Consider the following 56,331-nt stretch of genomic DNA (forward strand, 5'->3'; position numbering starts at 1 on the left):
TCCGGCCCGGCGACGCGGATCATCGCGCCGTCGCTCGCCTTGGCGGCGACCAGCGCCTCGCCGGCGCGGCGGAGCAGGCGCGCGGCATCGTCGCCGGGGCCGCTCGCCGCCATGCCCCAGCGGCTGCCGAGCACCGCCTGACGCGCGCCGACCAGCAGCGGCTGCGCGAGCGCCGCGTCGAGCGCGGCGGCGAGCGTGGCGAGCATCGCGGGCGATGCGGCGGAGGCGACGATCATGTCGCCGCCAGCGGGTGCGGCGACGAAGCCCGCCGGCCCGAGCAGCGCGAGCGTGATCGCCTCGACCCGCGCGCGCGCCGCGGCGATCAGCGCATCGCCGACCGCGCGGCCGCGCGCCGCGTTGAGGATGTCGAGCCGCGACAGCGCGATCATCAGCACGCCGACCGGCGTGCCCGCGGCGAGGCGGCTGCCGATCCATGCGTCGGCATCGCCCGCCTCGACGCTGATGCCGATGCCGCGGCCACGGCGCTCGCCGGGCTCGCGCGGCGGCGTGCGCGCGGCGAAGCGGATCGCCTGGTGGAGTTCGGCGGGATCGCCGCGATCGATCAGGAAGTGGGTGGCGCCGGCGTCGTGCAGCTCGTCGAGCGCGTCGCCGTCGTCGATCACCGCGAGCAACGCGCCGCCGGTCGCCCCGGCGAGGCCGCCGAGCGCACGGACGCCGGCGAGGCCGCCGGCGGGATCGCCGCGGCCGTCGACCAGCAGCAGCGCAGGCCGGCTCGCCAGTGCGCGCGCCGCGACCCCCTCGCCGCCGTCGTCGGCGACGATGCGCCAGCCGGGCAGATCGCCGACAGCGGCGTCGCCCGCGATGCGGGCTGCGCCCGAAACGATGAACAGCGTCGCCCGCTCGGCCTCGATACCCATTGCCCCCTGCCTAAGCCCCTGACCGCAAAGCGGCAATGGCGGCTGAGTCGATCCGTCGAAAGGGAACGGACTTGTCGCTGGACGGTTGACCGCTTAGCTCCATCCTATGACCAGCGTTCTCCCCCAATCCGCCGCGGCGCTGGTCGATCCCCAGGGTCGCACCATCCGCTATCTGCGCATCTCGGTCACCGACCGGTGCGACCTGCGCTGCCGCTATTGCATGGCCGAGCAGATGACCTTCCTGCCGCGTGCCAAGTTGCTGAGCCTCGACGAGATCGCGATCATCGCCGAACGCTTCATCGCGCGCGGCGTGACCAAGATCCGCCTGTCGGGCGGCGAGCCGCTGGTCCGCCGCGACGTCGGCGATCTGGTGCGGCGGCTCGGCCGGCACGTGGGTGCCGACGGCGGGCTCGACGAACTGACGATGACCACCAATGCGACGCGGCTCGACCAATATGCGCAGGAGATGGTCGATGCCGGCATCCGGCGGATCAACGTCAGCCTCGACAGCCTCGATGCCGAGCGCTTCCGCTACATCACCCGGCACGGCGATCTCGACCAGGTGCTGCGCGGCATCGCCGCGGCCAAGGCGGTCGGGCTGGCGGTCAAGATCAACATGGTCGCGCTCGCCGGGCTCAACGAGGACGAGATTCCCGCGATGCTGCGCTGGTGCGTCGCCGAGGGTCACGATCTGTCGCTGATCGAGACGATGCCGCTGGGCGCGATCGACGAGGACCGTACCGACCGCTTCGTACCGCTGACCCGCGTGCTCGCCGACCTGCAGACGCGGTTCGCGCTGCACCGCGACGCGCATCGCACCGGCGGCCCGGCGCGGTATTGGCGGGTCGAGGGGACGGCGACGAAGCTCGGGCTGATCTCGCCGCTCACCGCGAATTTCTGCGACGGCTGCAACCGCGTGCGGCTGACCACCGAGGGCAAGCTGTATCTGTGCCTCGGCCATGACGATCAGGTCGACCTCAAGGCGGCGCTGCGCGACGGCGGGATCGACGGGCTCGACGCGGCGATCGACCTCGGCCTCACCCGCAAGCCGGCGCGGCACGATTTCCGCATCGGCCGCGACGCCGCCCCCGCCGTCTCGCGCCACATGAGCGTCACCGGCGGATGAGCTACGAGCGGCGGGCGCTGGTCGCCTCCCCGACGGCACCCGCACAGGCCGCGGCGGCGGAGCTTGCCGACGCGCTCGACTGGGTCGACCCCGCCGAGGCGGACGTGATCATCGCGCTGGGCGGCGACGGCTTCATGCTGCAGACGCTGCATGGCCTGCTCGACCGGCGCGGCGCGGCGGTGCCGGTGTTCGGGATGAACCTCGGCACGGTCGGCTTCCTGATGAACGAATGGCGCCGCCACGGGATCGGCGAACGGCTCGATCGCGCCAAGTCGTTCAAGGTGACGCCGCTCGCCGCGACGATCACCGGCATCGACGGCCGCATCCATCAGGCGCCGGCGATCAACGAAGTGTCGCTGCTGCGCGAGACGCGGCAGACCGCCAAGCTGGAGGTGACGGTCAACGACCGCATCGTCATGCCCGAACTCGCCTGCGACGGCATCCTCGTCGCGACGCCGGCGGGATCGACCGCCTATAATCTGTCGGCGCAGGGGCCGATCCTGCCGCTGGGTTCGAACATGCTGGCGCTGACCCCGATCAGCCCGTTCCGCCCGCGGCGCTGGCGCGGCGCGATCCTGCCCGACAAGGCGCGGATCACGTTGCGCGTGCTCGATCCCGCCAAGCGCCCGGTCTCGGCGGTCGCCGACCAGCGCGAATTCCGCGACGTCGCCGAGGTGGCGATCTGCATGGACCGCGCGCGCGAGCTGACGCTGCTGTTCGACCCCGAACATGCGCTGGACGACCGCATCACGATGGAGCAGTTCGTCTCCTGACACGAAGCTGTGGAAAAAGGTGACAACGGGGTTGCACTCCGATTTCTGGCGGCTATAGACCCCCTCCACGACGCAACGTTCCCTGATAGCTCAGCGGTAGAGCTCTCGACTGTTAATCGAGCGGCCGTAGGTTCGAATCCTACTCAGGGAGCCATTTTCACCCGGGCGCCGATGCCGCCGGGTCAGCGTTTGCACTCTCTCCCCTTCCCGATGTTGTTCCACCTTCGCCGTTTTGCGGCGGAGTTTCGCGATCCGTTGCCGGCCACGCCAGGCGGAGGCGGCCGCCGGGCGTGCCGGGCGCCGCCTGGCCGCCGCGGGCGACGATACCCTCCGCAATCGCCGTGCGCTGGCGCAACGTGCCGCCGTTCACCGTCAGCGGCTGGCCGCGTCGCGTGGAGACCCAGGCCGCGGCATCCAGCGCGGCATCGTCAATGACGCCGGCATCGATCGTCACGCCGGGCAGCGCGACGTCCGCCGGCGGCACGAGCCTGACCCGCCAGTCGGCGGCGGCGGCAGCGGCGCGGCGCTCCAGATCGCGATAACCCGCGATGCCGAGGCCGGGCAGCGGGGCGGCGGTGGCGCGGATGTCATGGCCGGACGGGTCGAGCGCGACCGCGGTGGCGGGCACGCCGGCGATCAGCGCGACATCGGCGATCGCACGGTCGCGGGCGCGGGTGGCGATGAGCGCGTCGCTTTTGCCGGCGCGGGCGATCTGCGCCGCCTCGACCGCGCCCGTCTCGGGCGAAATCCGTACCTGATCGATATGGACGTCGACCGGGCGTCCCAGCCGCGCGCGCAGATCGGCGGCGAGCTTGCGATCGGCACCGGGCTCGATCCGCGGCGTCAGCATCACGGCGCGGACGCGGACCGGGTCGGCGCCGTGATCGATCTCGACCTGGCTGAGCCGTGCCCCGGGCGGGAAATCCGCATCCAGCGCGTCGCGGACCTGCCGCTGCGCGACCGCCTCGAACGCGATGCGGCGCAGCCCGGCGCCGAGCGGGATCGACAGCACGCCGATCGCCACCGCGAACAACACGAGCTGCCAGCCGGTGTGCCGCGGCGACAGATGGCTGCCGAAACCATAGCAGCGCGCGACCAGCGCCGCGGTCAGCGCGATGGTGATCGCATTGGTGAGGAACAGCAGCAGCGCGCCGGAGAAGACCACCCAGTTCCACGTCGCGATGCCGAAGCCGACGACGACCAGCGGCGGCATCAGCGCGATCGCGATGGCGACGCCCACCACCGTGCCGCCACGGCCGCGGATCAGCGCATAACCGCCCGCGATCGCCGAGAGCAGCGCGACGAGCAGGTCGAACAAAGTCGGCTGCGTCCGGCCGGCGATCTCGCTGGTGATCGTCTGCACCGGCGACAGCCGGATCAGCACCACCGACAGCGTCACCGCAGTCACCGCGCCGAGGACCAGCGCGGTCGCGGCCCGGCGGATGTCGTGGAAATCGAGCGTCGCGATGCCGAAGCCCAGTCCGATGATCGGCATCATCAGCGGCGACAGCAGCATCGCGCCGATCAGCACCGCGACCGACGGCATCAGCAGGCCGAGCAGCGAAATCGCCGCGGAGATGACGATCAGAAAGGCGTAGCGGCCCGACCAGCCGGCCTCCTCCGCGATCTGCCGCAACACGCCGTCGTGATCGACGCCTTCGGTCGCCATGGTGCGCCAGATGCGCGGCAGCGCGACGATATTCTTGGGTTTCCAGTGGATCGATCGGTCTCCGTGGTGGCGGACGGTGCGAGGACCGTCGCGTCTGCACGCGGGATAGCAGGGACGACACCGTGATGCGATGCGATGTGCCGCATCGACGCCGCACGGTCTGTGAGGACCGACCGGCCATCGGTGTTCCGGCGGGGTGGAACAAGAAACAGCCGTTCCCTTCCGTTGGTCCGGACCTCGCTGTGGCATCCTTTGCCTAGCAACTATATTGCGGCGCAGCGTAACTCCTAGTAATTTAAACATTGCACCGGCTCGCCGAACGCGACATCATCCGGCCAGATGAGGAACGACACGTTCCCGCTGGAGAGAGATGCATGATGATCTTCCTGGAAATTGCGATCGGGGCGCTCGGCATCGCGCTATTGGCCACGCCCGTTGTCCTGGCACTGGCCGACCGGCGCAAGCTGACCAGACCGGAATAAACGCCGTCCCGCGGCAGCGGGATCACCAGCGTTAATGCATGCGTCGCGAATTGGGTCTAGGATGGTCGTACCGCACCACCCTGGCACAGGACCTCATCGTGGATTCGCCCTGCCCCGTCACCGCCCAGCTCGTCGCCTCGATCCATCAGCCCTGGCGCGCGCCGGTGCGCGAATGCCTCGACCGTTGGCTGCGGCTCGACTCGGCCGCGCGCGAATCGGCCTATCTGGTGCTCGAAGGTCCCGAGCCGAACCTCCGCCGCACGCTGAACGCCGCGGAGATCGCCAAACTCGCCTGATCCCGCGGCGTCGCCAGCTGACCGCGATTTGCGCCTCGGCAGAACGCAAGCGCGCGCCGAGCGTTGATGCTGCGGGCCGGAATAGGGAGCGAACATGCGGCAAGCCACGACCATCCTGCGCGTCGAGACGCGGCGGCAGGGCCTGCTGGAGGTGACCGGCGACATCGTCCGCTGGGTGGCGGCGCAGGGTGTCGATACCGGCCTGCTCACCGTCTTCTGCCGGCATACCTCGGCGTCGCTGGTGATCCAGGAGAATGCCGCCCCGGCGGTGCGCCGCGACATGGAAGCCTATTTCAACCGCCTCGCGCCCGAGAGCCGCGACTATGAACATGACGACGAAGGGCCGGACGACATGCCCGCGCACCTGCGCACCGCCCTGACCGGCGTGCAACTGTCGATCCCGGTGATCGACGGCGCGCCGGCGCTGGGGACGTGGCAGGGCATCTATCTGTTCGAACACCGCACCAGTCCGCATCGGCGCAGCCTGGCGCTGCACCTGATCGGCGCGTGAACCGCGGCGAAGCGTTGCGGACGGGAGCCAAGTCGTTCATCGCTCGTTCCACTGGGACGGTGTATAGGCGGCACGGTTCGCCGCATCCGCGAGCGAATGGAGTATTGGAGTCATGAGTCATCTGGGCCGCAAGGCCGTGGTCGCGGCGCTCGCCGCCTCCACGCTGATGGTCGCGGGCTGCGCGACCGAGACCACCTATCGCCCCGCCACCGGGCAGGGCTTCAACCGCACCGGCTACAGCGATCGCCGGATCGAACCCGACCGCTATCTCGTCAGCTTCGCCGGCAACAGCGTCACCTCGCGCGACACGGTGGAACGCTATCTGCTGTTCCGCGCCGCGGAGCTGACGCTGCAGAACGGCTATGATTATTTCGTCATGGCCAATCGCGACACCGACCTTCAGTCGCGTACCTACAGCACGCCGGGCGTCGGCGGCGGCTGGGGCTATGGCGGCTTCGGCGGCTATTGGGGTCCGTCGTGGCGCTATTACGGCCGCGGTTTCGGCTGGCGCAGCTGGGACCCGTGGTTCGGCGGCGGCTTCGGCGGCGGCCCGTGGGGCAACGATTTCGATATCCGCACGATCGACCGTTACGAGGCGACCGCAGAGATCGTGATGCGCAAGGGCCCGATCCCGCGCGACAATCTGCGCGCGTTCAACGCCCGCGCGGTGGTGGACAGCATCGGACCGACGGTGGTGCTGCCGAAATAACCTGCGGTTCCCGTAACGGCAAAAGGCCGGATCACCCCGCGGTGATCCGGCCTTTTTCGTGTTGGCGTTGCCGGCAGGCCGCTCGCTCAGCGAAACCCTTGATGTACCCCGGCGAAGGCCGGGGTGACGGAAGAGGCGCCGGGGGCTCAGGCGGTGACGGCGCCGTGGCAATGCTTGTATTTGCGGCCCGAGCCGCACGGGCATGGCGCGTTGCGGTTGACGCGGCCTTCCCAATGTTCCGGATTGTCGCCGAGCATCGCCTCGGCATCCGGCTGGATCATCTGCAGCGGCGGGATCTGCGTGGTGATCCGGCCGAGCGTCCCCGCGTCGATGTCATTCGAATCGTCCTCGCCGGTGAACGGGTCGAAATGCGTCGTGATGAAGTCGGGCAGCTCGGGGAGCTGCGGGGCTTCCTGCATCTGGAATTGTGCATAAGCGATCGTCTTGGTCACGTCCTCGCGGATCGAATCGAGCATGCGCTGGAACAGCGAGAATGCCTCCTGCTTATATTCGTTGATCGGCGTCTTCTGCGCATAGGCGCGCAGGTGGACGACCTGGCGCAGCGCGTCGAGCGTCGCGAGATGCTCCTTCCAGTGATGGTCGAGGTTCTGGAGCAGGATCGACTTCTCGACCTGCGTCCACGTCTCCGGCTCGAGCTCGGCGGCCTTGGCGGCGATCGCCGCGTCGGCGGCCTCGCGGACGCGCTCCTCGACGATCTCGGGATCGATCGCCTCTTCGGCCAGCCAGTCGTCGACCGGCAGGTCGAGGTTGAGGATCTCGGTCAGCCCCGCCTTCATCCCCGCGATATCCCATTGCTCGGGATAAGAGTTGGGCGGGCAGGCGCCGCCGACGATGACGTTGACCGTCTCGGTGCGCATGTCGCTGACGACGTCGCCGACCGCATCGGCGTCCATGATGTCGGCGCGCTGTTCGTAGATGACCTTGCGCTGGTCGTTCATCACGTCGTCATATTCGACGACCTGCTTGCGGATGTCGTAGTTGCGCGCCTCGACCTTCTTCTGCGCGGTCTCGATCGCCTTCGACAGCCACTTGCTGCCGATCGCCTCGCCGTCCTCGATATTGTTGCGCATCATCTTGGCAAACAACGTATCGGGTCCGAAGATGCGGAGCAGATCGTCGTCGAGGCTGAGGTAGAAGCGCGACAGGCCGGGATCGCCCTGGCGGCCCGACCGGCCGCGCAACTGGTTGTCGATGCGGCGGCTCTCGTGCCGCTCGGTGCCGAGCACGAACAGCCCGCCGGCGGCGAGCACCTCCTGCTTCTCGGCCTCGATCTCGGCGCGGATGCGCGTCGCCTCGGCCTCATATTCGGGCGTGCCCTCGACGAGGTCGGGATGCTCGTCGAGCATGCGGAATTCGAGGTTGCCGCCGAGTTTGATGTCGGTGCCGCGGCCCGCCATGTTGGTGGCGATCGTCACCGCCGCCTTGCGGCCGGCCTGCGCGACGATGTGCGCCTCCATCTCGTGGTAGCGCGCGTTGAGTACCTTGTGGTCGACGCCCTCCTGCGTGAGGAATTCGCTGAGCAGCTCGGACTTCTCGATCGACACGGTGCCGACCAGCACCGGCTGTCCCAGCGCGGCGTGCTCGCGGATCTTCTTGGCGATCGCGCGGAACTTGTCGGTGGTGTCCTTGTAGAATTCGTCCTCCTCGTCGACGCGGCGGACGCCGACGTTGGTCGGGATGGTGACGACGTTCATCTTGTAGATGTCGTAGAATTCGGCCGCCTCGGTCGCCGCGGTGCCGGTCATGCCCGACAGCTTGGGGTACATGCGGAAATAATTCTGGAAGGTGATCGACGCCATCGTCTGGTTCTCGGGCTCGATCTGCACGCCCTCCTTGGCCTCGACCGCCTGGTGCAGGCCGTCCGACCAGCGGCGGCCGTCCATCATGCGACCGGTGAATTCGTCGATGATGATGACCTTGCCGTCCTTGACGATATAGTCGGTGTCGGCCTTGAACATCATGTTCGCGCGCAGCGACTGGTTGACGTGGTGGACGACCTGCGTGTTCTCGAAATCGTAGAGGTTGGCGCCTTCCAGCAGGCCCGCCGCCTCGAGCATCCGCTCGATCCGTTCGGTGCCGCTTTCGGTCAGGATGATCGACTTCTGCTTCTCGTCCTTCTCGTAATCGTCGGGGTTGAGCTGCTTCACGATCGCATCGACGCTCATGTACAGCTCCGACTTGTCGTCGGTCGGGCCGGAGATGATCAGCGGCGTGCGCGCCTCGTCGATCAGCACCGAATCGACCTCATCGACGATCGCCATGCCGAAGGCGCGCTGCACCATCGAGCTGCGCTCGTACTTCATGTTGTCGCGCAGGTAATCGAAGCCGAATTCGTTGTTGGTGCCGTAGGTGATGTCGCTGTTGTAGGCGGCGCGGCGCTGTTCGTCGGTGAGGTTGGGGATGATCGTGCCGACGGTCAGGCCGAGGAAGCGATACACCTGCCCCATCCACTCGGCGTCGCGCGCGGCGAGATAGTCGTTGACGGTGATGACGTGGACGCCCTCGCCCGGCAGCGCGTTGAGATAGGTCGCCAGCGTCGCGACGAGCGTCTTGCCCTCGCCGGTGCGCATCTCGGCGATCTCGCCGCGGTGGAGGACGATGCCGCCGATCATCTGCACGTCGAAATGGCGCATGCCGAGCACGCGCATTGCCGCCTCGCGCACCGTCGCGAACGCCTCGGGCAGCAGATCGTCGAGCTTGGCGCCACCCGCGAGCTGCTCGCGGAACTTGGCGGTCTGCGCGGCGAGCTGCTCGTCGGTGAGCGCCTGGAGTGTCGGCTCGAACGCGGCGATCTTCTGGACGATCGGGTTCAGGGATTTGACGTAGCGGTCGTTGGACGAGCCGAAGAGCGATTTAGCGAAGCCGCCGAACATAAGGATGGTTCCTGGATAAGAGCGCGCGGCCCGGGGATGCGGGGCGGCGCAGCGTCGTTGTCACGAAGATATGGGTCGCAGCCCGGGCCGCAACGGGCGCTATTCGCGCCGGCGGCGCGCGTAGAGCGGTTCGGTGGGGGCTACGACCGGAGCGGCGGCGGCGGCGAGGCTCCGGGCCGCGGTCTCGGCCAGCGTCGGCAGCGCCTGCTGCGGCCGACTGGCAATGGAGGTGGGACGCACCTGCGCTTCGACGACCGCCGCCGCGCTCGCGACCGCATGCGCCGCCGCCGGCGTACGCATCGTCGATGCACCGCCGGTGAGGGCGGACAGCAGCGCGGACAGGAGCAGCAGCAAGTTCATCGCGGCATTGCCATAAGCACAAGGTCCGCAGGCGTCCACATGCGAAGCGGCTGTATTACCACAAGCAACGTACCGGGTAGCGACGCATCGTGGTGTCCGCGGTGACCAACGTCGCATCGAGACGCAAGGCATGGGCAATCAGAATGCGGTCCACCGGGTCGCGATGCAGGTCGGGTAGCGTCACCGCCAAACGCCAGATTTCGGCGGGGAGATCGACGGTCTCCAACGCCAGCATCGTCGCGACGGTATTGAAATCGGCCGCCATGGGGAGCCGTCTGCGTTGGTGGAGATCGGCATATTCCCAGGCGGTGACTGCGCTGACAAGTAAGCGTGCGTCGGGCGACAACAGGGCGTCGCGGGCAGATCGGGATAGTCGCTCGTCGGACGTTACCGACCAGACGATGATGTGGGTATCAAGAAGAAGGTGCAATGTAGGAAGACAACCGATGGTCGGCATCGACGCGTTCAGCCTTCAACGCCTTGATATCGATATCAAGGCCCTGCGCTTCCTGTCGAAACATGCCGATGGCACGCCGGCGTTGATTCGATAGCCGTTCGACCTCGCTTTCCGCCATCATTGCAATCGGCACGAGCCGAACCTGCGGATAGCCAGCCTTATCGAGGATGATGTCTTCACCGCGCACGGCTGCGGCTACCAGTTCGGACAGCCGGGTCTCTGCGTCACCGATGTTGACGTGAGTCGCCATGATCGGAAGGTAGGTTGACCAAGAGACATGGTCAAGCAGACCGGCCGTGCGTATCATCCGTCTTTGCCCTGTCTTGGAACGAGCCTATGGCAGCGGCATGTCTTCGTCCATCTCCCCGCTCGCCACCCCCTTCCCCGTTTTGCCCGCGATCGCCGGCGTCGTGCCGCATGTCGCGCGCGCGCAGTACAAGGCGTGGGACCGTTGCGATCTCACCTTCGTCACGCTCGCCGAGGGGACCAATGTCGCCGGCGTCGTGACGCAGAGCAAATGCCCCTCGCCCGAGGTGGAATGGTGCCGCAAGGCGCTGACCCTCGGCACCGCCCGCGCGCTCGTGGTCAACGCCGGCAATTCCAACGCCTTCACCGGGCATCGCGGCCGTGCCGCGGTCGAGGCGATCGCCGCGCGCACCGCGCAGCATCTCGGCTGCCAGCCCTCGGACGTGTTCGTCGCCTCGACCGGAGTGATCGGCGTGCCGCTGCCGATCGACAAGGCGGAGGCGGGGCTCGACGCCGCCTTCGTCGCGACCCCCTGCGACTGGCGCGCGGCGGCGGAGACGATCGGCACCACCGACACCTATCCCAAGGGCGCGACGACCACCGCCGTGGTCGACGGCACCACCGTGACGTTGGTCGGCATCATCAAGGGTTCGGGGATGATCGCGCCGGACATGGCGACGATGCTCGGCTTCGTCTTCACCGACGCGGCGGTGACGCCGGGCTTCCTGCAGGCCGCGCTCAACGCCGCCAACCGCAACACCTTCTCGTGCATCACCGTCGACGGCGACACCTCGACCAGCGACACGGTGCTCGCCTTCGCCACCGGCGTGGCGGGCAATGCGCCGCTCGCCGCCGCCGACAGCGACGGTGCGGACGCCTTCGCCGCGGCGCTCGCCGATCTCTGCGCGCAGCTCGCGCTGCTGGTGGTGCGCGACGGCGAAGGCGCGACCAAGCTGATCGAGATCGCGGTGACCGGCGCGGACAGCGACGCCTCGGCGCACCGGATCGCGATGTCGATCGCCAATTCGCCGCTGGTGAAGACCGCGATCGCCGGCGAGGACGCCAATTGGGGCCGCGTCGTCATGGCGGTCGGCAAGGCCGGAGAACCCGCCGAGCGCGACCGATTGTCGATCCGCTTCGGCGAGACGCAGGTCGCGCGCGAAGGCCTCGCGGTCGAGGGCTATGACGAAGCGCCGGTCGCCGCGCATCTCAAGGGGCAGGAGATCGAGGTCGGCGTCGACCTCGGCCTCGGCGACGGTGCGGCGACGGTTTGGACCTGCGACCTCACCCACGGCTATATCTCGATCAACGCCGATTACAGGAGCTGACATGCACCATCCGCACCACGACGCGGTCGTCACCCTGATGCGCCGGGTGGCGGCGGAGATCGTCCTGCCGCGCTTCCGCAACCTGTCCGCCGACGAGATCGAGGAAAAAGCCGCGGACGACATGGTGACGGTCGCCGACCGCGAGAGCGAGGCGGCGCTGACCACGGGGCTGGCGGCGCTGGATGCGGGCATCCGCGTCGTCGGCGAGGAAGCGGTGGCGGCGGACGCCTCGCTGGTCGACGGCATCGAGCACGGCCGGGTGTGGATCATCGACCCGATCGACGGCACCAACAATTATGCCAGCGGCATCGCCACCTTCGGCATCATGATCGCCTTGGTCGAGGATGGCGAGACGCAGGCGGGGTGGATCCTCGACCCGGTCGCCGACCGGCTATGCCATGCGGTGCGCGGCGGCGGCGCTTATGTCGACGGCGCGCGGGTCCATGCCCGGCCGAGCGGCGGGGAGCGGCCGTCGGCGGTGCTCGCGACCTATTATATGAGCGAGGCGGACATCGCCGCGCTGTACGCCCGCGCCGAACAGGCGTTCACCGTCGCGCCGATGCCGCGTTGCGCGGCGGAGCAATATCCGCGGCTGGTGCTGGGGACGAACGACGTCGCGTTGTTCCAGAAGACGTTGCCCTGGGATCACGCACCGGGTTCGCTGTTCCTGCGCGAGGCGGGCGGCGTCGTGCGCTGGCCGGACGGCAGGGATTATCACGTCGGCGATCAGCGCCGCGGGATGCTCGCCGCGGCATCGCCCGACTTGTGGGAGCAGGCGGCGAAGCTGCTGTTCAGTTGAAAGAGCCCTGCCCTTAGCGGCGATCGGGTCTGGTGCCACCGCACCAAGTTCCGTCATGCCGGACCTGATCCGGCATCCCGCTTCTCCTCCCTGTCTAAGGAGGAGCGGGACCCCGGCTCAAGGCCGGGGTGACGGGGCGGAGGTGGATACCGCTCGGCCGGCAAACAGGCTGACATAAGCCCCACCCCTCCGGCCGAGCGCTCTGATGCTCTTAGGCCAATGCGCCTTCGATCCATGCCTTGATGCGGCCCTTGGGCTCGGCGCCGACCTTGGTCGCGGCCGGGGCGCCGCCCTTGAACAGGATCATCGTCGGGATGCCGCGCACACCGTAGCGGCCGGGGGCATCGGGATTTTCGTCGATGTTGAGCTTGGCGATCGTCACCTGCTGGCCCAGCTCTTCCGACAATTCCTCGAGGCTCGGCCCAATCATCTTGCACGGACCGCACCATTCCGCCCAGAAGTCGACGAGCACGGGACCGTCGGCCTTGAGCACGTCGGTGTCGAAGCTTGCGTCGGTAATCGCCTTGGTAGCCATATCAAATCTCCTTAGCAGCCCATCTAGGATGGCGCGGACTTCGGCTCAACCGTCGGCGCCCTAGCTTTGCTCCCGGACGCGAAAGCGCGGCTTGTGCGCGTCGAGCAACGCGGGGGCGAGTACGAACAGCCGGGGCCCGCTCGTATAGAGCAACGCGGCCTCGATCCGCCGCCCCGGGAAGATGGTGGCGAGCGCGGCGGCATAGGCCGCCATCTGGTCGAGGTGATAGGGCGGGATATCCGCGACATCGTCGGGCACGCGCCGCCCGGTCTTGAAGTCGACGACGCGGATATGGTCCGCCGCGATCAGCAGCCGGTCGACCGTGCCCGAGACGACGAGCCCGTTGGCGAGCGTCGCGGCGATCGGTGCTTCGGTGAGGGCGTCGCCGCCGAACAGGTCGGCGAAGCGCGGGTCGTCCACCACCGCGAGCACGCCCGCGGCGATCTCGGCGCGCATCGCCGGATCGGCGACGCCGCCCGCGGTGGCGAGCCAGCGTTCGGCGCTCGCGGCGCGCGCTTCGGGTGCGACCACGGGCAGGCGCTCGAACAGAGCGTGGAACAGCCGCCCGCGCTCGGCGGCGGCGCGCATTGCGGGACCGGGCGGCGGATCGCTGACCTCGTCGTCGCCGACCGCGGACGGGGCGAGCGGCCGCGACGGGCGGCTCTCGATCGGCGCGGGGCGCTGCGCCCATTCGGGCAGGACGATCGTCTCGACGCGCTCCGCCTTCGCGGCGGGCCGCGCCTTCACCGGCGGCTGCGCGACGCGGCCGGTGAAGACGCGCGGCCCCTCGCCCGCCACGCCCAGCGCATCGAAGGCGCGCGCGGCGGCGGCATACCAGCTCGACACCGGCGGCTCGCCCTTGGCGCGCGGGCCGAGCGCGCCGCCGATCACCAGCCGTTCCTCGGCACGCGTCGCGGCGACGTAGAACAGCCGCCAATGTTCCTCCAGCTCGCGCCGCTCGACCTCGCCGATCGCCACGTCGAGCGGGCCGCCGCGCTCGGCGGAGCGCGGGCGGAAGATCGGGATCGGCTGCGCGCCGGGCTCGGGCGACCAGCGCACCAGCGCGCGCGGCGCGGCGGTGGGATCGACCGTGGCATCGGCGAGGATCACCAAGGGGGCCTGCAAGCCCTTGGCGCCATGCGCGGTCATCACCCGCACCGCATCGAGCGGCGCGGAGGGATCGCGGACGATCTCGACATCGCCGCGATCGAACCAGTCGAGGAAACGCTGCATCGACGGCGTCGAGGTGGTTTCAAAGGCGAGCGCGGCGTTGAGCAATTCCTCGATCGGATCGCGCGCCTCCGCACCGAGCCGGCGCAGCAGCTTGCGCCGCCCGTCGAGCGGGCCGGACAGCAGCTCTTCGAGGAACTGATAGGGCGTGGCGATATCGGCGCGCAGCAGCATCGAGCGCAGCGGCGCCAGCCGTTCCTCCGACTGGGTCAGCGTCAGATGGCGCCACAGGCTGCCGTGATCGCGCGGCGCGGCGTGCATCAATTCGTCCTGCGTCCAGCCGATCAGCGGCGAGACGAGCAGCGACGCCAGCGACAGGTCATCCTCCGGCTGCAACGCGAAGCGCACCGCGGCGAGCAGATCCTGCACCGCGAGCGGCGCGTTGAGCCGCAACCGGTCGACGCCCGCCACCGGCACGCCCTCGGCATAGAGGCGCGCGACGATCAGCGAGGCGAGATCGCCGCGGCGCTTGACGAGGATCATCACGTCCTCGGGGCGCAGCGGCCGGCCCTTGCTCTCCAAGGGCAATTCGTCGCGGATCCAGTCGCGCACCGCTCGCGCGATCCGCACCGCCTGTTCGCGGACGGCGTCGTCGATCCACGCTTCCTCGTCCTCGTCGCTGCCGCCCGCCACCACCGGCGGCCACAGCTCGACGGTGCCGGGGCCGGGGACCTCGCTGGCGTGATCCTCCAGCGCGCCGATCGCGCCGAGGCCGGGCTCGCCCGTCGCGGCGACCGCGGCATCGACGAATTCGAGGATCGGCCGCGTCGAGCGGAACGAATGGGTCAGCGACAATCGCTGGAACGGCAGGCCGCGTTCGGACTCCGGCCAGTCCTTGGTCCCCTCGACCTCGGCGGCGCGGGTGGCGAAATGGCCCTCCGCCCAGCGGAAGTTGATCGGGTCGGTGCCCTGGAAACCGAAGATCGCCTGTTTGAAATCGCCGACGGTGAACAGCGTGCGCGTCGAGGGTGCATGGACGCCGCGACCGACGAAGAACTCGCCCGCCAGCGCGGTGACGATCCGCCACTGGTTGAGGTTGGTATCCTGCGCCTCGTCGATCAGCACATGCTCGGTCGCGGAATCGAGCTTGTAGCGGACCCATTCGCCGATACCGGGCTGTTCGAGCAGACGTACCGTGACGCCGATCAGATCGTCAAAATCGACCGCGCCGTTGCGCCGCTTCGCCGCGGCATAGGCCCGCGCATAATCGCGACCGACGTCGAGCGCATCGGCGAGCAGATCGGCATAGGCCGCGCGCTGGGTGAGCGAGAGCAGGTCGAGGCAATGGTCGCCGAGCGCCGCGGCGAGTTCGGGATAATCGGGTTCGGCATCGACCAGCTTCTTCGACGCCTTGCGCGGCTCGTTCTTGCCGGTGAGCACGACGCCGGCCAGTTCCTGCAAGGTCGCGGCACGTGCCGCGGGCGCGGCGGCGAGCCAGCGGTCGAGCGTCTCGGCATGACCGAGGCCGGTGGCCGCGCCCCATGCCTTGTTCGCCACCGCCAGCCGCTCGACCAGATCGACGTCGATCGCGTCGCAGCCGGAGGCCAGCGCCTCGCCGATATCGCCCTGCGGCAGATCAAGCGCGCGGCGCAGCCACGGCTGGATGCCGCTCGGCAGCGCCTCCAGCGCGATGAGCGAGCGCGCGCAGGCGAGCAGGAAGCTCTCCGCCCCGCCCTCGCCCATGCGCAGCGACAGCGCGCCGATCGTCTCGATCGGGCGGACGCGGCCGTCGCGCTCCGCCTCGACCAGCAATGTCGCCAGCGTCTCGTGCGCCAGCACCGCCTCCTCGCGCGCCTCCAGCGGGCGGAAGCCGGGGGTCAGCCCCGCCTCGACCGGGAAGGCGGCGAGCAGGCTCTGGCAGAAGCCGTGGATCGTCTGGATGCGCAGCCCGCCGCCCGGCGCGTCGAGCACCCCGGCGAACAGCGTCCGCGCGCGCGCCTGCAATTCCGGCGTCGCGCGCTCGCCGAGCGCTTCGAGGTCGGCGGCGAGCTGCGGCCCCGGCATCCGCACCCAGGCGGCGAGCCGGTTGCTGATCCGCTGCGCCATCTCCGCCGCGCCCGCCTTGGTGAAGGTCAGGCACAGGATCGCGGCCGGCTGCGTCCCGCCCAGCAGCAGCCGGAACACGCGCGCGGCGAGCACCTGCGTCTTGCCGGTGCCGGCCGACGCGGACAGCCAGACGTGCGCGTGCGGATCGCTCGCCGCCGCCTGCGCGCCCTTCAGCCGCGGCAAAGTGGCAAGCTCAGTCCCGGCCATACCATTCGTCCCGGCGCATCAGTTGGTCGTATTCGGCATAAGGCGCATATTCCGGCACCAGCTTGGCGGTGAACGGCGCGTTGCCGGTCAGCCAATGGCCCGCCGCCTCGATGAAATTGCTCATCGCGATCGTCGTGAAGTCGGTGGTGACGATCCGGTCGCGCTTGCCCTCGGCATCGACCGGGCTTTCGACATAGCCGAACTGGTCGCGCTTCTTGCCGAGCGACCAATATTCGAAGCCGCCGGCGCGGCCCGAGACGTCGTCGAACCCGCCGCGCTCGGCGATCGCGCCGAGCAAGCCGAGCTGGAGGCTGTAGCCCGCCTTGACCGCGGCGGCGGACGGCGGCTTGCCGGTCTTATAATCGACGATCGCGATGCTGCCGTCGGGCAGCCGATCGACGCGGTCGTAGCGGCCGGAGAGCTTGACCCCCGCCACCTCGATATGCCCCTTGCCCTCCGCCGAGGCGACCTTGCGGCCCTCGGCATCCTGCGCTGCGACCGTCCTGGCGATCCAGTCGATCGCCTCGACCAGCCGCGGCCGCCAGAGCGCGCGCATCATCGGGTGCGTCCGCTCGTCGTCGAGCATCGCGGTGGCGCGCGGCAGCAAAGCATCGGCGGCGCAGCGGTCACGCTTCCACCATTGTTCGAGGATGTCGTGCACCGCGGTGCCGCGCCATGCCGCGCTGGGATCGGCATCGACGGGATCGAGCGGCATCAGCCCGAGCACCCGCCGCGCGTAGAAGGCATAGGGGTCGGCCTTCAACCGGTCGATCTCGGTCACCGAGATCGCCTTTGGGCGGCGCGCCGGATCGGGCAGCGGCGCCGGCCGGTCGGCGGGGACATGCTCACGGGGATCGTCGAGCGCATGCGCCCAGCGTTCGAGGTCGTGCGCGCGGACGAAGCGCTCGCCCGCCATCGCCTGCAGGCGCAGCCACAGCCGCGACGCCAGCGCCGGCGAGGCGGCATCGCGCCGCGCCCGCGTCACGATCGCCTGCGGCGCGCCGAGCGCCTGGCCGAATTCATGCGCGGCGACGCCGACCGCACGCTCGAGTCCGGGCAGCCCGAGCGTCGCACGGATACGCGGCGCCAGCCACGGATCGGGGGCCGGCCGCCCCGGCCACACGCCTTCGTTGAGCCCGCCGAGCACCATCAGATCGGCGGTCTGCAACCGCGCCTCGATCAGGCCGTAGATCGCGATCCGCGGATGGCCGACGCCCGAGCCCGGGCGCACCGCCACCTCGTCGAGCAGCCCGCGCAACAGCGGCGCGAGCCCATCGGGCGCGATCCGCGGCGGCCCGGCGGGCGCCTCGGCTTCGAGCGCGTCGAGGAACTCGGCCGCGGCGCGCCCCGCCGGCCCCGACCACAGATCGTCGCCGCACAGCGCCTGCGCCGTCTCGCGCAGCACCGCGAGCAACGCCGGCAGCGGCTGTATACCCTGTTCGAAGACCAGTTCGATCGGCTTGAGCAGCCCGACCGGTTCGGCGAACCACGCCGCCGCGCGGTCGCGCGTGTTGGTCAGCAGATGCCCCATGATCCCGTCGAGCCCCGCCGCCGGTCGCGGCCCGCGCAGCCCCCGGTCGAGCCCGCGCACGCCGTCGAGCCACGCGCCGCGGATGGCGCGGTCGCCCGGCACGTTGCGCACCAGCGGATGTTTGAGCAGCGCGAGCAACGCCATCGGCGCGAACCGCTGCGCCGCCGCCTCGGCGAGCGCGAGCAGCAGCGTCCCCGGCGGCAGGATCGACAGCGGCCGACCCGCCGAATCGTTCGCCTCGATCCCCCAGCGGCGCAGATGCACCGCCACCCGCCGTGCCAGCGCGCGATCGGGCGTCACCAAGGCCGCGGTCCGCCCCTCCTCCTCCAGCGCGCCGCGCAGCGCGAGCGCGATCGTCTGCGCCTCCTCCGCCGGCGTCGCCAGCTCGGCGGCGGCGACGCCGGTCAGCCGCCGGTCCTCCGCCTTCAGCTCGGTCCATTTGCCGGTGAAGGCGGCGGGCGCGAGCGCGTTGGCGATCGCCCGGCCGCGCGCGACGCCGGCATCCGGCCCCGCGGTGCCGGGCCAATTGGTCACTTCGCCGCGGCCGACGCTCATCCGCTCCAGCATCAGCTTGAGATGATATTGCGGATGCGTCTCCAGCGAGCGGCGGATGCGGCCGGTGACGGGATCGGGCTGGTGCGGCCCGAGCGCGTCCCATTCCTCCTGCGGCATCGCCAGATCGAGGCCGGCGAACACCGTCATCCCCTGCGGCGCCTCCGCGACACAGCGCAACAGCCGCGCCACCGCCGGCGCCGGATCGGTCACGCCCGCCGCGCAGACGAAGCCCTGCGGCGGCTGCCGCCGCCAGCGCTCCGCGACCCGGTCGAGCAGCAACCGCCGCCGCGTCGCCGCATCGATCAAGCCGAGTCGCGCCAGCTCCGCCGGCCAGCGTTCGAGCACGATCGCGAAGGTCGACAGCGCGCGCTGCCAATGTTCGGTCAGCTCCGGCGCGAGATCGATGTCGCGCAACGCCGTCGGCGGCACCTCCTCGACCAGCAATTGGTCGAGCGTGTGGCACAACTCGCCCGCCAGCCGCACCGCCTCCGCCGCATCGATCGCCGCGCCGGCGCGCGCGCGCTCCTCGAACACCAGCCGCGCGAGGATCATCCGCCGCTGCATCGGCGCGACCGCGGGCGGCGGCGGCGCCTCCTCATCGACGGGGTCGAGCGCCGCGCCGACCGCCTCGCCGAGATCGGGACTGCCGAGCGTCACCAGCCGCGGCAGCAGCAGCCCGCCGCCGCTCGCGCGCACGAACGCGCTCGTCACCGCGCGCACCGCACGATTGTTGGGCAACAGCACCAGCCCGCGGGCGAGCGCCATCGCATCGCCCCCCGCCCGCCGCAGCAACCCGGCGACGAGCGTGTCGGCGAACGCCTTGTGCGAGGGGATCGAATAGAGGTGCGGCCTGCGCGCCTCAGCCATTGGCGATCAGCGCTTCCGTCTTCGGGATCGCCGCGGGCGTACCGACGTCGAACCACAGCCCCTGATGCACCTGCGCATAGGCGCGGCCCGCCTCGATCGCGCGGTTCCAGAACAGATTGGTGGAGAACGCCCCCTCCGGCCAGTCGCGCAGCAGGCGCGGGTGGAGGATCTGGATGCCGGTATAGACGAAGGGCGCGACCGTCGCCGCCTTGCGACGCGCGATGATCCGCCCGTCCGCGGCGATGCGGAAATCGCCCTGCCCCTGATGGTTGTTGGCGCGCGCATAGGGCACCACCAGCAACAAGGCGTCCATCGTCGCATCGTCCCAGCGCGACGCGAGCAGTTTCAGCGTGTCGACCGGCCCGTCGAACCACAGATTGTCGCTGTTGATCACCAGCACCGGATCGTTGCCGAGCAAGCCGCGCGCATGCACCAGCCCGCCGCCGGTCTCCAGCAATTGTGCGCGCTCGTCGCTGATCGCCACCGCGATGCCGTCGTTGCGGTTGGTGACGTGCGCCTCGAGCGTGTCGGCGAGATAATGGACGTTGACCACCGCGCGCTGCACCCCGGCGGCGACGAGGCGATCGAAGACGTGATCGATCAGCGGCTTGCCCGCGACCTCGACCAAGGGCTTGGGGCGCGTCGCGGTCAGCGGCCGCATCCGTTTGCCGAGACCGGCGGCCATCACCATCGCCGTCGCCGGCACGATGCCGCCGGGATCGGGGCGCAGGATCCGCTGCCGCGTCATGCGCTCAGCGCCGCCGGATCGCCGCGCAGCGCGGGCGGGACGTTGGCGTCGAACCAGCGCGCCACCGGCGCCAGCGACGGCTGCGCCAGATCGCGCTCCAGATAGCGCCAGACGCGCGGGCACAACGTCGGATAGCGCGGCTTGCCGTCGCGCTTCCACAGCCGGGTGAAGATGCCGATGATCTTGGCGTTCCGCTGCGCGCCGAGCACGTGATAGGCGGCGAGGAAATCGTCGCCCGCCCCCGTCGCCGCCCGGTAGCGAGCGAGCATCGCCGCCTCCAGCGACGGATCGACGTCGCGCCGCGCATCCTGCAGCAGCGAGACGAGATCGTAGGCCGGATGACCGGCGAGCGCATCCTGGAAGTCGAGCAGTCCGAGCCGTTGCTCCGCCCCGACCAGCATCAGATTTTCGGCATGATAATCGCGCAGCACGGTGACCGGCGCCTCGGTCAGCGCATGATCGAACACCGCATCCCAGGCGGCGCGATAACCCGGCTCGTCGACGGTGAGCCCGACCGCGGGACAATACCAGTCGACGAACAGCCCCGCCTCGCGATGCAGCACCGTGCGGTCGTACGGCGGCAGATCGCCGGCGGGATGCGCACGCAGCGCCACCAGCAGGTCGATCGCCGCGGCATAATGCGGCAGTGCCGCCGCCTCGCCGGCGTCGGCGGTCTCGCGCAGCCGCACGTCGCCGAAATCCTCGAGCAGGACGAGCCCCTGCGCGAGGTCGGCGGCGTGGATCGCGGGCGCGGCGAAGCCGTGATCGGTCAGCCATCGCGCGATGCGGATGAACGGCCGCGGGTCCTCGTGCGGCGGCGGCGCGTCCATCAGGATCGCGCTGCGCCCACCGCTGGCGACGCGGAAATAGCGGCGGAACGAGGCATCGCCGGCGACCGGGGAAATATCGCCCGTCCAGCCATGCGTTGCGAGGAACGCCGGCGCGCCGGCGGGCGGGGTCATATCGGCCATCGCGGCTTCCAAGACGCCGGCACGTCGGCTGTCAAGATACGTCCGCCGTCCGGCCCCGCCCGCAAGGTGAGCGCCAGCGCCTGCGGCCAATAGCCCGGCGCACGCTCGGGCCATTCGACCAGCAGCAGCGTATCGGTCAGCGCCTCGGCAAGGCCGAGTTCCTCCAGCTCGTCCGGATCCTCGATCCGGTAGAGGTCGACGTGGAGCACGGGCAGCCGGACCTCGGGCGGATCATAAGGCTGGACGATCGCGAAGCTGGGGCTCGGCGCCTCGCCCGCGAGCCCGAGCGCGGCGAGCAGGCCCCGCGCGACGCTCGTCTTGCCCATGCCGAGATCGCCTTGCAGCGTGATCACGTCACCGGGGCGGACGAGCCCGGCGAGCGATGCGCCGAAGGCTTCGGTGGCGGCGGGATCGGCGAGCCGGATGCCGGTAGTCTTCTCGCCCACCCCCCTCATCGCCGCGGCAGCTCCACCGTCACCAGCGTCCCCTCGCCGGGCTGCGAGACCAGCTCGATCCGCCCGCCATGCGCCTCGACGAACTGCCGTGCGAGCGGTAGCCCCAGCCCCAGCGCGCGCTCGCCGGTCGGCTGCATGCCGGGCTCGCCGAACCGGTCGAACGCGCGCGCGATACTCTCCGCATCCATGCCGAAGCCGTCGTCCGACACGACGATCCGCGCCCCCGTCGCGCTGCCGTCGGCGTGGAGCAGGATGCGCCCGCCCTCGGGCGTCGAGGCGACCGCGTGGCGCAACAGATGTTCGATCACTTCCTTTAGCCGCTTGGGATCGCCGCGCACCCGACCGGTCGAGCGCGCCAGCTCGACCGCGAAGTCGAGCTTGCGCCGCTTCGCCGCCGGCCGGATCGTCTCCGCCGCGGCGCGCGCCGTCGCGGCGAGGTCGACGTCGACGCGCTCGATCTCGGCATCGTCGCCGCCCTGCGTCAGGTCGAGCACGTCGTCGATCAGCAGCCCGAGCCGCTCGACCGATTGCAGGATCGCCTCGACATAGCCGTCCGCGGTCGCGGTCAGCTTGCCGGCGAACCCCGCGTGCAGCATCTCGGCGAAGCCGCTGATCGAGGTCAGCGGCGTGCGCAATTCGTAGCTCATGTTGGCGACGAACTGCGTCTTGACCCGGTCCGCCGCCTCCAGCGCATTGGCGCGGTCGCGCAGCGCCTGCTCGGCGCGCCGGCTGTCGGTGATGTCGAGCATCGTCAGCAACGCATTGCCGTCGGGCAGCGGCACCGCGGCGAAGGCGAAATGCCGCCCGTCGGCGAAGGCGACGCGGCCGCCGCGCTGCTGGCGCTCGGTGGTGGCGGAGCGGACCAGCTCGGGGATCAGCGCGGCGCGATTGGGCGTCGCGAGCTTCGACGCCGCCGCCGCCGCGAAGGCATCGACGCGCGGATGGCCGGCGAGGAATTCCTCCTCGAACCCCCAGACCGCGCGAAGGCGATTGTTCCAAAGCTGCAACTTGCCGTCGGCGGCGAACACCGCCAGCGCCTCGAACAGATTGTCGAAGGTCGCGGTGCGCACGCGCAGCAGCGTGTCGCGCGCGCTAGCGAGCTGCACCTCCTCGGTGCGATCCTCGAAGATCGTCAGCAGGCCGCCGTCGGGCAGCGGCTGCGCGACGACGCGCAGATGCGTGCCGCCGGGCAGATGCCAATTCTCCTCGCTCGCCGTCTCGCCGGGAACGAACCAGCCGCGCCGCTCCGCCTTCCAGCTCGGGAAGTCGCGCACCTCGGGCACGCGGCTCGCCTCGCGCATCCGTTCGAGCACGCGGTCGAATTCGGGCCGGTCGGCGAGCCATTCGGCGCGCATCGCAAACATCCGCCGGAACGGCTGGTTGCAGAAGACGAGGCCGCGGTCTGCGCCGAATTGCGCGACGCCCGCCGACAGCCGGTCGAGCAGCGCGCGCTGCGCATCGGCGAAGCGCTTGGCGCCGGCGCGCGACTGTTCGAGATCCTCGATGTCGACCGCGAAGCTCGCCACCCCGCCGGTCGGCAGCGGCACGTCGTGCACTTCGAGCGAGCGGCGCTCGCCGCCGATCGTCGCGGGCAATATCTCGCGCTGCGGCGTCCCCGATGCACGCGCGGCATGCGCCCCGGCGCGCGGCCCGCCGCGCCCCGATCCCTCGACCAGTTCGAGCTGGCGGCCGATGACGTCGGCGGCATCGACGCCGTCGACGGCGCGGACATAGGCGCTATTGACCATCGCGAGCCGCATGTCGCCGCTGCGATACCACATCGGCAGCGGCGCCGCCTCGATCAGCCCGGTCAGCGCCTCGAAGGCGATCGACAATTGCTCGACCTGATCGCGCAGATGCGTGATCTCCGCCTCGCTGTCGGTGGCGTCGAGCGTCCAGATGACGACCGCGCCCGTCGCGCCCAGTTCGCCCGGCGCGCGGCTGCCGCGGATCGTGATCGCCCGCCCCGATCCGATCGGATGCAGCGCCCGGACGAAGCCGCGCCCCGCGCGCTGCGCCGCCTGCACGTCGGCGGCGAGCGCTTCGGCCTCCTCAGCGGGCAGGCCAGCACCCTCGGCGGCAAGATCGCCCAGAAAACGCGGCGCCACCGATAGCCCCAGCCATTCGACCAGCCGCGGCGGCATCTCGATTCGCCCATCGGCACGGACCAGCATCGCCATCGCCGGAGAAACGCTCCGCAGCACCTCGGCCTCGCGGCTGCGTGCGATCACCCCCGCCGCCTCGCCGCGCAGCCGCCAGCCGACGAACAGCGCAAAGCCGCCGCCGGCGATCAGTGCCGCCAGCACCGCGCCACACAGGACCGCCGCCATCACCGAAAGCTGGATCAACGCTTACCCCTCGTCACGCCCGTCCGCACGGCGTGCACGGCCCGCGTGTAGAACGCAACCTACGGCAGCGGCAATGAGAGTCGATGGCCACCGCCCCCGGCCGGGGGGCATGCAAAGAAAAAGGGCGGCACCTTTCGGCACCGCCCCTTCCCCACCATGATCGCGAGCGATCAATAGCGGTAATGGTCCGGCTTGAACGGTCCTTCGACCGGCACGCCGATGTAGCCGGCCTGCTTCTCGCTGAGCTTCGACAGCTTGACGCCGAGCTTCTCGAGGTGGAGCGCGGCCACCTTCTCATCGAGATGCTTGGGCAGGACGTACACTTCGTTCTTGTACTTCTCGCCGGCAGTCCAGAGCTCGATCTGCGCGAGCGTCTGGTTGGTGAAGCTCGCGCTCATCACGAACGACGGATGGCCGGTCGCGCAGCCGAGGTTGACCAGGCGGCCCTTGGCGAGGACGATGATCTGCTTGCCGTCGGGGAATTCGACCAAGTCGGTGCCCGGCTTCACTTCGCTCCACTTGTAGTTCGAGAGAGCGGCGATCTGGATCTCGCTGTCGAAGTGGCCGATGTTGCAGACGATCGACATCGGCTTCATCGCCTTCATGTGATCGGCGGTGATGACGTCGGCGTTGCCGGTCGCGGTGACGAAGATGTCGGCGCGCTTGACCGCCTCGTCCATCGTCACGACCTCGAAGCCTTCCATCGCCGCCTGCAGCGCGCAGATCGGATCGATCTCGGTGACCATGACGCGGGCGCCGCCGTTGCGCAGCGACTGCGCCGAGCCCTTGCCGACGTCACCGAAACCGGCGACGGCCGCGACCTTGCCGGCCAGCATCACGTCGGTGGCGCGACGGATCGCGTCGACCAGCGATTCCTTGCAGCCGTAGAGGTTGTCGAACTTCGACTTGGTGACGCTATCGTTGACGTTGATCGCGGGGAACGGCAGCTCGCCCTTCTTGGCGATCTCGTACAGGCGATGCACGCCGGTCGTCGTCTCTTCCGACACGCCCTTCAGGTTCTTGACCGTCTCGGTCAGATAGCCCGGCTTCTTGGCGATGAACGCCTTGAGCGCGCGCTGGAACTCGACTTCCTCTTCATTCTCGGGCTCGCCGAGCGTCGCGCCGGCCTCGAGCTTCGCGCCCCAGAGCGCGAACATCGTGGCGTCGCCGCCGTCGTCGAGGATGATGTTGGCGGTCTGGCCGTCCGTGTCGCGATCCCACGAGAAGATGTCGCCGACATAATCCCAATATTCGGCCAGGCTCTCGCCCTTCACCGCGAACACCGGCACGCCCGTCGCGGCGATCGCGGCGGCGGCATGGTCCTGCGTCGAGAAGATGTTGCAAGTCGCCCAGCGCACGTCAGCGCCGAGCGCGGTCAGCGTCTCGATCAGCACCGCGGTCTGGATCGTCATGTGCAGCGAACCGGTGATGCGCGCGCCCTTGAGCGGCTGGCTGGCGCCGAACTCGTCGCGCAATGCCATCAGGCCGGGCATCTCGGTTTCGGCGATGCGGATCTCGGCGCGGCCGAAGTCGGCGAGGCCGAGGTCCTTGATGACGTAATCGTTCTTTTCGACCGCGAGCGCAGTAGCCACGTGTCATGCTCCTCAAGAAGATGGATGGCGGCCCCTTAGCCGGTCCCGCCGGCCGGATCAAATATAAAGATATCTTTATATGTCGTCGGGCCTGTCCGCGTCAGGCGGTGCCGGCGTCGGGGACGAGCAGCCGCGTGTCGATCCCCGCCTTGCCGAAGGCGGCGGTCCAGCGCCGTCCGGCGGGGGTGTCGAACAGCAGATCCTCGTCGCCGGCGACATGGAACCAGCCCGGCTGGGTCAGCTCGCCCTCGAGCTGGCCGCCGCCCCAGCCGGCATAGCCGAGCGCGACGAGATAGCGCGTCGGGCCGCTGCCCTCGGCGATCGCGCGCAGCACGTCGACGGTGCTCGACAGCGACCAGCGTCCGGCGACGTCGATCGTGTCCTGGCCGCTCCAGTCGCTCGAATGGACGACGAAGCCGCGCCGCGGATCGACCGGGCCGCCGAAATGCACCGGCGCGTCGGGCGCGACGCCGTGCGGGATTTCGAACTGGTCGAGCAGATCGTGCAGGCTCAATCCCTCGATCGTCGCGCCGACGCCGATGCCGATCGCGCCGTCGGCGTCGTGCGCGCACATCGCGATCACCGCATGGTCGAAGCTGGGATCGCGCATGCCCGGCATCGCGAGAAGGAATTGGCCGGCAAGGAAGGGTCGATAGTGCATCGCGGCAAACATAAGCTGCGCCGCGGGTTCTGCCATGCTTGAAATCAACGCCGTCATGCCCGACCTCCCGCGGCGTGGCGCCGTCCGGCGACCACCCGCTTTCCAGCATCGGAGACCCAAGATGACGATCACCGTCGGCGACAAGATACCGGCCGCCACCCTGACCAAGGTCACCTCCGATGGCCCGGACCAGATCACGACCAACGCGCTGTTCGACGGCCGCACCGTCGCGCTGTTCGCGGTCCCCGGCGCCTTCACCCCGACCTGCTCGGCCAAACATCTGCCCGGCTTCGTCGACAAGCGCGAGGAACTGGCCGCCAAGGGCGTCGACGAGATCGCCTGCATCTCGGTCAACGACCCCTTCGTGATGGCCGCCTGGGCCAAGTCGGCGAATGCCGAGGGCATCACCATGCTCGCCGACGGCAATGCCGATTTCGCCGAGGCGATCGGCCTGACGATGGACGGCAGCAAGTTCGCGATGGGCAAGCGCAGCCAGCGCTACACGATGCTGGTCGAGGACGGCGTCGTGAAGCAGCTCCACGTCGAGGCCCCCGGCGAGTTCAAGGTCAGCAGCGCGGAATATCTGCTCGGCGAGCTCTGACCCCATCGTCCTCCCCCACACAGGGGGAAGGTGATCGTATATGACGAATGGGGTGTCGCACCCGTCTTTATATCTTCGTCATGCCGGACTTGATCCGGCATCCCGCTTCTCGGCACCGTCCGAAGAAGCGGGACCCCGACCCAAGGCCGGGGTGACGGAGTAGATTTCCGCAATCGCGCGAAACACTCTGACGCTCATAGGGGATTGCCTGTCCGCAAGAGGGAGGGCCGGCGGTCATCCCATTGTCTTGCCACCGTCACCCCCGGCGCGTAACCATCCGGGATGACACTCGCATCCCGGATCGTCGCCGACCTCGACCGCCTCTATCGTGCCTCCGTCGAACGCCTGCAGGTCGCACTCAATGCCTATCTGACCGACGGCACGCCGCCCTCGCCCGAGAGCCGGGTCGACGGGTCGTTCGCCTATCCCGTCATCCACCTGCGCTATGCCAGCGTCGGCGATCGCCCGACGCCGCTGCGTTCGTTCGGCCGGCTCGTATCGCCCGGCGACTATACGATCAGCGTCACCAAGCCCGCGCTGTTCGCCGACTACCTCACCGAACAGCTCACGCTGCTGCTCGAGGACTACGACGTCGAGGTCGAGGCGGTGCCGGGGCGGCAGGAGATACCCTTCCCCTACGTCCTCGATCCCGGCCATGCGCTGAGCCTCGACACGGTGTCGGCGACCGAATTGTCGCGCCACTTCCCCGCTACCGAGCTTGCGCATATCGGCGACGAGATCGCCGACGGACTGTGGATTTCGGACGGCGGCACCCGCCCGCTCGCCTTGTTCGACGCGCTGCGCACCGACTTCAGCCTCGCCCGCCTGCGCCATTATATGGGCACGCCGTCCGAGCACACGCAGCGCTTCGTGCTGTTCACCAACTACCACCGTTACGTCGACGAATTCGTCCGCTGGGGCGCGTCGCAGCTCGGCCCCGAAAGCCGCTTCACCGCGCTGTCGGGCGCCGGCAATATCGTCATCGACAATCCCGGCGACATCGACAAACTGGTCAACGACAGCGCGTGGCGGCGGCACCAGATGCCCGCCTATCATCTGATGGCCGACGACCGCACCGGCATCACGCTCGTCAACATCGGCGTCGGCCCGTCCAACGCCAAGACGATCTGCGACCATCTCGCGGTGCTCCGTCCCGAGGCGTGGCTGATGATCGGCCATTGCGGCGGCCTGCGCCCGTCGCAGCGGATCGGCGACTATGTCCTCGCGCACGCTTATCTGCGCGACGACCATGTCCTCGACGACGTGCTGCCGCCTGAGATTCCCGTTCCCGCGATCGCCGAGGTGCAGCAGGCGCTCGCCCGCGCCTCGGAGATCGTCAGCGGCCAATCGGGCGAGGAGCTGAAGCGCCGCCTGCGCACCGGTACGATCGTCACCACCGACGATCGCAACTGGGAGCTGCGCTATTCCGCCTCGGCGCTGCGCTTCTCGCTTTCGCGTGCGGTCGGCATCGACATGGAATCGGCGACGATCGCCGCGCAGGGCTATCGCTTCCGCGTGCCCTACGGCACCCTGCTCTGCGTCTCGGACAAGCCGCTGCACGGCGAACTCAAGCTGCCGGGACAGGCAAACCGCTTCTACGAACGCGCGATCAGCGAGCATATGCGGATCGGGATCGAAACCTGCGAACAGCTCCGCCGCGAAGGCGCCAAGCTGCACAGCCGCAAGCTGCGCGCGTTCGACGAGCCGCCGTTCCGCTGATCGCGGGCGGTGGCGTTCCGCAAATTGGAAACGATCCGGGCCTAGTGCGTTACGGTTCCGAATCTATCAGGGAGTTGCTGCCGTGGCCGATGAAACCGACGACACGCCGAAGTCCGACACGCCGGCAGTGACGCCGCGCCGCCGCGCGCCGCGCAAGACAAGCACGACGCGCGCGACGCCGGCCAAGGCTCCCGCCAAGCCGCGCGCGCCGCGCGCCAAGCCGGCCGATACCTCAACAGTCGAGAAGGTCGAAACCGCGGTCAGCGACGCCGCCGCCAAGACGACCCGCCGCGCCAAGGCCGCGGTGGCCAAGGCGGAAGGCGCGGTCGCCTCTGCCGCCAAGTCGGTCAAGCCCCGCTCAACCAAGCGTGCGACGCCGCGCGCCGCGACCAAGAAGCCCGCCGCGAAGAAGCGCGAGACCGACGGCACCAGCAGATGGGGTATCGCCGCGATCGGCGCGGGCGTCGCGACGGTCGGCGCGGTCGCGGCGGCGGCGCTATTGTCGCTGCGGGGCAGCACGCCGAAGGACGGCAAGAAGGCGCACAGCCCGGCAGGCGAGGACGCGTCCAAGTCCTTCGAGGCCGGCATCGCCGACGAAAATTCGATCCCCGAGGCGTAACCTGATCCCTCCCCGTCAGGGGGAGGGTTCGCGCATCTACCGTCATGCCGGACGTGTTCCGGCATCCCGCTTCCTCGCGGCGCCCGGAAAAGCGGGACCCCGGCGCAAGACCGGAGTGACGGAACGGGTTTGGAATACGAGGGCTCGCACAAGCGTCCATATGCGATAGCCCTGCCTTTGCGGGGGAGTTACCCTCCCCTCACCACCCCGTCGGCTTGCCCTTGTTCTGTTGGTCCAGCCACGTCTTCAACGGCGCGAAATATTCTACCAGCGCCTTGCCCGACATCTGCCGCGACTCCGTCATCACCTGCAGCGCATCCGGCCACGGCTTCGACTGACCCATCGCCAGCATCGCGTTGAGCTTCGTCCCCACCGCCGTGTTGCCATAGAAGGAACAGCGATGCAGCGGCCCCTTCCAGCCGGCTTGATCGCACGCCGCCTTGTAGAACTGGAATTGCAGCACCCGCGCGAGGAAGTAGCGCGTATAGGGCACCGTCGCCGGGATGTGATATTTGGCGCCGGCGTCGAACTTGCTCTCGTCGCGCGCCACCGGCGGCGTGATCCCCTGATAGCGCAGGCGCAGCGCGTCCCAGCCCTTCTGGTAATCGCCGCTGCCGATCTTGCCCGAGAAGACGTCCCAGCGCCATTTGTCGACGAGCAGCCCGAACGGCAGGAACGCGACCTTGTCCATCGCCTGGCGCAGCAACAGGCCGATGTCCTTGTCCGCGCTCGGCACCTGAGCCGGCGCGAGCAGACCGATCTTCACGAGATAATCGGGCGTGATCGACAGCGCGACGGTATCGCCGATCGCCTCGTGGAAGCCGTCGTTGGCGCCGCCCTTGTAGAGATACGGCTGCGTCTTGTACGCGCGCTGATAGTAATTGTGGCCGAGTTCGTGGTGGATGGTGACGAAATCGTCGCCGTTCACCTTGGTGCACATCTTGATGCGGATATCGTCGAGGTTATCGACGTCCCAGGCGGAGGCGTGGCAGATCACCTCGCGATCGGCCGGCTTGACGATCTGCGAACGCTCCCAGAAGGTCTTGGGCAACGCCGCGAAACCGAGCGACGAATAGAAGGCCTCGCCCTGCTTCACCATCCGCGTCGGGTCATAGCCCTTCGCCTTGAGCAGCTCGCCGGTGTCGTAGCCGACGTCGCCCGCGCCCTTCGGCGCGACGATGTCGTAGATGTTGCCCCATTCCTGCGCCCACATATTGCCGAGCAGGTCGCTGCGGATCGGCCCCGTCCTGGCCTGCACCGCGTCGCCGTATTTCTCGTTGAGCTTCCAGCGTACATAGGTGTGCAGCGACAGATAGAGCGGCTCGACCTCCTTCCAGATCTGGTCGGTCAGCATCTCGAACTGCGCGGGCGTCATATCATAGCCCGAGCGCCACATCGCGCCGACATCGGCGAATCCCAGCTCCTTGGCGCCGGCGTTGGAGATCGCGGTCATCCGCGTATAATCCTTGCGCATCGGCGCGCCGACATTGTCGTTCCAGCTGACCCACATCTCCTTGAGCTTGGCGGGGTCTCGCGAAATACCCATCGCCGCCTCGATATCGGAGCCGTTGATCGGCTTGCCGTCGAGCGTGCCCTTGCCCTTGCCGTAGCTCGACGACATCCGCGTGGTCAGCGTCGCCAGTTCCGTGGCGGCGCCGGGCGTGGTCGGCGCGGGCAGGCCGACGCCGTTCTTGAGCAGGTCGAGCTTGCGGCGCGTATCGAACGACACGCCGGACACGCCGTTGAACCGCGCCGCGCCCTTCGCCCATTGCACCGCCTTCTCGGTCAGTTCGGCGCCCGATTTCGCGGCGAGCGCATCGGTATCGTCGGTGATATAGGTGGCGTTGACCCAGGCGGTCTGTTGCGCCGGCACTGAAAGGTCGGCAGCCTCCTTCTCGACCGCGGCGACATAAGCGTCGGCTTCCGCCGCAGTAGGCCGGGTGCCGGTGTTGGTACCGGTCTGCGCGGCGGCGGGCATGACGAACAGGGCCGCGGCGAGCGCGGCGGTGGAGACGAGACGCATGGATGGAAACCCCTGACGATCGTATGATTGTCGTCAGGATGGCCGCGTCACCGCCCGCGGGTCAAGCCATGGCTCAGCCGGCGAGATAGTCGGCGATCGCCTGCCCCAGTTCGGGCTTGGCGACCGCGCTCATATGGCCGCCGGGAATCTCGCGGTACACCGCATGCGGGATCGCATCGGCGAGCGCCGCGCCGGAGCCGTTGTCGTCATCCTCCGCCCCGGTGACCACCGCGACCGGCACGGTGATCGCCTCGACCGCGTCGAGCGGCGTATCGACGAACGTCTCGAGCACGTTGAGCAGCGCGACGGGATCGCCCTTGGTCGTCTTGAGGAAGGCCTCGGTCATCCACTCGTTGCTGCCACGCTCGAAGCTGCCGAGGTGGGTCAGCACCTTGCGGAAATAGTCGCCGCGGCCCGCAGTCGTGAGGATGCCGGTCAGCCCCATGCCGGCGAGCACCGCCCGCCGCGGTGTCGCGCCGTTGACCAGCATGCGCATCGTCGTCCGTCCGCCCAGCGAATAACCGCCGAGATCGTAATCGGTGAGGCCGAGATGCGCGATCAGCGCCATGCCGTCGCGCATCAGCGCATCGGGCGGATAGGCGGCAACGCCATGCGGCCGGTCGCTGAGGCCATGGCCGCGCAGATCGGGCATGATGACGCGGAAGCCACGCGCGGCGAGCTTGGCGGCATGGCCGTATTTCAGCCAATTGACCTCGGCGGTGGAGAAATAGCCGTGGATCAGCACCGCGGGCCGTCCCGTCCCCAGCTCGCGCCAGGCGATGCGGGTGCCGTCGAAGCTGTCGAAAAATTGCGGTTCGGTGGGCGAGTCGGCCACGAGTCGTCGGTCCTGCTGCTGCGATACGGTTGAGGCGCCGTCCGTGGGTCGGGCGCAACGATAAGTCCAGCCTCGATCCCTCGCCCGCCGTCGCCACCGGCGCCGTGACGATCGGGCAGAACCGTCGAAATCGGCCTTTCCAAGCCGGCAAAAGAGGCATACTCTCCTTTCAAAGCATAAGATGGAGAGCGATGATGGACAATGGTCAGCAATCCCGTGGCGTGCATCCGGCCGGCGACGAGAGCCTGGTGATCCTCCAGAGCCTGTTGTGCCTGCTGCGCGAGAAGAACCTGCTCAGCCGCGCCGACATCGAGGAGCTGACCGATCGCGTCGCGGTCCGCGCGGCACAGGCGGAGCGCGATCCCCTGCCCTGCTGCGTCGAGGCGACGCAGGGTGCGGCACGCGAGATGGCGCGGATCGGCGAATATGTCGGCCATCGCTATGGCGGCAAGCACCGCCGGCTCGGCTAGGCGCGGGCCTTCCGTTCGCATCCCAAGTCTGTATAGCCCGCGATGCCGCCCCCGAGAGCGGCATCGCCCGGGAGAGGCGCCTGACCCATCACGCATGAGGTCCGATGCAGTCCCGCGACATTGCCTTCTCCCACGGTCGACCGCACAGCGTCGCCGAAGACGCTTATGCCCTGATGATCGGGTGCATCCTGATCGTCGTCGGGCTGATCTTCCTGAAGGCCGCAGGGCTGGTCACCGGCGGCGTCGCCGGCATCGCGCTGTTGATCTCCTATAAGGTCCCGCTGCCCGCCGGCGTGCTGTTCACGCTGATCAACATCCCCTTCTTCGCCTTCGCGCACAAGGTGATGGGCGCGCGCTTCGCGGTGAAGTCGCTGCTCGTCAACATCGGCATCGCATCGTTTTCGGCGCTCGCCCGCGCATCGATCCGCGTGGTCGACATCCATCCCGCCTTCGCGGCATTGGTCGGCGGCACGGTGATCGGGATGGGGATATTGGCGCTGGCACGTCATCAGGCCGGCGTCGGCGGCACCGGCGTGCTGACCTTATGGCTGCAGCGCACCCGCGGCTGGAACGCCGGCCGTTCGCAGATCGCGATCGACGTGGTGATCCTCGCCATCTCCGCGCCGGTCCTCACCGCCACGCAACTCGCCTGGTCGGCGCTCAGCGCCGCGGCGATGAGCCTGATCCTGATCGCCTGGCATCGGCCGGGGCGCTATATCGGGCATTAGCCTGCGCGGCTGGCAGCCTCCAACGATACCAGCCAGTCGCCGAAGGGCGTGCCCTGACAATTGACGATCAGCTTCCGATCGGCCGTCAGGATCCTGATGCCGGTGGATTCCGCGAGTGCGAGATAGACGCAGTCGTACACCGGGTGGGCGATCGTCAAAGCGATGTCGAGGGCGCGGGCGGCTAGCCGATCGGTCGGCAGGAACGTCAGCGCAGCCTCGATCGCCGCAAATCCGGCGACTGCCTGCAACGCACCGATCTCGTTGCGCCGCACCTTTTTCCAGAGCGCGTTGGCAAGTTCGCTTCGCAACAGATCCGGTGCAACCACATCGCCGCCGAGAAATGGAGCGGCCAGTTCCGAGCCCTCCTCGGCGACCGCCCATTTGACGGCGACGCTGGTATCGACGATCCAGGTCAAGCCTCGCGAAAGCCCTCGCGATCCTCGCGGACGAGCCGCTCGGCAGGCGTCTGCGGCACGTCCGGGGTCATCGCGCGAATCGCGGCGAGCCTCGCCCGCACGTCGCGATGCCGCTCGCCAGTATCGGGCCTCAGCCGCTGCAACGCCGATCGCAACTCAGCCTCGAGCGAGCGGCCGTTGCCATCGGCCGCCCGCTGATAGTCGCGAAGCAGGGAGTCATCGAGATCAGGGATCAGCACCTGTGCCATGGGAGCGATGCTATCATCGCTCCGTTAGCCCCTCAACCGTCCTTCTTGAGATGCCGCCGGCCGAGCAGTTCCGCGATCTGCACCGCGTTGAGCGCCGCGCCCTTGCGCAGATTGTCGCTGACGCACCACAGGTTGAGGCCGTTCTCGATCGTCGGGTCCTCGCGGACGCGGCTGATATAGGTAGCATCGTCGCCCGCCGCCTCGATCGGGGTGATATAGCCGCCGTCCTCATGCTTATCGATCAGCATGATCCCCGGTGCCTCGCGCAGGATGCGCTTGGCGTCCTCTGCCGAAATCTCGTTTTCGAATTCGATGTTGATCGATTCCGAATGGCCGACGAACACCGGCACCCGCACGCAGGTCGCGGTGACCTTGATCTTGGGGTCGAGGATCTTCTTGGTCTCGACCACCATCTTCCACTCCTCCTTGGTCGAACCGTCGTCGAGGAAGCTGTCGATATGCGGGATGACGTTGAAGGCGATCTGCTTGGTGAATTTCTTCGCCTCGGCGGGATCGCCGACGAAGATGTTGCGGCTCTGCTCGAACAGTTCGTCCATGCCGATCTTGCCCGCGCCCGACACCGATTGATAGGTGGAGACGACGACGCGCGTGATCTTGGCGGCATCGTGCAGCGGCTTCAGCGCCACCACCATCTGCGCGGTCGAGCAATTCGGGTTCGCGATGATGTTCTTGGCCTTGTAGCCGTCGATCGCCGCGGCATTCACCTCGGGCACGATCAGCGGCACGTCGGGGTCCATGCGGTAGAGCGACGAATTGTCGATCACCGTACAGCCGGCGGCGGCGAACTTGGGCGCATAGACCTTTGTCGCCTCGCTGCCGATCGCGAACAGCGCCATGTCCCAGCCGGTCGGATCGAAATGCTCGATATTGAGCACCTTGAGCATCTTGCCGGTGTCGCCATATTCGATCTGTTCGCCCTGGCTGCGGCTCGATGCCAGCACGGCGATTTCGTCGAGGGGGAATTCGCGCTCGGCGAGGATGTTGACCATCTCGCGCCCGACATTGCCCGTCGCGCCCGCGACCACCACCCGATAACCCATGAAACCCTCCGCTGCGTTGCAGCGCCGCCTAATACGCTTGCGTGTCCGCGTCCATCGGCTTTGCTAATCGTGCGTGCTGAGCTGCCACGTCGCATGGCCGATCCCGTGAACGCGGGCGAGGTGATCGACCAGCGTGTCGAGTTCCGCATCGGGTACGTTGGTGCTGACCAGCGTCGCCGTCACCTCGACGCGATCGTCGCCACGCGGCTCGGTTTCCAGCTCGGCGACGGGCAGCTGCGCGCTTTCGAGATGCGCGACGAGCATGTCGCCCATCGGCCCCGCCTGCGCCGGATCGACGGTGATCGTCACGCTATAGGTCGCCTCGACCGAATGGCCGACCAGCGGGATGCGGTTGATCGCATCGACCAGCGGCCGCAGCAACGTGTTGGCGGCGAGCACGACGACGGTGAGCAGCACCGCCTCGGCGACCATGTCCGACCCCGCGATCGCACCGACCGCCGCCGAACACCAGAGCGTTGCCGCGGTGTTGAGCCCGCGGACGTTCATCCCCTCCTTCATGATCACGCCCGCGCCGAGGAAACCGATCCCCGACACGACATAAGCGATGATCCGGATCGACTCGACGTCGCCGCCGAGCCGCTGGCCGAGATCGACGAACGCCGCCGCGCCGATCGCGACGAGCGCATTGGTGCGCAGCCCCGCGGTACGCTGCCGATATTGCCGCTCCGCGCCAATCACCGTGCCGAGGATGAAGGCGGTCACGTAGCTGACCAGCGTGTCGAGGAACGGCCAGAGGTGGAAGAGGGTCAGGAAACGCATCGGCGGCGTGTAGCGAGGGTCCGCGACGAAATCATGTCAGCGGTTACGGTAACATTCCTCCCCGCCAGGGCTGGCAGTGCGAAGCACTGACGGAGGGGGAGGATACGGCGTAGTACGTCGTCTGCGGAAACGCCCCTCCACCACCCTTCGCGAGGGAGGAATGGGATGCCCTACTTCTTGTCCTTCACGTTCCGGTCGAGGAATTCGAGGATCGTCCCCCACAGATGCTGGCTGACCCCCGGTCCCGCGACACGATGCGTATAGCCGGGGTAGAACATCATCTCGAACGGCGTCGCGGTCGCCTGCATGCGCGCCGCCACCTTGGTCGAATTGTCGAGGAAGACGTTGTCGTCCGCCATGCCGTGGATCAGCAGCAGCGGGTCGCGGATCTTCGACGCCTCCTCGACCGCCGCGGATCCGGCATAGCTCTGCGGATCCTTGGCGGGATCGCCGAGATAGCGTTCGGTATAATGCGTGTCGTAGAGCTGCCAGTCGGTCACCGGCGCGCCCGACACCGCCGCGGCATAGACCCCCGGCGTCTTCTCCAGCATCTTCAGCGACATATAGCCGCCATACGACCAGCCATAGGTCGCGATCCTGCTGCCGTCGACGAACGGCAGCGATTTCAGATAATTGGCCCCGGCGAGCTGATCCTCGACCTCCACCGTCCCCATCGCGTGATAGATCTGGTCCTCGAACGCCTTGCCGCGATTGTACGAGCCGCGATTGTCGATCTTGAAATAGACCCAGCCCTGGCTGACCAGATATTGCGGCAGCGCCCCCTGCCAGCCGCGCGTCACCTGCTGGCCCGTCCCCGGACCGCCGTAATGTTCAAAGAACACGGGATATGTCTTACCCGCGACGAGCGGCGGCGTGATCATCTCCCAATAGAGCGTCGTGCCGTCCGCGGCCTTGATCGTCCCGAACTTGGTCGGCTGATGCTGCGCGAGGAACGGGAAATAGGGATGGCCCGCGACCAAGGCATTCTCGTTGATCCACGCGATCCGCTTGCCGCTGGTATCGGCCATATAGACCTGCGTCGGTTGCGCCGAATTCGATCGCGACACGATGAAGCGGCTCGCCGCTTTGTCCATCGTCGCGCTGTTGGTCCAGCCGCGCTCGGTCAGCCGCTCGATGACATTGGGCTTGGCGATGTCGACCGCATAGAGATGCTGTTCGAGCACGTCGTCCTTCAGCCCGGTGAAATACAGCCGGCCCTTCTGCTCGTCGACGCCGACGAGGCCGGTGACCACCCAAGGTCCCTTGGTAAGCTGCGTCCACTTGCCGCCCGGCGTCCAGCGATACAGATGACCGTAGCCGTCGCGCTCGGAGCGCCAGATCAGGCTGCCGTCCTTCATCGGCTGATAATCGTCCGACAGGTTGAGCCAGCTCTTCGCCCCCGCCTTTTCGGTGAACAGCACGCTCGCCTTGCCCGTCGCGGGATCGACGCGCAGCATGTCGAGCGTCTTCTGGTCGCGGCTCTGCCGCTGCACCAGCAGCGTCTTGCCGTCGGGCGTCCAGTCGACCCGCGCCAGATAGATGTCGGGGTTGGTGCCCAGATCGACCTTGACCTGCCCCGACCCGTCCGGCCGCATCACATACAGTTCGACGAGCACGTTGGGCGTCCCCGCCGCCGGATAGCGCTGCTCGTAGGTCTTGGTCCCCGCCGCGCCGATCGACGCGCGGGTGAAGACGTGGACGGGTGCCTCGTCGAACTTCTCGACCGCGATGAACCGCTCGTCGGGCGACCACCAATAGCCGGTGGTGCGGTGCATTTCCTCCTGTGCGACGAACTCCGCCTCGCCGAAATGGATCGTGCCGCCGCCGCCCTGCGTGACCGCGCGCGCGTCGCCACCGGCGAGCGGCTGCGCGAACAGGTTCTGGTCGCGCACGAAGCTGACATAGCCGCCCTTCGGCGACACGATCGGATTGAGCTCGCCGCCCGGCGTCTGCGTCAGCCGCCGCACCTGCCCGTCGAGCGTCGCCAGATACAGGTCGCCGTCGAGCGGCACGAGGATCGCCTTGCCGTCGGGCGCGAAGTCATAGGCGACGATACCCTTCGACCCGCCGATGCGCGCACGTTCGCGCTGCATCTTCTCCGCCTCGCTCAGCTCGGCGCCGCTGCCGACCGTCTTGCTGTCGACCAGCATCCGCTCGGCGCCGGTGCGCGTGTCGCGCGCCCAGAGATCGGTGCGCTCCTTCTCGTCGGCGCGCGGCCGCAGGAAGGTGAGCAGCGTCCCGTCGGGCGACAGGCGCACTCCGCGCGGCTGCGACCCCGACAGATCGGGGCTGCCGAACACGCGCGCCAGCGTCAGTTTGCCGGTCTCGGCGGTCGCCGCCGGCCGAGTCGCGCCGGTCTGCGCCCCCGCTTCAGCGGTCATCGCCATGCTCCCCACCGACGCGAGCGCCAAGGCCACGATCCATCCCCGCATCCACCTTCTCCAATAACAACGAGTTGGCGTTCTTACGGCACGCCCCGCCCGCGTAAAGATGGATTGAGACAGGGTTACCGACGCATAAACCGTGTCTTTACTCGCTTCGGTATAGTTAGTGGGTAGACAAGGACCATGTCGGACCGGCTTGGCGGGACGATATCGATTAGCGGGACAGCATGTTGGACACGGCACAGAAGGGTGGGCAAGCGAGCGCTTGGGACGTGGTGACCAAGCTCGGCGAGGCCGATGGCAGCGTCGCGCATCCGCATCTCTCGCTGCTCATCTCGCCCGCCGCCGCGTCGCGCGACCTGTCCGATGCGGTCCACGCGCTCTGCGCCGTGCACGGTGACCCGCCCGGCCTCGCGGTCGAGGCGCGCACCTTCTGCGTCCAGCCCGACGCCTGCGACTGGCTGACCGCGGTCGCCGACGCCTTCGTCGGGGAGCGCAGCTATATCGCCCGCCTCGCTGCCGCCGCCGGCCCCACCCCCTCGACGCCGGGCCAGGCCGAGACGGAGGCGGCGCTGATCGCCAGCCGCCACGCGCTCGAAACGCTCGCCCGTTCGGAACGCCGCGGCTGCGCGACCGGTGCGGTCGCCGCGCTGGTGCAGGATTGGACGACGATCCGCCTGCTGCTCGATCATGCCGCGCAGCGCTTCGGCGTCGAGCCGGTCCCCGCCGGTTTCCCGTCGCTCGCCGAGACCGCGTCGAGCGTCACGATGCTCGGCGCGACGCCCGCCACCGAACGCGCGGTCCGCTTCGGCGCGCAGCAATTGCTCGCGCAGCATCGCGCCTTGTGGGACCTGCTCGAAGCCCGCGCCAGCGCCCGCAACGGCTGAGCCGCGACCGCGCATCGCTTGCGCCGGGCGACGCGATGCGCCAACCACCGTGCCGATGATCCAACGTCGGGAACGGCCATGAAGCGCTTCGAAGGCACACAAAGCTATGTCGCGACCGACGACCTCAAGGTCGCGGTCAACGCCGCGGTGACGCTGCGCCGCCCGCTGCTGGTCAAGGGCGAACCCGGCACCGGCAAGACCGTCCTCGCCTATGAGATCGCCAAGGCGACCGGCGCCGAGCTGATCGAGTGGAACGTCAAGTCGACCACCAAGGCGCAGCAGGGCCTGTACGAATATGACGCGGTCGCCCGGCTGCGCGACGGCCAGTTGGGCGATGCGCGCGTCCACGACATCGCCAATTACATCCGCCGCGGCAAATTGTGGGAGGCGTTCACCCGGCCGACCCCGCCGGTGCTGCTGATCGACGAGATCGACAAGGCCGATATCGAATTCCCCAACGACCTGTTGCAGGAACTCGATCGCATGGAATTCCACGTCTACGAGACGAAGGAGACGGTGCGCGCGGTGGAACGGCCGATCGTCGTCATCACCAGCAACAACGAAAAGGAGCTGCCCGACGCCTTCCTGCGCCGCTGCTTCTTCCACTATATCAAATTTCCCGATCGCGAGACGATGCAGGCGATCGTCGACGTCCACTTCCCCGGCATCCAGAAGATCCTGGTCGGCAAGGCGATGGACATCTTCTACGAGGTCCGCGACGTCCCCGGCCTCAAGAAGAAGCCGAGCACCAGCGAGTTGCTCGACTGGCTGAAGCTGCTGCTCCACGAGGACATGCCGCTCGACGTGCTCCAGAACCGCGACCCCACCAAGGCGATCCCGCCGCTCCACGGCGCATTGCTCAAGAACGAACAGGACATCATGCTGTTCGAACGCCTCGCGTTCATGGCCAAACGCCAGCGCTGATCCGGCGCGTTCTGCAAACGGTCGGAAGGGGCGTCATTCCACCCGCGCAACGACCGGCAACATTTTGCCGCTTTTATTGCCCGTTAACCATTACTGCCAATCTGCCAGTCATCCGCTTTGGCTTAACTCGCCCCGATGCGGGGCTTTTTTCCCATCTGCGGCCTGCTGGTCGCTGCCGCCCAGGCGGCAATACCCGTCGCGCCGCTCGGCGCGTCGGCCGGGCTGCTCGACTATGTCGGCCAGTGCGTGCCGTTTGCGCGCGCCGCGTCGGGGATCGAGATCTACGGCGATGCCTGGACGTGGTGGAACCAGGCCGAGGGCCGCTACGACCGCGGCCATCGTCCGCGTCAGGGGTCGGTGATCGTCTTCGCCAAGACCGGTCGCCTGCCGCTCGGTCATGTCGCGGTGGTCAGCCGCGTCGTCGAGCGTCGCGTGCTGATGCTCACCCACGCCAATTGGTCGCGCCAGAACGGCAAGCGCGGCCACGCCGAACAGGATGTCACGCTCTACGACGTCTCGCCGGGCAACGATTGGAGCGAGGTCAAGGTCTGGTATCGCGACGCCGAGGGGCTCGGCGGCGGCATCTATCCGGTCAAGGGGTTCATCTACGGCGGCCACCCCTCCCCGCAGCTCACCAGCCGCAACCCCGATTACGTCGGCGCTTTGATCGACGCCTATGTCCCCGGCGCCGGCCGGTAGACACGCGCGGCGGCACGCCTAAGATGCCGCCATGTTTCTCGCCTTCCTCGACGAGCTGCGCGCCGCCGGTATCCCGGCCAGCCTCAAGGAGCATCTCGTCCTGCTCGAAGCGCTCGACGCCGAGGTCATCGACCGCACCCCCGAGGACTTTTACTACCTCGCCCGCGCCACCTATGTGAAGGACGAAGGGCTGCTCGACCGGTTCGATCAGGTCTTCGCCAAGGTCTTCCGCGGCATAGCGACCAGCTACGGCACCGACGCGACCGAGCTTCCCGAGGACTGGCTGAAGGCGATCGCCGAGAAATACCTCACCCCCGAAGAGATGGCCCGCATCGAGTCGCTGGGATCGTGGGACGAGATCATGGCGACGCTCAAACAGCGTCTCGCCGAACAGGAGGGGCGCCACCAGGGTGGCAGCAAATGGATCGGCACCGGCGGCACCAGCCCGTTCGGCAACGGCGGCTACAATCCCGAAGGCGTCCGCATCGGCGGGGAAAGCCGCCACCAGCGTGCGATTAAGGTCTGGGACCAGCGCGAATTCCGCAACCTCGATTCGACCCGCGAACTCGGCACCCGCAACATCAAGGTCGCGCTCAGACGCCTGCGCCGCTTCGCGCGCGAGGGCGCGGCGGACGAACTCGACATCGACGGCACGATCGACGGCACCGCGCGCCAGGGCTGGCTCGACGTGCGGATGCGCCCCGAGCGGCGCAATGCGGTCAAGCTTTTGCTGTTCCTCGACGTCGGCGGCTCGATGGACCCATGGGTGACGCTGTGCGAGGAGCTGTTCAGCGCCGCCACCGCCGAGTTCAAGAACCTCGAATTCTTCTACTTCCACAATTGCCCGTATGAAGGCGTGTGGAAGGACAACCGCCGCCGCTTCGCCGAACGCACGCCGATGTGGGACGTGCTCCACAAATTCGGCCACGATTACAAGCTCGTGTTCGTCGGCGACGCCTCGATGAGCCCCTATGAGATCAGCCATCCCGGCGGCTCGGTCGAGCATAACAACGAGGAGGCCGGCGCGACGTGGATGCAGCGGCTGACCAACACCTATCCCGCGGCGGTATGGCTCAATCCGCTGCCCGCGCCGCAATGGGGCTACAGCCCGTCGATCCGCATGATCCGCGAGCTGATGAGCGAGCGCATGTACCCGCTGACGCTGGCGGGACTGGACGAGGCGATGCGGGAACTCACCCGCAAACGCTAGCCGCAGGCTGTCCTACATCCCCGACACGGGTTATAGACTCATCGTCCGCTCTGTCTCATCGCTACAGAAATGGAAACGATGGAAGTCGATCGTTTCCGTTAAGGTGTCCAACTTGTCCATGTTGGCCGGCACGGCAGGCGCTAAGGCCGGCTCACCACGCCGCCCGCCAGCGGCGCCGCCACCCCCGTCGTCCCCGGGAAGCTGATCGGCAGCCCGCGTAGCGTTCGCACCGCCATATAGGCGAACCCCTCCGCCTCCATCGCATCGCCGTTCCAGCCCAGCGCATCGCTCGGCTCGGGCACCAGCCCGGTCCGCTCGCCGATCATCCGCAGCAACGTCGGATTGTGTCGGCCGCCGCCCGCGACGATCAGCCGCCGCGGCCGCGCCGGCAGCCGGTCGATCGCCTCGTTGACGCTCGCCGCGGTGAAGGCGGTCAGCGTCGCCGCCCCGTCCGCCGCCGCCAGCCCCCGCGCCGGCTGGATGGTGAAATCGTTGCGGTCGAGGCTCTTGGGCGGCGCCAGTTCGAAGAAGGGATGATCGAGCATCCCGGTCAGCACCGCCTCGTCGACCCGCCCCGCCGCCGCCAGCGCGCCGCCCTCGTCGAACCGCGCACCCGTCTCCGCCTCGACCCAACTATCGATCAGCCCGTTCGCCGGGCCGGTGTCGAAGGCGACCAGCGCCCCGTCCGCACCGACGAAGGTGATGTTGCCCACCCCGCCCAGGTTGAGCACCGCGACCGGCCGCTCCAGCCCCGCGGTCAGCGCGGCATGATAGACCGGCAGCAACGGCGCGCCCTGCCCGCCCGCGGCGACGTCCGCGCTGCGGAAGTCGCCGACCACCGCGATACCCGTCGCCCGCGCCAGCACCGCGCCGTCGCCGATCTGCCACGTCCAGCCGCGATCGGGACGATGCGCCACCGTCTGGCCGTGATAGCCGATCACGTCGACCGCCCCCGCCTCGACGCCCGCCTCGCGCAGCAATTTGTGGACGGCGAAGGCATGCGTCCGGTCGATCAGCTCGCCCGCCGCGACCAGATCGGGGCTCGCGCGCGGCCGGTCGAAGGTCAGCGCCAGCGTCGTCGCCGCGGCGAGCTGCGCCCGCGCCGCATCGGAATAGGCCTCGCCGCGAAACGCGACGGCGCGCACCTCGCCCTCGCCATCGGTCTCGATCAGCGCCGCATCGATCCCGTCGAGCGACGTTCCGGACATCAACCCTATTGCCAGCATCACACGTCACTCCTCGGCAGGCGCTGTGCCGCCTGCCCCGGCCGCTGTCGAGCGATCAACCGCGGCGGACGCGGCACCGTCTGGCAAAAGCGCGCCGAAACGCCTATGTGCGCCTCTCTCATGGCAACTCGTCTCCCTTCTCCGCCGCGCGTCGGCATGGTGTCGCTCGGCTGTCCCAAGAATCTGGTCGACAGCGAACGCATCCTCACGCAGCTGCGCGCCGACGGCTATCAGATGTCCGCCGATTACGCCGGCGCCGACGTCGTGCTGGTCAACACCTGCGGCTTTCTTGATTCGGCGAAGGAGGAAAGCCTCGAGGCGATCGGCGAGGCGATCGCCGAGAACGGCCGCGTCATCGTGACGGGCTGCATGGGCAAAGAGGCCGAGGTGATCCGCGCCCGCTTCCCGCAGGTGCTCGCGGTCACCGGCGCGCATCAGTACGAACAGGTCGTCGAGGCGGTGCACGAGGCAGCGCCCGCCCACCTCTCGCCGTACATCGATCTGATCCCCGACGCGGGCCTGAAGCTGACGCCGCGCCATTACAGCTATCTGAAGATCTCGGAGGGCTGCAACCACCGCTGCTCCTTCTGCATCATCCCCAGCCTGCGCGGCGATCTCGTCAGCCGCCGCCCCGACGCGATCCTACGCGAGGCGGAGAAGCTCGTCGCCGCCGGCACGCGCGAACTGCTCGTCATCAGCCAGGACACCAGCGCCTACGGCATCGACATCCGCCGGGAGCCGCGGCTGTGGAAGGGGCAGGAGGTCGTGCCGCACATGACCGACCTCGCCCGCGAGCTCGGCAAGATCGCCCCCTGGGTCCGCCTCCACTACGTCTATCCCTACCCCCATGTCGACCAGGTCATCCCGCTGATGGCCGAGGGGCTGGTGCTTCCCTATCTCGACATTCCCTTCCAGCATGCCGCGCCGTCGGTGCTCAAGCGGATGAAGCGCCCCGGCAATGACGCCAAGGTCCTGAGCCGCATCCACCAGTGGCGCGAGATCTGCCCGGACATCGCAATCCGCTCGACCTTCGTCGTCGGCTTCCCCGGCGAGACCGAGGCGGATTTCGACTATCTGCTCGACTGGCTCGACGAGGCGCAGCTCGACCGGGTCGGCGCGTTCCGCTTCGAGCCGGTCGAGGGCGCCGCTGCCAACCTCCTGCCCGATCACGTGCCGGAGGAGGTAAAGGAAGAGCGCTACCAGCGGATCATGGCGAAGACCGCCGCGATCAGCGCCGCCAAGCTCGCCGCGAAGATCGGCCGCACCCTCCCCGTCATCATCGACGAAGTGGGCGAGGAAGGCGCCACCGGCCGCAGCCAGGCCGACGCGCCGGAGATCGACGGCCAGGTCTTCCTCCGCGACGCCGCGCATCTCACGGTCGGCGACATCGTCCCGGTAGCGATCGAGGATGCCGACGAGCACGACCTGTACGGCGTGCCGGTATAGACACTTAGCGCCCGACGCTGGACGTGCCGCCGCGTCCCGCGCAGAATGCGCGGATGGTACGCGAGCGGTTGGCGATGATGACCCGGCTGGCGGTGAGCGGCTATCGCTCGATCCGCGAGCTGACGCTCGAACTAGGGTCGCTCAATGTCGTCACCGGTGCCAACGGCTCGGGAAAGTCGAGCCTCTACCGGTCGCTGCGCCTGCTCGCCGAGGTCGCGCAGGGCCGCTTGATCGCTTCGCTGGCGCGGGACGGCGGGCTGCCCTCGGTGCTCTGGGCCGGGCCGGAAACCATCAGCTGCGACATGCGCGCCGGCCGCGTTCCGGTTCAGGGCACCGTGCGCAAGGGGCCGGTCAGCCTCAGGCTCGGCTTCGCCGGTCCCGATTTTGGTTATGCGATCGACCTCGGCCCGCCGCCGAGCGGCTACGGCTTCGTCGACGATCCCGAGATCAAGGTCGAGGCGATGTGGACCGGCGAGCTCCTCCGCCGCAGCGCAGTCTTCGCCAAGCGTCGCGGTCGCATCGTCAACCTGCGCACGACCGATACCGGCGAATGGCGCCGCAGCCCGCTCGAGGTCGGCCGCTTCGACTCGATGGTCTCGCACGCCGCCGATCCCGCCGGCGGCCTCGAACTGCTGATGATGCGCGAACGGATGCGCGATTGGCGCTTCTACGACGCGCTGCGCACCGATCACGACGCACCGGCGCGGCGGCCGCAAGTGGTGACCTATACGCCGGTGATGGCGGCCGACGGTGCGGACTTGCTCGCCGCGATCCGCACGATCCAGACGTTCGGCGACGCCGACGCGCTCGGCGCTGCGATCGACGATGCCTTCCCCGGCTCGGCGATCACCATGATCGACTCGGGTAGCGGCCATTCGACGCTGGCGATGGCACAGCCGGGCATGCTCCGCCCGCTCGGTGCCGCCGAACTGTCGGACGGCACGTTGCGCTATATCCTGCTCGTCGCCGCATTGCTGTCGCCCCAGCCGCCCGAGCTGATGGTGCTCAACGAGCCGGAGGCCAATCTGCACCCCGCGCTGCTCCCCGCGCTCGCTCGGCTGCTGATCGCCAGCGCCCGCACCTGCCAGATCATCGTCGTCTCGCACAGCACGTCGCTGGTCGAGGCGCTTCGCGACGGCGACGCGGTCCAAGAGATCGCGCTGGAGAAGGACATGGGCGAAACGCGCGCCGCCGGGCAGATCGCGCCGAAATGGGAATGGCCGAAACGCTGACGATTTCGCTATCGTGACCGCCGGACGATATGGCAGCTAGGCACGATGCTGTTCCGAACCTTCGCCGCCGCGGTGGCACTTACCGCCACCCCCCTCGCCGCCCAGACGCTCACCCCGGCCGAACAGGGTGCAATCGACAAGGTCGTCGCCGATGGCCTCGCCGCGACCGGCACGCCCTCGGCGCAGGTCGCGATCGTCCGCGGCGGGCGGATCGTGTTGACGAAGGCCTATGGCAAGCAGTCGGACACCGCCGCGGCGCGCACCGATGCGCCCTATCAGATCGCCTCGATCTCCAAGCAATTCACCGCCGCGGCGCTGCTGCTGCTCGAGGACGACGGCAAGCTGTCGATGGACGACACCGTCGCCAAATGGCTGCCGGGGATCAGCGGCGGCGACCGGATCACGATCCGCCAGTTGCTCAGCCATACCGCGGGCCTGCAGGATTACTGGCCGCAGGATTACAGTTTCCAGGCGATGGAGACGCCGACCACGCCGCAGGCGATCGTCGACCGCTGGGCGAAGAAGCCGCTCGACTTCGCGCCGGGCACGCAATGGCAATATTCCAACACCGGCTATGTCGTCGCCGGGCTGATCGCCGAAAAGGCGGCGGGCGAGCCGCTGATGACTTTGCTCGAACGACGGATCTTCAAACCGCTCGGCATCACCGCGATCGATCAGGACAAGGCGATCGGCGGACGCTTCCCGACCGGCTATCACCGCAACGCGCTCGGCCCGGTCCGTGCCGCGCCGCCGCCCGCCGACGGCTGGCTGTTCGCCGCGGGCGAATTGTCGATGAGCGCCGGCGATCTCGCCAAATGGGACGTGGCGCGGCTGAACCGCAGCCTGCTCCCTGCCGACGATTGGGCGGCGCAAGAGAAAGCGGTGCTGCTCACCGACGGCAGCACGACCAATTACGGCCTCGGCGTCAGCCTCGGCAAGCGCGCCGGGCAGCCCTTCGTCGAGCATAGCGGTGAGGCGGTCGGCTTCCTGTCGGAGAATATCGTCTATCCCGAGCAGAAAGCGGCGATCGTCGTGCTGACCAACGCCGATTTCGGCAATGCCTTCGTCAGCATCGCGCAGGGCATCGCCAAGGTCGTCCTCCCCGCCGATGCCGACGCGACCGAGGCGGCGAAGACCAAGGCGGCGCGCGCGATGTTCGACGCGCTGCGCGGCGGCACGCTCGACCGCACGCTGCTCACCGCGGACGCCGCTTATTATTTCACGCCGCAGGTGATCGCGGACTATCGCACCAGCCTGTCCGCGCTGGGCGAGCCAACCAGCTTCGAGAAAGCGGGGCAGACGCAATTGCGCGGCGGCTTCGTCCAGCGGCGCTACACCGTGACCTATCCCGGCCGGAAGCTGTCGATCGGCACCTTCGCCGAGCCCGACGGCGCCGAGCGCTACGAGCAATTCCTCGTCAGCCCGGCGAACTGACATGCCCGATATTCTGCTCCAGCCCGACCGCGGCCAGCCCGCCCGCACCATCGCCCTGATCGCGCCCGACGCCTATGACGCGTGGCTCGCCGCCCAGCCGCCGCGCGTCCGCACGGCGCTCGCCGCGCAGCGCTTCACCGGCAAGCCCGGCAGCCACGCCATCTACGCCGACGAGGAGGTGCAGGCGGTCGTCGTCGCCGCCACGCCCGACGTGTGGACGCTCGCCAGGCTCGCCGAGGCGCTTCCCGCCGGCACCTATCGCGTCGCCGGCGCGATCGGCCCCGCCGCGCTCGGCTGGCTGCTCGGCCAATATCGGTTCGATCGCTATCGCAAGGCGGACGACACCGGCGCACGCATCCTTCTTACGCAGGACGCCGCAGGCATCGAGGAAACCTTGCGCCTCGCCGCGGCGACCGGCTGGGTGCGCGACCTCGTCAACACCGGCGCGGGCGACCTCGGCCCCGCCGAGCTGGAAGCCGCCGCCGAACGGCTGGCGCGCGATCATCAGGCGAGCGTCACCGTCACGCGCGGCGATGCGCTCGCCACCGGCTATCCGATGATCCACGCGGTCGGTCAGGCGGCGGTCAAGGAACGCGCGCCGCGGCTCATAGAAATCGAATGGGGCGACCCCGCGCATCCCCGCATCGCCCTAGTCGGCAAGGGCGTGGTGTTCGATACCGGCGGGCTCGACATCAAGCCGTCGGCGGGCATGCGGCTGATGAAGAAGGATATGGGCGGCGCGGCGCATGCGCTGGCACTCGCCAGCCTGGTCATGGCGGCGCGGCTGCCGGTGCGGCTCCACCTGCTGATCCCGGCGGTCGAGAACGCCATCGCGGGCAATGCCTTCCGCCCCGGCGACGTGCTGCGCAGCCGGCTCGGGCCGACAGTGGAGAACACCAACACCGACGCCGAGGGCCGGCTGATCCTCGCCGACGCGCTGACCCGCGCCGGCGAAGCCAAGCCCGAGCTGATCCTCGACTTCGCCACGCTCACCGGCGCGGCGCGCGTCGCGCTCGGCCCCGATCTGCCGCCGTTGTTCACCGACGACGCATCGCTTGCCGCCGATCTGCTCGCCGCGGGCGACGCGCTCGACGACCCGCTCTGGCGGCTGCCGTTGTGGGACGCCTATGACGAGATGCTGAAGTCCGACATCGCCGACATGGTCAACGCCCCCGACGGCGGCTTCGCCGGCGCGATCACCGCCGCGCTGTTCCTGCGCCGTTTCGTTCCGAAGGACGTGGCGTGGGCGCATATGGACGTCTTCGCCTGGCGTCCCGCGGCGAAGCCGGGCCGGCCGAAGGGTGGCGACGCTTATGCGCTGCGCGCCTGCTATGCGGTGTTGAAGCAGCGCTACGGCGCGCGATGAGCGTCACCCGCCGCGATCCGCCCGGCGGCAGCGGCATCGCCGGCTGGTATGACGGCGCCGACCTGCCCGATTGCTACGCCGCGCCGCTGCCGCCGGGTCACGACGGGGATATCCACCGCATCGCGCTGGCGATCCTCGACCGGCCGTCGTGGTGGTTCCGCACGCTGCTGACGATCCGCGACGGCTTCGCGCGCAGCGCCGGGCTGCAGACGACGGACGATATCCGCCAGTCGGTCCCCGCCGACGCGCGCGTCGCCTTCTTCCCGATCCGCGCAAGATCGGCGGACGAGATCATCCTCGGCGAAGACGATCGCCACCTCGATTTCCGCCTCTCGCTGCTGGTCGACCGCCGCGCGGACGGCACCGCCACCGTCTTCGCGACGACGGTGGTCCGCTGCCGCAACCGGCTCGGCCGCGCCTATCTCGCCGCGATCACGCCGTTCCACCATCTCGTCGTCCGCTCCAGCCTCGCGCGCGCGGAGGCCGCCGGCTTCGCCGCGCGCTGACGGAGGCGTTTGAGCGCAAGCTACGGGATGCCGGGCGGGCGGCGACCGGCGCAAAGCGTGGCTCCACCATAGGAGCCAAGCCATGTCTTTTCGTATCCAGGGCCTCGATCCCGCACCGTTCCGGCACCTCATCGGGCGCACCGACGCGGCATTGGCGGCGCAGGGCGCAAGACGCTGTGTCGTCGATGCGCATCCCGGCTTTCCGGACCGGATCGAAGTGCGCGATCTGGCGATCGGCGAAACCGCGATCCTGCTCAACTACGAGCATCAGCCCGCCGGCACCCCCTATCGATCGCGTCACGCCATCTTCATCGGCGAAACGGCGACGCAGGCGCTCGACCGGATCGACATGATCCCCGATGCGCTGCGCATCCGCCCGATCTCGTTGCGCGCCTTCACCGCCGCCGGAGACATGACCGCGGCCGATCTCGCCGACGGCGAGCGACTCGTGCCCGTCATCGAGCGACTGCTCGCCGACCCGGCAATCGCCTATCTTCATGCGCATTATGCCAAGCCGGGCTGTTTCGCCGCCCGCATCACCCGCGCCTAGCGATCGATAGCAGGCGGATCGATGTCCCATTGCTGGTCGCGGAGCACGGTCGAGCGTACCGGCCGCCCCGCGGCGTCGCGCCAGGGATCGTAGCGGAAGCGCTTCTCGATCGCGGCGCAGGTCACCTGGTCCATCAGCGCATTGCCGCTCGACCGGGCGATCGTGCAGCCGGTGACGCGGCCGTTGGTCTCGACGCGGTAGCGGACGCCGACGACGCCGCGAAAGCCGGTGTCGAGGATCGCTTCGGGGATGTCGGATCCCTTGATCCGGCCGCTGACCAGCCGCGGCACCCGTTCCCAGCCGCTGCCGTCGCCATCGCCGTCGCCGCCCGCGCCATTGCCGTCGCCGATCCCGCCCGCACCGGTGCCCGGCCCCGCCCGGTCGGAGGCGCCGGACGTCGCCTGCGCGCCGATGTTGGGACGCGGCGCGACGACGATCGGCGGCGGCGGGGCGATCTGGACGATTGGCACCGGCGCGACGACCTCGGTCGCCTTGGAGCGGAGATTCGGCGGCGAGGCCCTGCCGCTCGCCCGGTTGATCCGCTTCGGCGGCGGTAGGACGCGCTCGGGGGGCGGCGGTTCGGGGGCGACCGTGAACGTCGCGAGCGCACTCTGCATCGGCGCGACGCCGGCCCGAAAGGCGAGTCCGAGCCACAGGACATAGCCGAGCGCCACGACGATGACGGCGGTCAGGGCGGCGGCGCCGAGCCGTTCGCGTAAGGGTGCAGGCGCGATCACGATGGTAAGATGATGACGCACTTCGCCTTTCGCAACGCTGACCGGCGGTGTGCAATCGCTCTCCCCAATCGTGGTCCCGGTTTTCGCCGGGATGACGAACGGGCTGCCCTACACCCCCGCCGCCGCCTCGATGATCGGCACGAACTTCGCGGCGGTCAGGCTCGCGCCGCCGACCAGCGCGCCGTCGACATTGTCGCAGGCGAGGATCGTCGCGGCATTCTCGCCGGTCACCGATCCGCCGTACAGGATGCGCACGCCGTCCGCGGCATCGCCGATCAGCGTGCGCAGCTTGGCGCGGGCGATCGCGTGGATCGCGCAGATCTGCTCCAGCGTCGGCGTGCGGCCGGTGCCGATCGCCCAGCGCGGTTCGTAGGCGAGCGTGAACCAGCTGCCGTCGGCATTGTCGGGCACCGATTTCTCGATCTGCGCCTGGACGACGCGCTCGGCGCGGTCGGCGTCGCGCTCCGCCTCGGTCTCGCCGCAGCAGGAGATGACGTGCAGCCCCTGCCGCCGCGCCGCCGCCGCCTTCGCCCAGGCGTCGTGGCTCGTCTCGCCCTGGTCCATCCGTCGCTCGCTATGGCCGACGATGGTGAAGCGCGCCCCCGCCTCCGCGACCATCGCCGCCGAGACGCAGCCGGTATGCGCGCCGCTGTCCGCCTCGTGCACGTCCTCCGCGCCGATCAGCAGGCCCGGTGCCCGGTCCGCCGCGGGTGCGATCAGCGTGAACGGCACCGCGACCATCACGTCGACGCCCGGCGCCCTGGCCGCGGCCGCGGCGATGCCGTCGAGTTCGGCGAGCGCGGCACGCGATCCGTTCATCTTCCAATTGCCCGCCACCAGCTTGCGCCGCGTCATCCGACCTCCTGTTTTACATGTTCAACAAACCCTGCCCGCCCGCGCGCTTGATGGCAAGCCGCTGCGCCCCTAAAGACGCTGCTCTTCAAGAGGGACGATCGGCCTTTTCATGCTCAGCTTTTTCCGCCGGATCATCAATTCCAAGGCCGGCATTGTCGTCACCTTCATCGTCCTCGGCGTGATCGCGCTCGCCTTCGCGGCGGGTGACATCACCGGATTGGCGGGGAATGGCACCAGCCTGTCGGGCAATAGCGTCGCCACCGTCGGCGGCGAGAAGATCACCGCCACCGAGCTGCGCGGCCGCGTCCAGACCGAGCTGCAGGCGGCATCGCAGGAGGCCGCGCGCCAGCAGCAGCCGGCACCGACGATGCAGCAACTGCTCGACCAGGGCGGCTTGCAGGCGACGCTGGACCGGACGATCAACGGCCTCGCGCTCGAAGCCTTCGGGCGCGGCCAGCATATGGTGGTCAGCAAGCGTTCGGTCGACGGCGTGATCGCCAGCATCCCCGGCCTCCGCGGCCCCAACGGCCAGTTCGATCCGGCCAATTACCAGCGGCTGCTCGCCGACCAGAAGCTCACCGATGCGCAGGTCCGCACCGACATCGCCCGCGACATCATCGCGCAGCAGCTCATGCTGCCGACGCAGGGCGCGACGCAGGTGCCGATGAAGGTCGCCTTGCCCTATGCCTCGCTGATGCTCGAAAAGCGCTCGGGTCAGGTCGCCTTCGTCCCCGCCAAGGCGGTCGACACCGGCCCGGCGCCGACCGACGCCGAGCAGCAGGCCTTCTATCGCCGCAACATCCAGCGCTACACCGTGCCCGAGCGCCGCGTCGTCCGCTATGCGGTGGTGACGCCGGATCAGGTCAAGGCACGCGCGGTGCCGACCGACGCCGAGATCGCCGCCGCCTACAACCAGCAGCGCAGCCGCTTCGCCGCCGCCGAGAAGCGCGACATCAGCCAGGTCGTCGTCGCCGATCAGGGCGGCGCCAATGCGCTCGCCGCCAAGGTGAAGGCCGGCACGCCGATCGCCGACGCCGCGCGCGCCGCCGGGCTCGAGCCCGCGGTGCAGACCGGCCTCACCAAGACCGCGTATGCCGCCGCGAGCAGCGCGGGCATCGCCGACGCCGCCTTCGCCGCGCCCAGCGGCGGCGTGGTCGGCCCGGTCCGCGGTCCGCTCGGCTGGGTCGTCGCCCGCGTCGAGAAGATCGAACAGGTGCCGGGCAAGACGCTCGAACAGGCGAAGCCAGAACTCGTCGCCGAACTGTCCAAGCGCAAGCTGCAACAGGCCCTCGCCGACGTGCACGATTCGCTCGACACGTCACTCGGCAAGAACGCCACCTTCGACGAGGCCGTCGCCGACCAGAAGCTGAGCGCGCAGACCACCGCGCCGTTGCTCGCCAACGGCACCAACCCCGATGCCCCCGCCGCGCGGCCCGATCCGGCGGTGGCGCCGATCGTCGCCGCCGCCTTCCAGATGGCCGAGGGCGATCCGGCGCAGCTGGTACCGGTCGGCCAGGACGGCGGCTTCGCGGTCGTCGCGATCGGCCGCGTCGTCCACGCCGCCCCGCGGCCGCTCGATCAGGTCAAGGCGCAGGTCGTCGCCGACGTCACCGCCGATCGGGCGCGCACCGCCGCGCGCAAGCTCGCGACTGACATCCTCGCCAAGGTCAACAAGGGCACGCCGCTGGCGCAGGCGATGGCCGCCTCGGGCCGTGCGCTGCCGCCGGTGCAGACCGCCGGCGCCAGCCGTGCGCAGCTCGCCGCGGCGCAGGGCAACGTCCAGCCGGCGCTCGCGCTGCTGTTCTCGATGGCCAAGGGCAATGCCAAGCTGCTGGAGGCGCCGAACAACGCCGGCTGGCTGATCGTCAAGCTCAATACGATCGTCCCCGGCAACGCCGCCGGCACGCCCGCCGCCGTCGCCGGCGCGCGCGGCAGCATCGCCCGGCTCGTCGGCCGCGAATATGCCGAACAGTTCGCGCGCGCGGTCCGCAACGCGGTCGGCGTCAAGACCGATGCCGCAGCCCTGGCCCGCGTCCGCGCCGACCTCGCCGGCAACACCGGCGGCAATTGAGGTGAAGGCGCCGACCGCCGCCGCCGAGACGCTGGCCGCCGGTCGCCCGGCGTTCGTCTGGCGGCGGCAGGTCGCCGATACCGAGACGCCGGTCGCCGCCGCGCTCAAGCTCATCGAGCCCGGGCGCGGCGACTATCTGCTCGAATCGGTCGAGGGCGGCGCGACACGCGGGCGGCACAGCCTGATCGGCCTCGCCCCCGACCTCGTCTTCCGCGCGCACGGCGACACCGCCGAGATCAACCGCCGGTGGGCCACCGACCGCGAGGCGTTCGAGCCCGCGGGCATGCCGACGCTCGAAGCGCTGCGCAGGCTGGTGGCCGAATGCCAGGGCGACGTGCCCGCCGAACTGCCCAGGGCGCTTGCCTGCCTCGTCGGCTATTTCGGTTATGAGACGATCCGGCTGGTCGAACGGCTCGACGCACCCGCCGCCGATCCGCTCGGTCTCCCCGACATGCTGTTCGTCCGGCCGACGGTGATCTGCGTCTTCGACCGGCTCGCCGACGCGCTCTATCTGGTCGCGCCGGTCTGGCCCGATGCGGCGCGCGATCCCGCGCAGCTCGTCGCCGAAGCGGAAGACCGGCTCGACGGCATCGCCGCCCGCCTCGCCAACACGCCGCTGCCCGCGCCGGTGCGGGCGGGCGCGGACGATCTCGCCTATACGCCGGCGATCCCGCCGGCGGACTATGCCCGCATGGTGACGCGGGCGCAGGACTATATCGCCGCGGGCGACATCTTTCAGGTGGTGCTGGCGCAGCGCTTTTCGGCGCCCTTCGCGCTGCCGCCGTTCGAGCTGTATCGCAGCCTGCGGCGGATCAACCCGTCGCCCTTCCTCTACCATCTCGATCTGCCCGGCTTCGCGCTGATCGGGTCGAGCCCGGAGATTCTCGTCCGGGTCCGCGACGGCGAAGTGACGATTCGGCCGATCGCCGGCACCCGCCCGCGCGGCAAGACCGCCGCCGAGGACGAGACGAACCGCGCCAGCCTGCTCGCCGATCCCAAGGAACGCGCCGAGCATCTGATGCTGCTCGATCTCGGGCGCAACGACGTCGGCCGCTCCGCCGCGCCCGGCTCGGTCCGGGTGACGGCGAGCTATGGCATCGAATTGTACAGCCACGTCATGCACATCGTCTCGAACGTCGTCGGCCGGTTATCGCCGACCGCCGATGCTATCGACGCGTTGCTCGCCGGGTTTCCCGCCGGCACGGTCAGCGGCGCGCCCAAGGTACGCGCCTGCCAGATCATCGCCGAGCTCGAACCCGAACGCCGCGGTGCCTATGCCGGCGGTGTCGGCTATTTCTCGCCCGACGGATCGATGGACAGCTGCATCGTGCTGCGCACCGCGGTGGTGAAGGATGGCACGATCCACGCGCAGGCGGGCGCGGGCATCGTCGCCGACAGCGATCCTGCTTCGGAACAGCGCGAGTGCGAAGCCAAGGCCGGCGCCATCCTCGCCGCCGCGCGCGATGCGGTCAGCCGCGCCGCCCAGGGCGGCTTCGGCCAGTAACCGCCGCCGCGCCGACGCGCGGCGACCTTCGATTGGCGATCAGGGGACCGAGGAATCGGCATCCTGCTTGGCGCGGCGCTCTGCCGCCCATTGGCGGTTGGTGGCCAGCGCGCAGCCGCTCTGGCCACCGGTGCCGACCGGCGAACAGGTATCGGGCAGACCGCCGGCGGCACGGCCGACCTGGTCCATCGTCGCGGCGCGATTGCCCCACGCCTGGTTCTTGGCGGGGATCGGGCCGCTGTCGCGGAACTGCTTGGGAATGCGATAGGGCTGTTCGAGCGTCGAGCAGATGACGATCTCGGTATCGCTGCTCTGCGGGCATTTCTGCCCGACGCCGAGCGTGACCGCGCGGACGCGCTGCGGCGGGGTGCCCGACCCTGCCGTATCCGCCACCGGCGCGCTCTGCGCACCGGCGACCGCGGGCAACGCGATCAAAGCGGCAATCATAAACGGGCGGAACATGGCATGCGTCTCCTTTGCGGCTTCAACGTGCAGGCGACGCAGTTTCTCCCGGCGCGCGACACGGAGCGGTTATAAGCGGCGGCAGATTGCTACAGGATTGCCGGGACGCAACAGGCGTTGCACCGGCGCGGGCATCGTTTATGGCGGCGCGATGATCTTGGTCGTCGACAATTACGACAGCTTCACCTGGAACCTCGTCCACTATCTCATGGAGCTGGGCAGCGAGGTCGAGGTGGTGCGCAACGATGCCATCTCGGCGGGACAGGCGCTGTCGTCGGGTGCCGAGGCGTTCCTGATCTCGCCCGGCCCGTGCACGCCGACCGAGGCGGGGGTGAGCCTCGATCTCGTCGCCGCCGCCGCGGATGCGGGACGGCCGTTGCTCGGCGTCTGCCTCGGCCATCAGGCGATCGGTCAGCATTTCGGCGGCCGCGTTCAACGCGGTGGCCTGATGCACGGCAAGACCTCGCCGGTGGCGCACGACGGCACCGGGCTGTTCGAGGGCCTGCCCTCGCCATTCACCGCGACGCGTTATCACAGCCTGATCGTCAACGACGTGCCCGCGCCGCTGGTCGTCAATGCGCGCGCCGACGACGGCAACGTCATGGGCTTCCGCCACGCGACGCTGCCGATCCACGGCGTCCAATTCCATCCCGAAAGCATCGCCACCGAACACGGCCATGCGATGCTCGCCAATTTCCTGCGCATCGCCGGCATCGCGGTGAAGGCGGCGGCGTGAGCGTCCGCGCACTCCTGCCCGATCCCGCGACGCCGCTGTCGCGCGAGAGCGCGGCGCAGGCCTTCGCCGACATCCTCGACGCGCGCGTGTCGGAAGAGGCGATCGCCGCCTTCCTCATCGCGCTGTCCGACCGCGGCGAGACCAGCATCGAGATCGCCGAGGCCGCCCGCGCGCTGCGCGCCCGGCTGATTCCGATCGCCGCACCCGTCGGCGCGATCGACGTCTGCGGCACCGGCGGCGACGGCCACCACACGCTCAACGTCTCGACCGCGGTGGCGCTGGTCGTCGCGGCCTGCGGCGTGCCGGTCGCCAAGCACGGCAACCGTGC

The 56,331-nt window shown here is 69.0% G+C and carries 52 protein-coding genes and 1 tRNA gene (2 of these 53 running past the window's edge); 27 read left to right on the forward strand and 26 right to left on the reverse strand.

The features are described 5' to 3' along the window. On the reverse strand, positions 1-878 hold the 5' portion of the coding sequence (locus tag ACLBWH_RS02300) for an EAL domain-containing protein (RefSeq protein ID WP_447796478.1). Its footprint begins 781 nt before the window's first position; only the first 878 of its 1,659 coding nucleotides appear in the window; its start codon is at positions 876-878; its stop codon lies off the left edge, out of view. Between the two features lie 106 nt (positions 879-984). Here ACLBWH_RS02300 and moaA point away from each other — a divergent pair, with 106 nt between their 5' ends. The 3 genes from moaA (at position 985) to ACLBWH_RS02315 (ending at position 2,931) form a co-directional block, all read left to right on the forward strand. After that, positions 985-2,004 (forward strand): GTP 3',8-cyclase MoaA, encoded by a 1,020-nt coding sequence (moaA, locus tag ACLBWH_RS02305; protein WP_447796480.1) that lies wholly within the window; start codon positions 985-987, stop codon positions 2,002-2,004. Further along, positions 2,001-2,777, forward strand: a complete 777-nt coding sequence (locus tag ACLBWH_RS02310; protein ID WP_322847870.1) for an NAD kinase — start codon at positions 2,001-2,003, stop codon at positions 2,775-2,777. Before moaA ends, ACLBWH_RS02310 begins: the two co-directional genes overlap by 4 nt. Before the next feature lie 79 nt (positions 2,778-2,856). After that, positions 2,857-2,931, forward strand: a tRNA-Asn gene (locus ACLBWH_RS02315). Positions 2,932-2,934: 3 nt separating this feature from the next. Here the strand turns inward: ACLBWH_RS02315 and ACLBWH_RS02320 are convergent. Beyond that, a complete protein-coding gene (locus tag ACLBWH_RS02320; protein ID WP_447796482.1) occupies positions 2,935-4,446 on the reverse strand; it encodes a DUF389 domain-containing protein in 1,512 nt (503 codons plus the stop codon). Positions 4,447-5,026: 580 nt separating this feature from the next. Between ACLBWH_RS02320 and ACLBWH_RS02325 the strand changes: the two genes are divergently transcribed. The 3 genes from ACLBWH_RS02325 to ACLBWH_RS02335 all read left to right on the forward strand — a co-directional run bounded on the left by ACLBWH_RS02325 (position 5,027) and on the right by ACLBWH_RS02335 (position 6,444). Beyond that, positions 5,027-5,224 carry a hypothetical protein gene (locus ACLBWH_RS02325; protein ID WP_447796483.1) on the forward strand — a complete coding sequence of 66 codons (198 nt, stop codon included), beginning with the start codon at positions 5,027-5,029 and terminating at the stop codon, positions 5,222-5,224. Positions 5,225-5,318: 94 nt separating this feature from the next. Next, positions 5,319-5,735, forward strand: a complete 417-nt coding sequence (locus tag ACLBWH_RS02330) for a secondary thiamine-phosphate synthase enzyme YjbQ (protein WP_447796485.1) — start codon at positions 5,319-5,321, stop codon at positions 5,733-5,735. Positions 5,736-5,847: 112 nt separating this feature from the next. Further along, positions 5,848-6,444: a CC0125/CC1285 family lipoprotein gene (locus ACLBWH_RS02335; protein ID WP_038660133.1), complete on the forward strand. Its 597-nt coding sequence runs from the start codon at positions 5,848-5,850 to the stop codon at positions 6,442-6,444. Between the two features lie 146 nt (positions 6,445-6,590). Here the strand turns inward: ACLBWH_RS02335 and secA are convergent, their stop codons facing one another. The 4 genes from secA to ACLBWH_RS02355 form a co-directional block, all read right to left on the reverse strand. Then, complete coding sequence (gene secA / locus ACLBWH_RS02340; RefSeq protein WP_447796487.1) at positions 6,591-9,338, reverse strand: preprotein translocase subunit SecA; 2,748 nt, start codon at positions 9,336-9,338, stop codon at positions 6,591-6,593. A 99-nt stretch (positions 9,339-9,437) separates the two neighbouring features. Beyond that, positions 9,438-9,698 (reverse strand): hypothetical protein, encoded by a 261-nt coding sequence (locus ACLBWH_RS02345; RefSeq protein ID WP_447796489.1) that lies wholly within the window; start codon positions 9,696-9,698, stop codon positions 9,438-9,440. A gap of 55 nt (positions 9,699-9,753) precedes the next feature. Beyond that, on the reverse strand, positions 9,754-10,155 hold the full coding sequence (locus tag ACLBWH_RS02350; RefSeq protein ID WP_447796491.1) for a type II toxin-antitoxin system VapC family toxin: 402 nt from the start codon (positions 10,153-10,155) through the stop codon (positions 9,754-9,756). Continuing rightward, positions 10,112-10,405 carry a type II toxin-antitoxin system Phd/YefM family antitoxin gene (locus tag ACLBWH_RS02355; protein WP_447796493.1) on the reverse strand — a complete coding sequence of 98 codons (294 nt, stop codon included), beginning with the start codon at positions 10,403-10,405 and terminating at the stop codon, positions 10,112-10,114. Before ACLBWH_RS02355 ends, ACLBWH_RS02350 begins: the two co-directional genes overlap by 44 nt. A 97-nt stretch (positions 10,406-10,502) precedes the next feature. On the opposite strand from ACLBWH_RS02355, the gene argJ reads away from it, so the two are divergent. Further along, positions 10,503-11,729 carry a bifunctional glutamate N-acetyltransferase/amino-acid acetyltransferase ArgJ gene (argJ, locus tag ACLBWH_RS02360; RefSeq protein ID WP_447796495.1) on the forward strand — a complete coding sequence of 409 codons (1,227 nt, stop codon included), beginning with the start codon at positions 10,503-10,505 and terminating at the stop codon, positions 11,727-11,729. 1 nt (position 11,730) lies between these two features. Then, entirely contained in the window at positions 11,731-12,528 is a 798-nt protein-coding gene (locus tag ACLBWH_RS02365) for an inositol monophosphatase family protein (RefSeq protein ID WP_447796497.1), read from the forward strand. Between the two features lie 211 nt (positions 12,529-12,739). Here the strand turns inward: ACLBWH_RS02365 and trxA are convergent, their stop codons facing one another. From trxA to ACLBWH_RS02410, 9 genes are all read right to left on the reverse strand, one after another. After that, the gene (trxA, locus tag ACLBWH_RS02370; RefSeq protein WP_322847861.1) at positions 12,740-13,063 is read right to left on the reverse strand and encodes a thioredoxin TrxA; all 324 of its coding nucleotides are present in this window, start codon (positions 13,061-13,063) and stop codon (positions 12,740-12,742) included. A 60-nt stretch (positions 13,064-13,123) separates the two neighbouring features. Next, positions 13,124-16,546 (reverse strand): double-strand break repair helicase AddA, encoded by a 3,423-nt coding sequence (gene addA, locus ACLBWH_RS02375; RefSeq protein WP_447796499.1) that lies wholly within the window; start codon positions 16,544-16,546, stop codon positions 13,124-13,126. Beyond that, the gene (gene addB, locus ACLBWH_RS02380; RefSeq protein ID WP_447796500.1) at positions 16,533-19,499 is read right to left on the reverse strand and encodes a double-strand break repair protein AddB; all 2,967 of its coding nucleotides are present in this window, start codon (positions 19,497-19,499) and stop codon (positions 16,533-16,535) included. The genes addA and addB overlap by 14 nt, the downstream gene beginning before the upstream one ends. Then, the gene (locus ACLBWH_RS02385) at positions 19,492-20,247 is read right to left on the reverse strand and encodes a nucleotidyltransferase family protein (protein WP_447796501.1); all 756 of its coding nucleotides are present in this window, start codon (positions 20,245-20,247) and stop codon (positions 19,492-19,494) included. Before ACLBWH_RS02385 ends, addB begins: the two co-directional genes overlap by 8 nt. Continuing rightward, positions 20,244-21,209, reverse strand: coding sequence for an aminoglycoside phosphotransferase family protein (locus ACLBWH_RS02390; protein WP_447796697.1), 966 nt, complete (start codon positions 21,207-21,209; stop codon positions 20,244-20,246). Before ACLBWH_RS02390 ends, ACLBWH_RS02385 begins: the two co-directional genes overlap by 4 nt. Then, positions 21,206-21,643: a tRNA (adenosine(37)-N6)-threonylcarbamoyltransferase complex ATPase subunit type 1 TsaE gene (tsaE, locus tag ACLBWH_RS02395; protein WP_447796698.1), complete on the reverse strand. Its 438-nt coding sequence runs from the start codon at positions 21,641-21,643 to the stop codon at positions 21,206-21,208. Before tsaE ends, ACLBWH_RS02390 begins: the two co-directional genes overlap by 4 nt. A gap of 26 nt (positions 21,644-21,669) precedes the next feature. Next, positions 21,670-24,003 carry a PAS-domain containing protein gene (locus tag ACLBWH_RS02400; protein ID WP_447796700.1) on the reverse strand — a complete coding sequence of 778 codons (2,334 nt, stop codon included), beginning with the start codon at positions 24,001-24,003 and terminating at the stop codon, positions 21,670-21,672. 188 nt (positions 24,004-24,191) lie between these two features. Then, entirely contained in the window at positions 24,192-25,613 is a 1,422-nt protein-coding gene (gene ahcY, locus ACLBWH_RS02405) for an adenosylhomocysteinase (RefSeq protein WP_322847855.1), read from the reverse strand. Positions 25,614-25,713: 100 nt separating this feature from the next. Continuing rightward, a complete protein-coding gene (locus ACLBWH_RS02410) occupies positions 25,714-26,274 on the reverse strand; it encodes a YqgE/AlgH family protein (protein WP_322847854.1) in 561 nt (186 codons plus the stop codon). 121 nt (positions 26,275-26,395) lie between these two features. Between ACLBWH_RS02410 and ACLBWH_RS02415 the strand changes: the two genes are divergently transcribed. The 3 genes from ACLBWH_RS02415 to ACLBWH_RS02425 all read left to right on the forward strand — a co-directional run bounded on the left by ACLBWH_RS02415 (position 26,396) and on the right by ACLBWH_RS02425 (position 29,213). Next, positions 26,396-26,875 carry a peroxiredoxin gene (locus tag ACLBWH_RS02415; protein ID WP_322847853.1) on the forward strand — a complete coding sequence of 160 codons (480 nt, stop codon included), beginning with the start codon at positions 26,396-26,398 and terminating at the stop codon, positions 26,873-26,875. A 282-nt stretch (positions 26,876-27,157) separates the two neighbouring features. Next, on the forward strand, positions 27,158-28,594 hold the full coding sequence (locus ACLBWH_RS02420; protein WP_322847852.1) for an AMP nucleosidase: 1,437 nt from the start codon (positions 27,158-27,160) through the stop codon (positions 28,592-28,594). Between the two features lie 82 nt (positions 28,595-28,676). Further along, positions 28,677-29,213, forward strand: a complete 537-nt coding sequence (locus tag ACLBWH_RS02425; RefSeq protein ID WP_447796504.1) for a hypothetical protein — start codon at positions 28,677-28,679, stop codon at positions 29,211-29,213. A gap of 199 nt (positions 29,214-29,412) precedes the next feature. On the opposite strand, the gene ACLBWH_RS02430 is transcribed toward ACLBWH_RS02425, so the two are convergent. After that, complete coding sequence (locus tag ACLBWH_RS02430; protein ID WP_447796505.1) at positions 29,413-31,236, reverse strand: M2 family metallopeptidase; 1,824 nt, start codon at positions 31,234-31,236, stop codon at positions 29,413-29,415. Positions 31,237-31,309: 73 nt separating this feature from the next. Beyond that, a complete protein-coding gene (locus ACLBWH_RS02435; RefSeq protein WP_447796506.1) occupies positions 31,310-32,071 on the reverse strand; it encodes an alpha/beta fold hydrolase in 762 nt (253 codons plus the stop codon). A 191-nt stretch (positions 32,072-32,262) separates the two neighbouring features. On the opposite strand from ACLBWH_RS02435, the gene ACLBWH_RS02440 reads away from it, so the two are divergent. Then, a complete protein-coding gene (locus ACLBWH_RS02440) occupies positions 32,263-32,541 on the forward strand; it encodes a hypothetical protein (RefSeq protein ID WP_447796507.1) in 279 nt (92 codons plus the stop codon). Between the two features lie 104 nt (positions 32,542-32,645). Further along, a complete protein-coding gene (locus ACLBWH_RS02445) occupies positions 32,646-33,269 on the forward strand; it encodes a YitT family protein (RefSeq protein WP_447796509.1) in 624 nt (207 codons plus the stop codon). Here the strand turns inward: ACLBWH_RS02445 and ACLBWH_RS02450 are convergent. From ACLBWH_RS02450 to ACLBWH_RS02470, 5 genes are all read right to left on the reverse strand, one after another. Next, positions 33,266-33,685, reverse strand: a complete 420-nt coding sequence (locus ACLBWH_RS02450) for a type II toxin-antitoxin system VapC family toxin (protein WP_322847846.1) — start codon at positions 33,683-33,685, stop codon at positions 33,266-33,268. The genes ACLBWH_RS02445 and ACLBWH_RS02450 overlap by 4 nt on opposite strands. Continuing rightward, complete coding sequence (locus tag ACLBWH_RS02455) at positions 33,682-33,933, reverse strand: FitA-like ribbon-helix-helix domain-containing protein (RefSeq protein WP_447796511.1); 252 nt, start codon at positions 33,931-33,933, stop codon at positions 33,682-33,684. The genes ACLBWH_RS02450 and ACLBWH_RS02455 overlap by 4 nt, the downstream gene beginning before the upstream one ends. Before the next feature lie 32 nt (positions 33,934-33,965). Then, positions 33,966-34,994 (reverse strand): aspartate-semialdehyde dehydrogenase, encoded by a 1,029-nt coding sequence (locus ACLBWH_RS02460; RefSeq protein ID WP_322847844.1) that lies wholly within the window; start codon positions 34,992-34,994, stop codon positions 33,966-33,968. Positions 34,995-35,057: 63 nt separating this feature from the next. After that, positions 35,058-35,774 carry an MgtC/SapB family protein gene (locus tag ACLBWH_RS02465; protein ID WP_322847843.1) on the reverse strand — a complete coding sequence of 239 codons (717 nt, stop codon included), beginning with the start codon at positions 35,772-35,774 and terminating at the stop codon, positions 35,058-35,060. A 170-nt stretch (positions 35,775-35,944) separates the two neighbouring features. Next, positions 35,945-38,161, reverse strand: coding sequence for a S9 family peptidase (locus tag ACLBWH_RS02470; protein WP_447796702.1), 2,217 nt, complete (start codon positions 38,159-38,161; stop codon positions 35,945-35,947). A 224-nt stretch (positions 38,162-38,385) separates the two neighbouring features. Between ACLBWH_RS02470 and ACLBWH_RS02475 the strand changes: the two genes are divergently transcribed. The 4 genes from ACLBWH_RS02475 (at position 38,386) to ACLBWH_RS02490 (ending at position 41,878) form a co-directional block, all read left to right on the forward strand. After that, on the forward strand, positions 38,386-39,045 hold the full coding sequence (locus ACLBWH_RS02475; protein ID WP_447796513.1) for a DUF6975 family protein: 660 nt from the start codon (positions 38,386-38,388) through the stop codon (positions 39,043-39,045). A 78-nt stretch (positions 39,046-39,123) separates the two neighbouring features. Further along, positions 39,124-39,969, forward strand: a complete 846-nt coding sequence (locus ACLBWH_RS02480) for an AAA family ATPase (protein WP_322847840.1) — start codon at positions 39,124-39,126, stop codon at positions 39,967-39,969. A 135-nt stretch (positions 39,970-40,104) separates the two neighbouring features. Beyond that, a complete protein-coding gene (locus tag ACLBWH_RS02485) occupies positions 40,105-40,668 on the forward strand; it encodes a CHAP domain-containing protein (protein WP_447796515.1) in 564 nt (187 codons plus the stop codon). A gap of 31 nt (positions 40,669-40,699) precedes the next feature. Continuing rightward, complete coding sequence (locus tag ACLBWH_RS02490) at positions 40,700-41,878, forward strand: vWA domain-containing protein (protein WP_447796517.1); 1,179 nt, start codon at positions 40,700-40,702, stop codon at positions 41,876-41,878. A gap of 140 nt (positions 41,879-42,018) precedes the next feature. Here ACLBWH_RS02490 and ACLBWH_RS02495 read toward each other — a convergent pair whose 3' ends face one another. After that, positions 42,019-43,104 carry an anhydro-N-acetylmuramic acid kinase gene (locus ACLBWH_RS02495; protein WP_322848059.1) on the reverse strand — a complete coding sequence of 362 codons (1,086 nt, stop codon included), beginning with the start codon at positions 43,102-43,104 and terminating at the stop codon, positions 42,019-42,021. A 120-nt stretch (positions 43,105-43,224) separates the two neighbouring features. On the opposite strand from ACLBWH_RS02495, the gene rimO reads away from it, so the two are divergent. The 6 genes from rimO (at position 43,225) to ACLBWH_RS02525 (ending at position 49,638) form a co-directional block, all read left to right on the forward strand. Beyond that, positions 43,225-44,550, forward strand: a complete 1,326-nt coding sequence (rimO, locus tag ACLBWH_RS02500; protein WP_447796519.1) for a 30S ribosomal protein S12 methylthiotransferase RimO — start codon at positions 43,225-43,227, stop codon at positions 44,548-44,550. A 23-nt stretch (positions 44,551-44,573) separates the two neighbouring features. Further along, complete coding sequence (locus ACLBWH_RS02505; protein ID WP_447796520.1) at positions 44,574-45,782, forward strand: AAA family ATPase; 1,209 nt, start codon at positions 44,574-44,576, stop codon at positions 45,780-45,782. 45 nt (positions 45,783-45,827) lie between these two features. Beyond that, the gene (locus tag ACLBWH_RS02510; protein WP_447796522.1) at positions 45,828-47,216 is read left to right on the forward strand and encodes a serine hydrolase domain-containing protein; all 1,389 of its coding nucleotides are present in this window, start codon (positions 45,828-45,830) and stop codon (positions 47,214-47,216) included. A gap of 1 nt (position 47,217) precedes the next feature. Beyond that, on the forward strand, positions 47,218-48,582 hold the full coding sequence (locus tag ACLBWH_RS02515; protein WP_447796523.1) for a leucyl aminopeptidase family protein: 1,365 nt from the start codon (positions 47,218-47,220) through the stop codon (positions 48,580-48,582). After that, positions 48,579-49,088, forward strand: a complete 510-nt coding sequence (locus ACLBWH_RS02520) for a DUF2867 domain-containing protein (RefSeq protein WP_447796525.1) — start codon at positions 48,579-48,581, stop codon at positions 49,086-49,088. Before ACLBWH_RS02515 ends, ACLBWH_RS02520 begins: the two co-directional genes overlap by 4 nt. 82 nt (positions 49,089-49,170) lie before the next feature. After that, a complete protein-coding gene (locus ACLBWH_RS02525; RefSeq protein WP_447796527.1) occupies positions 49,171-49,638 on the forward strand; it encodes a DUF1203 domain-containing protein in 468 nt (155 codons plus the stop codon). Here the strand turns inward: ACLBWH_RS02525 and ACLBWH_RS02530 are convergent. Together ACLBWH_RS02530 and tpiA are read right to left on the reverse strand one after the other, a co-directional pair. Continuing rightward, positions 49,635-50,375: an energy transducer TonB gene (locus ACLBWH_RS02530; protein ID WP_447796529.1), complete on the reverse strand. Its 741-nt coding sequence runs from the start codon at positions 50,373-50,375 to the stop codon at positions 49,635-49,637. The genes ACLBWH_RS02525 and ACLBWH_RS02530 overlap by 4 nt on opposite strands. A gap of 108 nt (positions 50,376-50,483) precedes the next feature. Further along, the gene (tpiA, locus tag ACLBWH_RS02535; protein ID WP_322847832.1) at positions 50,484-51,230 is read right to left on the reverse strand and encodes a triose-phosphate isomerase; all 747 of its coding nucleotides are present in this window, start codon (positions 51,228-51,230) and stop codon (positions 50,484-50,486) included. Between the two features lie 109 nt (positions 51,231-51,339). Between tpiA and ACLBWH_RS02540 the strand changes: the two genes are divergently transcribed. Both ACLBWH_RS02540 and trpE read left to right on the forward strand, forming a co-directional pair. Continuing rightward, the gene (locus ACLBWH_RS02540; protein ID WP_447796530.1) at positions 51,340-53,301 is read left to right on the forward strand and encodes a peptidyl-prolyl cis-trans isomerase; all 1,962 of its coding nucleotides are present in this window, start codon (positions 51,340-51,342) and stop codon (positions 53,299-53,301) included. A gap of 1 nt (position 53,302) precedes the next feature. Further along, a complete protein-coding gene (gene trpE, locus ACLBWH_RS02545) occupies positions 53,303-54,805 on the forward strand; it encodes an anthranilate synthase component I (protein WP_447796532.1) in 1,503 nt (500 codons plus the stop codon). A 39-nt stretch (positions 54,806-54,844) separates the two neighbouring features. On the opposite strand, the gene ACLBWH_RS02550 is transcribed toward trpE, so the two are convergent. Next, entirely contained in the window at positions 54,845-55,267 is a 423-nt protein-coding gene (locus ACLBWH_RS02550; protein WP_322847830.1) for a hypothetical protein, read from the reverse strand. A gap of 151 nt (positions 55,268-55,418) precedes the next feature. Here ACLBWH_RS02550 and ACLBWH_RS02555 point away from each other — a divergent pair, with 151 nt between their 5' ends. After that, positions 55,419-56,003 (forward strand): anthranilate synthase component II, encoded by a 585-nt coding sequence (locus ACLBWH_RS02555; protein ID WP_322847829.1) that lies wholly within the window; start codon positions 55,419-55,421, stop codon positions 56,001-56,003. Beyond that, a protein-coding gene (gene trpD / locus ACLBWH_RS02560; protein WP_447796535.1) for an anthranilate phosphoribosyltransferase crosses the window boundary here: on the forward strand, positions 56,000-56,331 show its 5' portion. It continues 664 nt past the right edge of the window; only the first 332 of its 996 coding nucleotides appear in the window; it begins with the start codon at positions 56,000-56,002; its stop codon lies off the right edge, out of view. Before ACLBWH_RS02555 ends, trpD begins: the two co-directional genes overlap by 4 nt.

Source organism: Sphingomonas sp. M6A6_1c (assembly GCF_053345135.1).

Coding starts and splice junctions, on each gene's coding strand:
- moaA (WP_447796480.1), top strand. CDS start 985: ATGACCAGCGTTCTCCCCCAATCCGCCGCGGCGCTGGTCGATCCCCAG.
- ACLBWH_RS02310 (WP_322847870.1), top strand. CDS start 2,001: ATGAGCTACGAGCGGCGGGCGCTGGTCGCCTCCCCGACGGCACCCGCA.
- ACLBWH_RS02320 (WP_447796482.1), bottom strand. CDS start 4,446: ATGGCGACCGAAGGCGTCGATCACGACGGCGTGTTGCGGCAGATCGCG.
- ACLBWH_RS02330 (WP_447796485.1), top strand. CDS start 5,319: ATGCGGCAAGCCACGACCATCCTGCGCGTCGAGACGCGGCGGCAGGGC.
- ACLBWH_RS02335 (WP_038660133.1), top strand. CDS start 5,848: ATGAGTCATCTGGGCCGCAAGGCCGTGGTCGCGGCGCTCGCCGCCTCC.
- secA (WP_447796487.1), bottom strand. CDS start 9,338: ATGTTCGGCGGCTTCGCTAAATCGCTCTTCGGCTCGTCCAACGACCGC.
- ACLBWH_RS02345 (WP_447796489.1), bottom strand. CDS start 9,698: ATGAACTTGCTGCTGCTCCTGTCCGCGCTGCTGTCCGCCCTCACCGGC.
- ACLBWH_RS02350 (WP_447796491.1), bottom strand. CDS start 10,155: ATGCCGACCATCGGTTGTCTTCCTACATTGCACCTTCTTCTTGATACC.
- ACLBWH_RS02355 (WP_447796493.1), bottom strand. CDS start 10,405: ATGGCGACTCACGTCAACATCGGTGACGCAGAGACCCGGCTGTCCGAA.
- argJ (WP_447796495.1), top strand. CDS start 10,503: ATGTCTTCGTCCATCTCCCCGCTCGCCACCCCCTTCCCCGTTTTGCCC.
- ACLBWH_RS02365 (WP_447796497.1), top strand. CDS start 11,731: ATGCACCATCCGCACCACGACGCGGTCGTCACCCTGATGCGCCGGGTG.
- trxA (WP_322847861.1), bottom strand. CDS start 13,063: ATGGCTACCAAGGCGATTACCGACGCAAGCTTCGACACCGACGTGCTC.
- addA (WP_447796499.1), bottom strand. CDS start 16,546: ATGGCCGGGACTGAGCTTGCCACTTTGCCGCGGCTGAAGGGCGCGCAG.
- addB (WP_447796500.1), bottom strand. CDS start 19,499: ATGGCTGAGGCGCGCAGGCCGCACCTCTATTCGATCCCCTCGCACAAG.
- ACLBWH_RS02385 (WP_447796501.1), bottom strand. CDS start 20,247: ATGACGCGGCAGCGGATCCTGCGCCCCGATCCCGGCGGCATCGTGCCG.
- ACLBWH_RS02390 (WP_447796697.1), bottom strand. CDS start 21,209: ATGACCCCGCCCGCCGGCGCGCCGGCGTTCCTCGCAACGCATGGCTGG.
- ACLBWH_RS02400 (WP_447796700.1), bottom strand. CDS start 24,003: ATGGCGGCGGTCCTGTGTGGCGCGGTGCTGGCGGCACTGATCGCCGGC.
- ACLBWH_RS02410 (WP_322847854.1), bottom strand. CDS start 26,274: ATGCACTATCGACCCTTCCTTGCCGGCCAATTCCTTCTCGCGATGCCG.
- ACLBWH_RS02415 (WP_322847853.1), top strand. CDS start 26,396: ATGACGATCACCGTCGGCGACAAGATACCGGCCGCCACCCTGACCAAG.
- ACLBWH_RS02420 (WP_322847852.1), top strand. CDS start 27,158: ATGACACTCGCATCCCGGATCGTCGCCGACCTCGACCGCCTCTATCGT.
- ACLBWH_RS02430 (WP_447796505.1), bottom strand. CDS start 31,236: ATGCGTCTCGTCTCCACCGCCGCGCTCGCCGCGGCCCTGTTCGTCATG.
- ACLBWH_RS02440 (WP_447796507.1), top strand. CDS start 32,263: ATGATGGACAATGGTCAGCAATCCCGTGGCGTGCATCCGGCCGGCGAC.
- ACLBWH_RS02445 (WP_447796509.1), top strand. CDS start 32,646: ATGCAGTCCCGCGACATTGCCTTCTCCCACGGTCGACCGCACAGCGTC.
- ACLBWH_RS02455 (WP_447796511.1), bottom strand. CDS start 33,933: ATGGCACAGGTGCTGATCCCTGATCTCGATGACTCCCTGCTTCGCGAC.
- ACLBWH_RS02460 (WP_322847844.1), bottom strand. CDS start 34,994: ATGGGTTATCGGGTGGTGGTCGCGGGCGCGACGGGCAATGTCGGGCGC.
- ACLBWH_RS02465 (WP_322847843.1), bottom strand. CDS start 35,774: ATGCGTTTCCTGACCCTCTTCCACCTCTGGCCGTTCCTCGACACGCTG.
- ACLBWH_RS02470 (WP_447796702.1), bottom strand. CDS start 38,161: ATGGCGATGACCGCTGAAGCGGGGGCGCAGACCGGCGCGACTCGGCCG.
- ACLBWH_RS02475 (WP_447796513.1), top strand. CDS start 38,386: ATGTTGGACACGGCACAGAAGGGTGGGCAAGCGAGCGCTTGGGACGTG.
- ACLBWH_RS02480 (WP_322847840.1), top strand. CDS start 39,124: ATGAAGCGCTTCGAAGGCACACAAAGCTATGTCGCGACCGACGACCTC.
- ACLBWH_RS02485 (WP_447796515.1), top strand. CDS start 40,105: ATGCGGGGCTTTTTTCCCATCTGCGGCCTGCTGGTCGCTGCCGCCCAG.
- ACLBWH_RS02490 (WP_447796517.1), top strand. CDS start 40,700: ATGTTTCTCGCCTTCCTCGACGAGCTGCGCGCCGCCGGTATCCCGGCC.
- ACLBWH_RS02495 (WP_322848059.1), bottom strand. CDS start 43,104: ATGCTGGCAATAGGGTTGATGTCCGGAACGTCGCTCGACGGGATCGAT.
- rimO (WP_447796519.1), top strand. CDS start 43,225: ATGGCAACTCGTCTCCCTTCTCCGCCGCGCGTCGGCATGGTGTCGCTC.
- ACLBWH_RS02510 (WP_447796522.1), top strand. CDS start 45,828: ATGCTGTTCCGAACCTTCGCCGCCGCGGTGGCACTTACCGCCACCCCC.
- ACLBWH_RS02515 (WP_447796523.1), top strand. CDS start 47,218: ATGCCCGATATTCTGCTCCAGCCCGACCGCGGCCAGCCCGCCCGCACC.
- ACLBWH_RS02520 (WP_447796525.1), top strand. CDS start 48,579: ATGAGCGTCACCCGCCGCGATCCGCCCGGCGGCAGCGGCATCGCCGGC.
- ACLBWH_RS02525 (WP_447796527.1), top strand. CDS start 49,171: ATGTCTTTTCGTATCCAGGGCCTCGATCCCGCACCGTTCCGGCACCTC.
- tpiA (WP_322847832.1), bottom strand. CDS start 51,230: ATGACGCGGCGCAAGCTGGTGGCGGGCAATTGGAAGATGAACGGATCG.
- ACLBWH_RS02540 (WP_447796530.1), top strand. CDS start 51,340: ATGCTCAGCTTTTTCCGCCGGATCATCAATTCCAAGGCCGGCATTGTC.
- ACLBWH_RS02550 (WP_322847830.1), bottom strand. CDS start 55,267: ATGTTCCGCCCGTTTATGATTGCCGCTTTGATCGCGTTGCCCGCGGTC.
- ACLBWH_RS02555 (WP_322847829.1), top strand. CDS start 55,419: ATGATCTTGGTCGTCGACAATTACGACAGCTTCACCTGGAACCTCGTC.